The sequence below is a fragment of the Mesorhizobium sp. L-8-10 genome (assembly GCF_016756635.1).
GTDB lineage: Bacteria > Pseudomonadota > Alphaproteobacteria > Rhizobiales > Rhizobiaceae.
This window is the reverse complement of the sequence record NZ_AP023263.1, coordinates 6976116-7033786: the sequence shown is the minus strand read 5'-3', so window position 1 is coordinate 7033786 and position 57671 is coordinate 6976116. Positions and strand designations below refer to the sequence as shown.

At 64.7% G+C, this 57671-nt stretch carries 44 protein-coding genes and 1 tRNA gene (1 of these 45 only partly in view); 26 read left to right on the top strand and 19 right to left on the bottom strand.

Annotated elements, in window-relative coordinates:
• On the bottom strand, positions 1–739 hold the 5' portion of the coding sequence (locus tag JN280_RS32875; RefSeq protein ID WP_202308462.1) for a lipopolysaccharide biosynthesis protein. Its footprint begins 551 nt before the window's first position; 739 of the gene's 1290 nt are visible here — the first part of the coding sequence; it begins with the start codon at positions 737–739; its stop codon lies off the left edge, out of view.
• Between the two features lie 306 nt (positions 740–1045).
• Between JN280_RS32875 and JN280_RS32870 the strand changes: the two genes are divergently transcribed.
• From JN280_RS32870 to JN280_RS32860, 3 genes are all read left to right on the top strand, one after another.
• A complete protein-coding gene (locus JN280_RS32870; RefSeq protein ID WP_342216134.1) occupies positions 1046–3394 on the top strand; it encodes a GNVR domain-containing protein in 2349 nt (782 codons plus the stop codon).
• Between the two features lie 108 nt (positions 3395–3502).
• Entirely contained in the window at positions 3503–4402 is a 900-nt protein-coding gene (gene folD / locus JN280_RS32865; RefSeq protein ID WP_202308458.1) for a bifunctional methylenetetrahydrofolate dehydrogenase/methenyltetrahydrofolate cyclohydrolase FolD, read from the top strand.
• Positions 4403–4605: 203 nt separating this feature from the next.
• Complete coding sequence (locus tag JN280_RS32860; protein ID WP_202308456.1) at positions 4606–5568, top strand: GlxA family transcriptional regulator; 963 nt, start codon at positions 4606–4608, stop codon at positions 5566–5568.
• 7 nt (positions 5569–5575) lie between these two features.
• On the opposite strand, the gene JN280_RS32855 is transcribed toward JN280_RS32860, so the two are convergent.
• Entirely contained in the window at positions 5576–6298 is a 723-nt protein-coding gene (locus JN280_RS32855) for a GntR family transcriptional regulator (protein ID WP_202308454.1), read from the bottom strand.
• Between the two features lie 352 nt (positions 6299–6650).
• Between JN280_RS32855 and JN280_RS32850 the strand changes: the two genes are divergently transcribed.
• On the top strand, positions 6651–7880 hold the full coding sequence (locus tag JN280_RS32850; RefSeq protein ID WP_244743660.1) for an acyl-CoA dehydrogenase family protein: 1230 nt from the start codon (positions 6651–6653) through the stop codon (positions 7878–7880).
• 108 nt (positions 7881–7988) lie between these two features.
• Positions 7989–9632: a vWA domain-containing protein gene (locus JN280_RS32845; RefSeq protein ID WP_202308450.1), complete on the top strand. Its 1644-nt coding sequence runs from the start codon at positions 7989–7991 to the stop codon at positions 9630–9632.
• 25 nt (positions 9633–9657) lie between these two features.
• Here the strand turns inward: JN280_RS32845 and JN280_RS32840 are convergent, their stop codons facing one another.
• The 5 genes from JN280_RS32840 to zwf form a co-directional block, all read right to left on the bottom strand.
• A complete protein-coding gene (locus JN280_RS32840; protein ID WP_202308448.1) occupies positions 9658–10065 on the bottom strand; it encodes a type II toxin-antitoxin system VapC family toxin in 408 nt (135 codons plus the stop codon).
• Entirely contained in the window at positions 10062–10313 is a 252-nt protein-coding gene (locus JN280_RS32835; RefSeq protein WP_202308446.1) for an AbrB/MazE/SpoVT family DNA-binding domain-containing protein, read from the bottom strand. The genes JN280_RS32840 and JN280_RS32835 overlap by 4 nt, the downstream gene beginning before the upstream one ends.
• A 63-nt stretch (positions 10314–10376) precedes the next feature.
• Positions 10377–12200, bottom strand: a complete 1824-nt coding sequence (gene edd / locus JN280_RS32830; RefSeq protein WP_202308444.1) for a phosphogluconate dehydratase — start codon at positions 12198–12200, stop codon at positions 10377–10379.
• A 72-nt stretch (positions 12201–12272) separates the two neighbouring features.
• Positions 12273–12980, bottom strand: a complete 708-nt coding sequence (pgl, locus tag JN280_RS32825; protein ID WP_244742421.1) for a 6-phosphogluconolactonase — start codon at positions 12978–12980, stop codon at positions 12273–12275.
• Positions 12981–12982: 2 nt separating this feature from the next.
• A complete protein-coding gene (gene zwf, locus JN280_RS32820) occupies positions 12983–14455 on the bottom strand; it encodes a glucose-6-phosphate dehydrogenase (protein WP_202308442.1) in 1473 nt (490 codons plus the stop codon).
• 193 nt (positions 14456–14648) lie between these two features.
• Between zwf and JN280_RS32815 the strand changes: the two genes are divergently transcribed.
• The 4 genes from JN280_RS32815 to JN280_RS32800 all read left to right on the top strand — a co-directional run bounded on the left by JN280_RS32815 (position 14649) and on the right by JN280_RS32800 (position 18760).
• The gene (locus JN280_RS32815) at positions 14649–16124 is read left to right on the top strand and encodes an aldehyde dehydrogenase family protein (protein ID WP_202308440.1); all 1476 of its coding nucleotides are present in this window, start codon (positions 14649–14651) and stop codon (positions 16122–16124) included.
• A gap of 76 nt (positions 16125–16200) precedes the next feature.
• Complete coding sequence (locus JN280_RS32810) at positions 16201–16950, top strand: SDR family oxidoreductase (RefSeq protein WP_202308438.1); 750 nt, start codon at positions 16201–16203, stop codon at positions 16948–16950.
• A gap of 116 nt (positions 16951–17066) precedes the next feature.
• Positions 17067–18191 carry a beta-ketoacyl-ACP synthase III gene (locus JN280_RS32805; protein ID WP_202308436.1) on the top strand — a complete coding sequence of 375 codons (1125 nt, stop codon included), beginning with the start codon at positions 17067–17069 and terminating at the stop codon, positions 18189–18191.
• Positions 18192–18193: 2 nt separating this feature from the next.
• Positions 18194–18760, top strand: coding sequence for a sugar O-acetyltransferase (locus tag JN280_RS32800; RefSeq protein ID WP_202308434.1), 567 nt, complete (start codon positions 18194–18196; stop codon positions 18758–18760).
• A 194-nt stretch (positions 18761–18954) separates the two neighbouring features.
• On the opposite strand, the gene JN280_RS32795 is transcribed toward JN280_RS32800, so the two are convergent.
• The 5 genes from JN280_RS32795 to aceA all read right to left on the bottom strand — a co-directional run bounded on the left by JN280_RS32795 (position 18955) and on the right by aceA (position 24383).
• Positions 18955–20247, bottom strand: coding sequence for an NAD(P)/FAD-dependent oxidoreductase (locus tag JN280_RS32795; RefSeq protein ID WP_202308432.1), 1293 nt, complete (start codon positions 20245–20247; stop codon positions 18955–18957).
• Between the two features lie 96 nt (positions 20248–20343).
• Entirely contained in the window at positions 20344–21777 is a 1434-nt protein-coding gene (locus JN280_RS32790; RefSeq protein WP_202308430.1) for a glutamine synthetase family protein, read from the bottom strand.
• Between the two features lie 183 nt (positions 21778–21960).
• Positions 21961–22413, bottom strand: coding sequence for a response regulator (locus tag JN280_RS32785; protein WP_244742418.1), 453 nt, complete (start codon positions 22411–22413; stop codon positions 21961–21963).
• Positions 22414–22747: 334 nt separating this feature from the next.
• Positions 22748–22990: an SMc00767 family acetate metabolism repressor gene (locus JN280_RS32780; protein ID WP_202308428.1), complete on the bottom strand. Its 243-nt coding sequence runs from the start codon at positions 22988–22990 to the stop codon at positions 22748–22750.
• Between the two features lie 103 nt (positions 22991–23093).
• Entirely contained in the window at positions 23094–24383 is a 1290-nt protein-coding gene (aceA, locus tag JN280_RS32775; RefSeq protein WP_202308426.1) for an isocitrate lyase, read from the bottom strand.
• A gap of 242 nt (positions 24384–24625) precedes the next feature.
• Here aceA and JN280_RS32770 point away from each other — a divergent pair, with 242 nt between their 5' ends.
• The 8 genes from JN280_RS32770 (at position 24626) to JN280_RS32735 (ending at position 34043) form a co-directional block, all read left to right on the top strand.
• Entirely contained in the window at positions 24626–26065 is a 1440-nt protein-coding gene (locus JN280_RS32770; protein WP_202308424.1) for a helix-turn-helix domain-containing protein, read from the top strand.
• A gap of 207 nt (positions 26066–26272) precedes the next feature.
• On the top strand, positions 26273–27172 hold the full coding sequence (locus JN280_RS32765; RefSeq protein ID WP_202308422.1) for a DUF2167 domain-containing protein: 900 nt from the start codon (positions 26273–26275) through the stop codon (positions 27170–27172).
• A 167-nt stretch (positions 27173–27339) separates the two neighbouring features.
• A complete protein-coding gene (locus JN280_RS32760; protein WP_202308420.1) occupies positions 27340–28284 on the top strand; it encodes a DMT family transporter in 945 nt (314 codons plus the stop codon).
• Positions 28285–28461: 177 nt separating this feature from the next.
• The gene (locus JN280_RS32755) at positions 28462–29808 is read left to right on the top strand and encodes a glutamine synthetase family protein (protein ID WP_244743658.1); all 1347 of its coding nucleotides are present in this window, start codon (positions 28462–28464) and stop codon (positions 29806–29808) included.
• A gap of 119 nt (positions 29809–29927) precedes the next feature.
• The gene (locus tag JN280_RS32750; protein WP_202308418.1) at positions 29928–31025 is read left to right on the top strand and encodes a polyamine ABC transporter substrate-binding protein; all 1098 of its coding nucleotides are present in this window, start codon (positions 29928–29930) and stop codon (positions 31023–31025) included.
• Positions 31026–31106: 81 nt separating this feature from the next.
• Positions 31107–32249: an ABC transporter ATP-binding protein gene (locus JN280_RS32745; RefSeq protein ID WP_202308416.1), complete on the top strand. Its 1143-nt coding sequence runs from the start codon at positions 31107–31109 to the stop codon at positions 32247–32249.
• A gap of 10 nt (positions 32250–32259) precedes the next feature.
• Positions 32260–33228 (top strand): ABC transporter permease subunit, encoded by a 969-nt coding sequence (locus tag JN280_RS32740; protein ID WP_202308414.1) that lies wholly within the window; start codon positions 32260–32262, stop codon positions 33226–33228.
• Positions 33225–34043 carry an ABC transporter permease gene (locus JN280_RS32735; RefSeq protein WP_202308412.1) on the top strand — a complete coding sequence of 273 codons (819 nt, stop codon included), beginning with the start codon at positions 33225–33227 and terminating at the stop codon, positions 34041–34043. Before JN280_RS32740 ends, JN280_RS32735 begins: the two co-directional genes overlap by 4 nt.
• A gap of 167 nt (positions 34044–34210) precedes the next feature.
• Here JN280_RS32735 and JN280_RS32730 read toward each other — a convergent pair whose 3' ends face one another.
• Positions 34211–36046, bottom strand: coding sequence for an AsmA family protein (locus tag JN280_RS32730; protein ID WP_202308410.1), 1836 nt, complete (start codon positions 36044–36046; stop codon positions 34211–34213).
• A 244-nt stretch (positions 36047–36290) separates the two neighbouring features.
• Here JN280_RS32730 and JN280_RS32725 point away from each other — a divergent pair, with 244 nt between their 5' ends.
• Positions 36291–38246, top strand: a complete 1956-nt coding sequence (locus JN280_RS32725; RefSeq protein ID WP_202315191.1) for an acetoacetate--CoA ligase — start codon at positions 36291–36293, stop codon at positions 38244–38246.
• A 416-nt stretch (positions 38247–38662) separates the two neighbouring features.
• On the opposite strand, the gene JN280_RS32720 is transcribed toward JN280_RS32725, so the two are convergent.
• From JN280_RS32720 to JN280_RS32705, 4 genes are all read right to left on the bottom strand, one after another.
• Positions 38663–40372, bottom strand: a complete 1710-nt coding sequence (locus JN280_RS32720) for an ABC transporter permease (protein WP_342216132.1) — start codon at positions 40370–40372, stop codon at positions 38663–38665.
• An 82-nt stretch (positions 40373–40454) separates the two neighbouring features.
• Positions 40455–41492 carry a Fe(3+) ABC transporter substrate-binding protein gene (locus JN280_RS32715; protein WP_244742415.1) on the bottom strand — a complete coding sequence of 346 codons (1038 nt, stop codon included), beginning with the start codon at positions 41490–41492 and terminating at the stop codon, positions 40455–40457.
• A gap of 446 nt (positions 41493–41938) precedes the next feature.
• Entirely contained in the window at positions 41939–43831 is a 1893-nt protein-coding gene (gene htpG / locus JN280_RS32710) for a molecular chaperone HtpG (protein ID WP_202308406.1), read from the bottom strand.
• Between the two features lie 109 nt (positions 43832–43940).
• Positions 43941–47579: an ATP-binding protein gene (locus JN280_RS32705; RefSeq protein ID WP_202308404.1), complete on the bottom strand. Its 3639-nt coding sequence runs from the start codon at positions 47577–47579 to the stop codon at positions 43941–43943.
• Between the two features lie 244 nt (positions 47580–47823).
• Here JN280_RS32705 and JN280_RS32700 point away from each other — a divergent pair, with 244 nt between their 5' ends.
• The 3 genes from JN280_RS32700 (at position 47824) to JN280_RS32690 (ending at position 49629) form a co-directional block, all read left to right on the top strand.
• Positions 47824–48285, top strand: a complete 462-nt coding sequence (locus tag JN280_RS32700; protein ID WP_202308402.1) for a phasin — start codon at positions 47824–47826, stop codon at positions 48283–48285.
• A gap of 313 nt (positions 48286–48598) precedes the next feature.
• A tRNA-His gene (locus JN280_RS32695) sits at positions 48599–48675 on the top strand.
• A gap of 579 nt (positions 48676–49254) precedes the next feature.
• Positions 49255–49629 (top strand): GFA family protein, encoded by a 375-nt coding sequence (locus JN280_RS32690; protein ID WP_202308400.1) that lies wholly within the window; start codon positions 49255–49257, stop codon positions 49627–49629.
• A 644-nt stretch (positions 49630–50273) separates the two neighbouring features.
• Here JN280_RS32690 and JN280_RS32685 read toward each other — a convergent pair.
• Positions 50274–51017 carry an aspartate/glutamate racemase family protein gene (locus tag JN280_RS32685; RefSeq protein ID WP_202308398.1) on the bottom strand — a complete coding sequence of 248 codons (744 nt, stop codon included), beginning with the start codon at positions 51015–51017 and terminating at the stop codon, positions 50274–50276.
• A 25-nt stretch (positions 51018–51042) separates the two neighbouring features.
• Positions 51043–51765, bottom strand: coding sequence for a GntR family transcriptional regulator (locus tag JN280_RS32680; protein WP_202308396.1), 723 nt, complete (start codon positions 51763–51765; stop codon positions 51043–51045).
• 224 nt (positions 51766–51989) lie between these two features.
• Here JN280_RS32680 and JN280_RS32675 point away from each other — a divergent pair, with 224 nt between their 5' ends.
• The 5 genes from JN280_RS32675 to hydA are packed head-to-tail and all read left to right on the top strand — an operon-like array spanning position 51990 to position 57544.
• Positions 51990–52988: a TRAP transporter substrate-binding protein gene (locus JN280_RS32675; RefSeq protein WP_202308394.1), complete on the top strand. Its 999-nt coding sequence runs from the start codon at positions 51990–51992 to the stop codon at positions 52986–52988.
• Complete coding sequence (locus JN280_RS32670) at positions 52985–53512, top strand: TRAP transporter small permease (protein WP_202308392.1); 528 nt, start codon at positions 52985–52987, stop codon at positions 53510–53512. Before JN280_RS32675 ends, JN280_RS32670 begins: the two co-directional genes overlap by 4 nt.
• Positions 53509–54789, top strand: coding sequence for a TRAP transporter large permease (locus JN280_RS32665; RefSeq protein WP_202308390.1), 1281 nt, complete (start codon positions 53509–53511; stop codon positions 54787–54789). Before JN280_RS32670 ends, JN280_RS32665 begins: the two co-directional genes overlap by 4 nt.
• A gap of 3 nt (positions 54790–54792) precedes the next feature.
• Positions 54793–56124 (top strand): amidohydrolase family protein, encoded by a 1332-nt coding sequence (locus JN280_RS32660; RefSeq protein WP_202308388.1) that lies wholly within the window; start codon positions 54793–54795, stop codon positions 56122–56124.
• Positions 56125–56140: 16 nt separating this feature from the next.
• Entirely contained in the window at positions 56141–57544 is a 1404-nt protein-coding gene (gene hydA, locus JN280_RS32655) for a dihydropyrimidinase (RefSeq protein ID WP_202308386.1), read from the top strand.
• Positions 57545–57671: the final 127 nt, after the last annotated feature.

The window sequence follows — 57671 nt, the reverse complement described above, 5'->3', positions numbered from 1 at the left end:
ACTCCATCTGCAGATAGAACAGCACCTCGGCTCCGGCGACATAAAGCGAATCGGGCAGCCGCCTCCAATAGAGCGCCATGCGCAGGCGCAGCCGCTGGCGCGGATGGAAGACCAATATCGCGACGGCGAGCGCGACGAGATTGGCGGCGAGATAGAGCCAGCACCAGGCGGCGAGATCGGTCCGGGGCGACAGGGCGAACAGCAGGGCCGCGCCCGCGCGCGTCAGCGTGCCGGTGATGACGAGCGTCGCCGCCCTTCCGAACCGGCCCATGCCATTGTTGACGATGACGACGACCTCGGCCGGCCGCCAGAGCAGGGCCTCGGCGACGACGACGAGGGCGAAGAGCGGAGGTGAGATGTCGCCGGAGAAGAACAGCAGGAAGACCAGCCAGGAGGCGGCCGCGAGTGCCGGGAGCGAAAGGACGCCGAGCGCGGCGAAACCGGCCGAAAAAGTGCCGATCAGCCGCGGCTTGACGGTGGCGACGCGATAGAGCGCGGAGATGAAGCCGAAGGCCAGGATGCGCGACAGCATGACGCCGGCGGCCGAGGCCGTGGCGAACAGTCCGAAATCGGCAATGGTCAGCGTGTTGGCGAGCGCGATGAAATAGATGAGCGAAAAGACGAGACGGCCGGCGGAGCCGCTGATGGCGGTGGCGTAGGCTTGCAGCGCGTCGCGCCGGCCCGACAGCAAACGCAGGAACCTCTTCATCTGTCCGGCGCTTCCGCGGATATTGGTCATGGGTGTTGGAACTCCGATTCTGTCCCATACGCGCCAAAGCTTAATAGCCGGTTCGGCTTGGCACCGAGCAAATCCGGCCGCGAAATTAACCTTTTGTTTCCCATGGCTGTTTAGCGTGGCTTAACGATTGGGGGACCGCGCCGGCGGTCGGCAGCCATTTCCGGAAGTGCAGGGATCATGTCCAACGACGGTCGAGATCGAAGGAGACGAGCCGGCTCGCTGCTTTCGTTCGGGAATGCGACGCCGGAAGAGCGCGGCGGTGATCGCCCTGGTCCGCAGCCGCGACGCGATGCCGGGCAAAGCCCGTTGCTCGCCGCCTTGGCCGAGGCGGACCGGCGCGCGGCCGAGGAGGTTGCGGCCAAGGCCGAGCCGGCGCCACGTCAGTCCGACCGGAAGATCGAGCCCGTCTCCCGTGCACCCACCCTGCGCGAGCGACTGCTTGGCCGTCCGCCGTCGAGCGGCTGGGGGAGCGAAGCGGACGAACCCGCGCGAGAAAGCGCGGCGCCGGCGCCGGCGCCGCAGCCGATGCCCGCTGCCGCCCAGCCGCGCATGGCGGACGAACCCTCAAACGAGCGGTACGCTTCACGCCTGATCGAGGAGCGCGACGAGGAGATCTGGCGGCCGCTGATCGACCCGATGAAAGTCATCATGGGGATCGTCAACGCCAGGCGCCTGATAGCCGCAACGACTGTGCTCGGTGCCCTGCTGGGCATCGCGGTTGCGCTGTCGACGCCGAAGAAATACGAGGCGGTCGCCGAGATCCTCTTCGATCCGCGCGACCTGAAGCTGGTCGACCGCGAGCTTACCCAGTCGGGCCTGCCGTCGGACGCGACCCTCGCCCTGGTCGAGAACCAGGTTCGCGTCATCACATCAGGGTCCGTGCTCAACAAGGTCGTGGACAAGCTCAATCTCGCCGACGATCCCGAATTCAACGGCCAGGGCTCAGGCGGCCTCGGCAGCGTCTATTCGGAACTCCGTTCGCTCTTGTCGCGCAGCGATGCGACGGCCGCCGGCGATCGCAAGCGCAGGCTTGCCGTCGAGAATCTCGCCGAAAGCCTCAGTGTGGAGCGCGGAGGCAAGACTTTCGTCATTGTCGTAGCGGCGAAGACCCGCGACCCGGAGAAATCCGCGCTGATCGCCAACACCGTCACCGACGTGTTCCTGCAGACATCGGGGGAACTTCAGGCCGGCACGGCCGGCCGCGCCGCCGAAGAGCTCAACGCACGCCTCGACGAATTGCGCAGCGGCGTCGAGGCGGCCGAGCGCAAGGCGGAGGCCTATCGCGCCGAGAACGACCTCATCGATGCCCAGGGCAGGCTGATCACCGACGACGAAATCCTCAGGCTGAACGATCAGCTTGCCGTCGCCCGGGCCCGCACGCTCGAATTGAACGCAAGGGCGGCGTCGGGCAAGGATATCGACGTCAACGACGCGATCGGCGGCGGCCTGCCGGAGGAGATGAACTCCAACGTCATGACCGAACTGAGGTCGCAATATGCGGCGTTGAAGGCAGAGGCCGACCGGCTGGCCGTGCGGCTCGGGCCGCGCCACCCCGACAGGATCGCAGCCGAAGCCCAGCTCGACGGCGCCAGGGGCAGGATCGCCAACGAACTCAGGCGTATCGTTGCGTCGAACCAGACGGAATTGAGGCGCGCCGTCCAGCTCGAGCAGGAACTGTCGACACGGCTGGCGCAGCTCAAGGTGCGCCAGGGCACGGTCAGCGACGATCTCGTGACCTTGCGCGAGCTTGAGCGGGATGCGGCGGCAAAGCGCGCCGTCTACGAGGCTTTCCTCCTGCGCGCCAGGGAGACGGGCGAGCAGAAGGATATCAACACCGCCAATATGAGCGTGATCTCGCGGGCCCTCGCCCCGCTGACGCCGCTCGGTCCGTCCCGTTCGATGATCGTGCTCGCCGGAGCGCTGCTCGGCTTCATGGCCGGCGTCGGCCTTGGCGGCGCGCGCGGCGCCTGGCAGAGTCTTCGCGAAAACACCGCGATCCGGCCGCGACCGAACCGTCCGATCCCACCGGCCGATGGAGCGGCGCAAGGCGGGTTGCCGCCTGGGCCGCCTGACCCCCGCGACCCTGGTCCACCTGGTCCGGGGCCTGTCGAGCCGGTGAGGGAGCGGCCTGTTCCCAACAGCGGCGAGACGTCCCGCGTAGCCGCGCGCCGGTCCGGCGCGGCGGGCGACGGTCGCCCGTCCGGCTGGCTGCAAGCTTTCCGGCGCGCGAATCTCGATCGCGGCCAGCCTGTCGCCGCGCCCGCGCCCTGGTTCCCTCCGAAGCCACAGCCGGTCGCGCCGGCCCGGCAGTTCGTGTCCCAGGCGATGGCGCAAGCCCAGCCATTCCCGTCTCAGCCGGTCGCCTATGCGCAGCCTCTCGTGGCGACGTATCCGGCGACGTTGGCGTATCCGGCCACGCAGCCATGGACGCAGCCGTTACCGATGGAGCCGGTCGCTTATCCCCACGCCTATTCCGCGCAGGTCGCGCCGCAGCCTTCTGCGAAGTCGGCGGCGCGGTCGTCGCATCATACCGCCGGCGACCCTTGGCCGGTTGCGGCGCCGAACGGCATCGACGAAATCCGCGACAGCCTGCGCGATTTCCGCGAAGCGCTGCACGATCTCGCCGAAAGCCGGGCGCGTCGCCGCGCCGGCTGAGCGGCCGGGCTTGCGAGTTTACGTCACGGGACGGCGCTCAGGCGGGATTGCCGTGGCGATTTTTCGCCATTATGCGGCCTCGGTGGAAGAACGATCGGGGTCGCACACATGACGCACATCATCGATGGCAAGGCGGTCGGCGAGGAGGTCGCGGACAAGGTCAAGAGGCTGACGGCCGAGTTCGTCGCGGCGGGCGGCGTGACGCCCGGCCTGGCGGTGGTCATTGTCGGCGAGGATCCGGCGAGCCAGGTCTACGTCGCATCGAAGTCGAGGAAGGCCAGGGAATGCGGCTTCCATTCGGTCCAGCATACGCTGCCGGCCGACACGCCCGAAGCCGACCTGCTGAAGCTGATCGGCGAGCTCAATGCCGATCCCGCGATCCACGGCATCCTGGTCCAGCTCCCGCTGCCGGCGCAGATCGATTCGGGCAAGGTGATCCAGACGATCGCGCCGGAGAAGGACGTCGACGGTTTTCACTTCATCAATGTCGGCAAGCTCGGCGCCGGCGCTCTCGAAACCGCCTTCGTGCCCTGCACCCCGGCCGGATGCATGCTGCTCATAGAGCGTGTCCGCGGCAAGGATCTGTCGGGGCTGAACGCGGTGGTGGTCGGCCGTTCGAACATCGTCGGCAAGCCGATGGCCAACCTGCTGCTCGCCGCCAATTGCACCGTGACCATCGCCCACAGCAGGACCAGGGATCTGCCTGCGCTGGCGCGCACGGCCGACATACTGGTCGCGGCCGTCGGGCGGCCGGAGATGGTGCGCGGCGACTGGGTGAAGCCGGGCGCCACCGTCATCGATGTCGGCATCAACCGGATTCCCGCGCCCGAGAAGGGCGAAGGCAAGTCGCGGCTGGTCGGCGACGTCGCCTATGCCGAGGCGGCCGAGATCGCCGGTGCGATAACGCCGGTCCCCGGCGGGGTCGGCCCGATGACGATCGCCATGCTGATGGCCAACACGCTTGCCGCGGCCCATCTGGCGGCAGGCCGCAAACGTCCGGAATTCTGACCATCCCTACAGCGTGTCGGGGTGAATTCACGCGACACGCCGTAGGCCCTCGATCCAGCGCATGTCTTTTTCCCTAAACCGCCGGACACTTTCGGAAGACATGCTTCAGATGCCGCCACCGCACGGTCTTGCGCAACGCTCGCGTTTCTGGTGAGCATGCCGCCACCGCCGCACGGCTTTGGGAGAGGTTCGGAAAGCCGGTCATGACCGCCACCATTCAAGGCAGCCGGCATTTCGCCTTCCTGCTGGTCGACAAGTTCTCGATGTTCTCGCTCGCCGCGGCGATCGACACGGTGCGCTCGGCCAACCGGCTGGTCGGCCACGACTTCTATTCCTGGACGACCGTCTCGCCCGACGGCGAAGCCGTCATGGCCTCCAACGGCCTGCCGCTGAAGGTCGACTACAGCGTCGCCGACATCCCGCCGGTCGACATCCTCTTCGTTTCGCTCGGCCTGACCACCGAGTTTCCAGGCAAGAGCAAGGTGCTCGCGGCCTTGCGTAGCTGGGGCCGCCGCGGCGGCGCGCTCGGCGCGCTGTCGGTGGGCTCCTACCTGCTGGCTGAAGCCGGGCAACTCGAAGGGCATCGCTGCACCATCCATTGGGAGAACCGCGCCGGCTTCATGGAGCGCTTTCCCGATATCGAATGCACCGGCAACGTCTTCGAGATCGACCGCAAGCGCTATACCTGCGCCGGCGGGACGACCTCGATCGATCTCATGCTGGAGATCGTGCGCGGCGACTTCGGCGTCAATGTCGCCAATTCGGTGGCCAATCAGTTCCAGCACGAGCGCATCCGCTCGGCCCAAGACCGGCAGCGGGTCGGGCCCGAGCGCGACCTGACCGGCAAGTCGGAGAAGCTGAGGAAGATCGTCGAGCTGATGGCCGACAATCTCGACGAACCTTTCTCCGCGGTCGAGCTCGCCAAGTCGGCGGGGCTCTCCGTGCGCCAGGTCGAACGGCTGTTCCTGCGGCATCTCAACGTCACGCCCGGCCGCTACTATATGCGGCTGCGGCTCGAACGGGCGCGCGAGCTGCTGCGCCAGACCAACATGCCGATCCTCGACGTGGCGATCGCGACGGGCTTCACCTCGCATTCCTATTTCGCGCAGAGCTATCGCCTGCAGTTCGGCCGCCCGCCCTCCGAGGAACGGCGCACCACCTATTGAAGGGCGATCAGGTCCCCTCGGGGTCTTCACCCTCGCCCGGCGTCGGGCCGGTTGCCGGCTCGTCGGGGGCGAAGGCGGAATCGGGAAGCAGAGCGAGCGTTTCGGCGGTGCGGCGAATGTAGCCGCGCGCGGCTTCTTCAGCCCGCTGCGCATCGCCGGCGAGCACCGCCTCGGCAATCGCGCGGTAGTCGGCGAAGCGCTGTTCCGGCGGCAGCCTCAACTGGGCCCGCACCAGATGCACCTGGATGCTTGGAAGGAGCCGTTCCACCTCCCGGTTCCCGCCAAGGCGCGTCATGGTCCGGTAGAAGCGGTTGCGGGCGCGCACCAGCTCGTAGGAATCGCCCTGCCGCTCGAAAGCCAGAAGCGTGTCGAGGCTCTCCCTGAAGCCGTCGCCGGCGCCGGGTGTCGAGATGTTCTCGGCCGCCTGGCGCGCCGCGAGCCCGACCATCAGTTCCATCACCAGGAGCACGTTGCATGCGTCGATGCGCGAGAGCTGGCGGATCTGCGCGCCGCGAAAGGCATGTGTGACGGCAATTCCTTCCGCCGCCAGCCGCTTGATCGCCTCGCGCACCGTGCTGCGGCCGACGCCGTAGCGCCGCATCAGGTCGGGCTCGACGAGCCGCTGGCCGGCAGCGTAGCGGCCTTCGTAAAGACCGCGCACGATGTCGCGCACGATCTGGTCGGATGAACTCACGATGCCGGTCGATGCGCTGTCAGGGCCGGCTCTCATCGACGCAGCTTCCATGTCTTGTCCCATCGGCCAAGCCGGCCTTTGTCCCTCGCCACCGGAATAACCCGCTGCCACCCGGTTCAACAAGGGGCGGAGACGAGAGCCGTCGCCGATAACCTGCACTCGGAGCGCCGGCCGTTACTCCATCTACTCTCGGAGCTTTTCCAATCACTGTCTATCAAAATCGTCTGACGATATTGCCAGATGAAATGAACCGCTTTATTCATGTCCCCCGGACATGGGTCGACCTTCCGACCACGGTGTCGAGGCTTGTGCTTTCGAGGAGGATGGCGTGACGGCATTCGAAAAAACCGAACGGACAAAGGATCTGGAAGCTCGGCTGTGCGCTTTCATGGATGCCCATGTCTATCCCAACGAGCAGCGCTTCTTCCAGGAGACGGAGGACCTCGGCCCCTGGCGGGTACAGCCGGTCGTGGAGGAACTGAAGGCGCGGGCCAAAGCCGAGGGGCTGTGGAACCTCTTCCTTCCGCAATCGGATCTCGGCGCCGGCCTCACAAATCTCGACTATGCGCCGCTCTGCGCGATCATGGGCCGGTCGCACCTCGCCCCCGAGGTCTTCAACTGCTCGGCCCCCGACACCGGCAACATGGAGGTGCTGGAGCGCTACGGCACCGAGGAGCAGAAGCGCCGGTGGCTCGTGCCGCTTCTCGCCGGCGAGATCCGCTCGGCCTTCGCGATGACCGAGCCGGCGGTCGCGTCGAGCGACGCCACCAACATCGAAAGCAGCATCCGTCGCGAGGGCGACGAATATGTGATCAACGGCCACAAATGGTACACGACCGGCGCGACGGACCCGCGCTGCAAGATCGTGATCTTCATGGGTAAGACCGACCCCGACAATCCCGACCGCTACAGGCAGCAATCGATGGTCCTTGTTCCGACGGACACGCCAGGCGTGACGGTGCGGCGGTCGCTGCCCGTCTTCGGTTTCTACGGCATGCCGGATCGTGCTTCGGAAGTGCTCTTCGAGAATGTGCGCGTTCCCGCCTCCAACATCCTGCTGGGCGAGGGCAGGGGCTTCGAGATCGCCCAGGGAAGACTCGGACCGGGACGCATCCACCATTGCATGCGCCTGATCGGCCTGTCGGAACGCGCGCTCGAAAGGATGTGCGTGCGCGTCCAGCAGCGCACGACCTTCGGCAAGCCGGTGGCGGACCAGTCGGTGACGCGCGAGCGGATCGCCGAGGCTCGCATCATGATCGAGCAGGCACGCCTGCTGACGCTGAACGCAGCCCAAAGGATGGATACGGTCGGCAACAAGGCGGCCAGGGCCGAGATCGCCATGATCAAGATCGCAGTCCCGAACATGGCCTGCCAGGTGATCGACTGGGCGATACAGGCCTTCGGCGGCGGGGGTACGAGCAACGATTTCGGGCTCGCTTCGGCTTATGCGCTGGCGCGCATGCTCCGTCTCGCGGACGGCCCCGACGAGGTGCATCGCGACCAGCTGGCCCGATTCGAACTGAAGCGCGTCAATGCGATCGCGCCCGGAACACAGGGGATCGATAACTGGCGGCCGGCTCTGTCGGCGAAGGCCCTGAACGAAGGGCGTGGCTGGTAAGTCGCCGCCTTCCGAACGGACCAGCGCGTTTTTCGCTACGAAAACGATTCCGGTTTTCGGACCGATGCGATAGCTTGCCGGCAGAATCCATCTCGCGGGGGAAAAATGATGGCAGCGGTATTTCGCGTGATAGTCGGTCTCCTGGCGCTGGCGATGACGGCTGCCGTTTCACATGCGGCCGACAAGGCCATCATCGTGCTCGATGCCTCGGGTTCGATGTGGGGCCAGATCGACGGCAAGCCCAAGCTCGAAATTGCCAGGCGGACATTGCGCACGGTTCTGCAATCCGTCCCGGCCGATATGGAATTGGGCCTTCTGGCCTACGGCCATCGCGAGAAGGGGAACTGCGCCGACATAGAACTCGTCGTCCCGCCCGCGGCCGGCAGGGCGGATGCCATCGCGTCGGCGGCCGACAATCTCAAATTCCTCGGCAAGACGCCGCTGACGGCCTCGGTCAGGCAGGCGGCCGAGGCATTGCGCTATACGGAAGAGAAGGCCACCGTCATCCTCATCACCGACGGGCTGGAAACCTGCGAGGCCGACCCCTGCGCGGTCGGCGGGGAACTGGAGCAGTCGGGAATCGACTTCACAGCCCATGTCGTCGGCTTCGGCCTGACGGCGGAGGAAGGCAGGCAGGTTGCCTGTCTCGCCGAGAACACCGGCGGCAAATACATCCAGGCTTCCGACGCGAGCGCGCTCGAGGAGGCGCTGGTGGAGACGGTCGTTGCGGAACCCGCGCCCGAACCGGCGCCGGCCACGGTGCCGGCCAAGCCCGAGCACAACTTCGTGCCGCAGCTGGTGCTGGCCGAAGGCGGCGAGCCGCTCAGCGATGCCGGCAATGCCTACGAGATCCACCGGGCAGACGCGGCGGGCGGCAAGGGTGAGCGGGTCGCGACGGAGTACAATGATTACAAGGGCGATCTCGACCCGGGTGACTATGTCGTCGTGGCGCGCCTTGGCGAAGCCTCGGCCGAGCAACAGGTCAGGATCGAGGAGGGCAAGGTCGCGGAGCCGGTATTCGTGCTCAACGCCGGGACGCTGGTCGTCCGTCCGCTGGCCAGCGCGGGCGCGGAAGTGAGCGATGCGGCACAGGTGGTCGTCGATCATCCGGGCGAGGGAGAGGCGATCGGCTACGGCGAGACGAGGATCGTCGTGCCAGCCGGTAAGCAGCAGGTCACCGTGAGGCTCGGCGAGGGAGAAGCGACAGAAACAGCCATGGTCGAGGCCGGCGGGATCGTCGAGAGGGATGTCGTCGTCGGTGTCGGCCGTGCGCTCGTCAACGCCTTCTACGTGCCGGGCATGAAGGTCGAGGAGGGCGGACTCGCCCTCAATATCTACAAGGCCGCGAAGCGGATCGACGGTAGCCGCGAACAAGTCTCTTATGCCTACGGTCCAGACGGGAAATTCGACCTGCCGCCAGGTGACTATACAGCGGTCGCGAAGCTGGACGAAGCGCCTGCCGAGCAGGATTTCGCCGTGAAGGCCGGGCAACTCGTCGAGGTCGGGGTGACGCTGAACGCCGGCGTGCTTGCGGTTTCGGCGCCGGGCGCCAGGCATATCGAGGTGTTCGCGGCCAAAAAGGACCTCCAAGGCAAGCGCAAGGAGTTCGGCTACGCCTATGCCGAGACGCACCAGACCACGCTGCCGGCCGGCGACTACGTCGTCGTCGTGGATCGCGGCGACGATGGCGAAAAGAAGGAAGCAAGCGCGACGGTGAAGGCAGGCGAGCGGGTGGAAGTGGCGGTGCCTTGATTGGCGAACATGGCCGGCGGCTCGCTCAAGCCTCGGCAGGCAAAAGTTCTACACTCGCGCCGGTCATGGCAAGCAAACTCGCCGCTTGGCGGTCGAAGGTCACGAAGGACGCCCCTCCAAGCCTGCGCCCTTCGAACGCGGCCACACCGTCGGCAAAATCACCGCCGGCATTCATGATTGCGAGCCCGGCCTCGACGGTGGGCCTGTCCATGACGATGTTGGGTGTTTCGAGCATCGCGCGAAGAAGCGACAAAATATCGATCCGCGACCTCTTGTATCCTTGGCGAAGGACCCAGACGAACTCGCACAAGGTCGGCAGGCTGATCGCAACGATTTGCGCGCCCTGCAATGCTGCCTGAGCGTGCGGGCTCTGGGAAGGGTGGTCGTCGAGAAAGGCGCGAAGCAGAACGTTTGTGTCTGCCGTGATTTTCATCGACGCTTTGCCCAGCCGTCGACGATGATCTTGTCGATTTCGTCGAGGGACAGAGGTGCCTCTTTCTCCTTCTTCAAGAAACCGAAAAGCCTCTCGATCGAATTATCGGCCTTCTCCGCCCTGATCGAAGCCTTTCCATCCGGCAGGAGTTCGACCGAGATTTTTTCGCCGGGCCCCACGCCAAGATGCTTAAGGAGTTCTTTGCGGAGCGTCACCTGTCCTTTCGCGGTAATGGTCAAGGAGGGCATCGCCAGCGTTCCATGTTTATGTCTGCTCGGAAGGTAAGGCGGTTCTCCCTTGCTTTCAAGAGGCTAGGCTGTCCCAAAGGCGCTGGCGCCGTGGTCGGCTCGGGTGGCCAACTGACGGAACCCTTCGAACAGCTCGCGCCCGAAGCCGTGGCCATTGGCCGACAGGTCGGGCGTGGGCATCTTGCGTGCGGCGAATTCTTCCGGCGGCACCAGCGCTTCCAGCAGCCCGGTTTCGGCGTCGACCCTGACGATGTCGCCGTCGCGAACCTTGCCGATCGGGCCGCCGTCGAGCGCTTCGGGCGTGACGTGGATCGCGGCCGGCACCTTGCCGGATGCCCCCGACATGCGCCCGTCGGTGACCAGCGCCACCTTGCGGCCGCGGTCCTGCAGCACGCCGAGCACGGTGGTGAGCTTGTGCAATTCCGGCATGCCGTTGGCCTTGGGCCCCTGGAAGCGGATCACCGCGACGAAGTCGTGATCGAGCCGGCCGGCCTTGAAGGCGTCGTTCAAGGCCTGCTGGCTGTCGAAGACCAGCGCCGGCGCCTCGATGACGCGCCGCTCGGGCTTTACCGCTGATGTCTTGATGATCGCCTTGCCGAGATTGCCCGAGAGCACCTTCAGGCCGCCGGTCGGCTGGAACGCCTTGGCGGCCGGCGCCAGAACCTTCTCGTCGCCGCTGGTCGCGGGGGCCGGCGCTCGCACCACGCCGCCATCGTCGCCGAGCCGGGCTTCGACCGTATAGGGCCGCAGGCCCTCGCCCCAGACCGTGCGCACATCCTCATGCAGAAGGCCCGCATCGAGCAACTCGCGGATGAGGAAACCGAGCCCGCCGGCGGCGTGGAAATGGTTCACGTCGGCGAGGCCGTTGGGATAGACGCGCGCGAGCAGCGGTGCGGCCTCGGAGAGATCGGAGATGTCCTGCCAGGTGAGCGTTATGCCGGCGGCCGCGGCCATGGCGATGAGATGGATCGTGTGATTGGTCGAGCCGCCGGTCGCGTGTAGCCCGACCACGCCGTTGACGACCGCGCGCTCGTCGATCACGCGGCCGACCGGCGTATAGGCATTGCCGAGCGCGGTGATGGCGAGCGCCCGCTTCGCTGCTTCCCTGGTCAGCGCGTCGCGCAGCGGCGTGCCCGGATTGACGAAGGAGGAGCCCGGTATGTGAAGCCCCATGATCTCCATCAGCATCTGGTTCGAATTGGCGGTGCCGTAGAAGGTGCAGGTGCCGGGTCCGTGATAGGATTTCGATTCGGCTTCGAGCAGTTCGGCGCGTCCGACCTTGCCTTCGGCATAGAGTTGGCGGACCTTCGCCTTCTCGTCGTTGGGCAGGCCCGAGGTCATCGGTCCGGCCGGAATGAAGACGGCCGGCAGGTGGCCGAAGGTGAGCGCGGCGATGAGCAGGCCCGGCACGATCTTGTCGCAGACGCCGAGATAGACCGCCGCGTCGAACATGTTGTGCGACAGCCCGACCGCCGTCGCCATGGCGATCACGTCGCGCGAGAACAGCGAGAGCCCCATGCCGGGCTGCCCTTGGGTGACGCCGTCGCACATGGCCGGCACGCCGCCGGCCACCTGGGCGATGCCGCCGGCCTCGCGCGCTGCCTCCTTGATCAGCTGCGGGAACGTCTCGAAGGGCTGATGCGCCGACAGCATGTCGTTGTAGGAGGTGATGATGCCGAGATTCGGGATGCGGTCTTCGGCGAGCGCCGTCTTCTCCGACGGCGCGCAGACGGCGAAGCCGTGGGCGAGGTTGCCGCAGGAGAGCACCGCGCGGTTGGCGCTGCGCGACGCGGCGGCATCGAGCCGGTCGAGATAGGCCTCGCGGGCCGGCCGCGAGCGCTCCCTGATCCTTTCGGTGATGGCTTGGATATCGTTCCTGGCGGTCATGATAGTCGGTCCTTGCGGGGCGCGGTGCGGCCACGGCCGCGGGAGGAGCGGCGCGCGGACCAAAGCGGCGGTTCAGGGCGCCCAGAACAGCTGAACCGGGTTGGCGGCGCCGTCGAGCGCGCTGCGGATCGGAAGCGTGCTTCCGTCGGCAAGCGCGCTCTCCAGCACCTTGCGTTTCTCGGCGCCCTCTATGTGGAGGGCCACCATCGGCGCCTCGACGAGGCGGGCGAGCGGCAAGGTCAGTCGCGGTTCGCCGTCGGATGCGTGGGTGGGCAGCACGACGCTCGTCGATGCCGGGTCGAGCAGCGCGGCGAGATTGGCGGCGCCGGGGAAGAACGATGCCGTATGGCCGTCGCCGCCCATGCCGAGCACAGCAACGTCGAGCGGCCAGGGCAGGGCGCGCAACGCGGCATCGGCAGTCCCGGCCGCTGCATCGAGGTCGGGCGCGGCGCGGTAAAGATCCTCGAAACGGGCAGTGGCCGCCTTGTTCTGAAGGAGGTTCGCCTTGACCAGCCCCGCATTGGCGCGCGGCGAGGAGCGGTCGACGAAACGCTCGTCGACGAGCGTCACGATCACCTTTTGCCAGTCGAGCTCCTCATTCGACAGCGTGCGGAAGAACAGGGCCGGGGTGGTGCCGCCCGAAACCGCGATGAATCCGGTGCCGCGTCGAGCGACGGCATCGCGCAAGGCGTCGCCGACGCGCCCGGCCAGTGCCGCCGCCAGTTCCGCCGAGGAGCCGAAGGTGTTCCATGCAAGAGCCGGGGCGGAAGTGCCGTCCATGCTCAGTTGCTTTCGTGCCAGGTGCGGCCGTCACGCTCGATGAGCGCGATCGAGGCCGAGGGGCCCCATGTTCCCGCCGTATAGCCCTGCGCGTCCTGGCGGCCTTCGTCCCAGGCATGCTGGATCGGATCGATCCAGTTCCAGGCGGCTTCCACCTCGTCGCGGCGCATGAACAGCGTCTGGTTGCCGCGCACGACGTCCATGATCAGCCGTTCATAGGCGTCGGGATTGCGCACGTCGAAGGCCTGGGCGAAGCTCATATCGAGCGGCACGTGACGCAGACGCATGCCGCCCGGGCCCGGATCCTTGATCATCAGCCACTGCCTCACGCCTTCGTCCGGCTGCAGGCGGATGACGAGCTGGTTGGCCGCGATCGGCCCGGCGCTTTCGCCGAAAATCGAATGCGGGATCTGCTTGAACTCGATGACGATCTCCGAGACGCGCTGGGCGAGCCGCTTGCCGGTGCGCAGATAGAAAGGCACTCCGGCCCAGCGCCAGTTGGCGATCTCGGCCTTGATGGCGACGAAGGTCTCGGTGCGGCTTTCGCCGTTCTCGAGCTCCTCGACATAACCCTTGACCGGACCGTTGGCGGAAGCCCCGGCGCGGTACTGTCCGCGCACCGTGTTCTTCGGCGCCTCGTTGCCGTTGATGCGCTTCAGGGAACGCAGCACCTTCAGCTTCTCGTCGCGCACGGCGTCGGCGTCCATCGAGGCGGGCGGCTCCATGGCGACGAGGCACAGGAGCTGCAGCATGTGGTTCTGCACCATGTCGCGCAGCGCGCCCGCCTTGTCGTAGTAGCCGGCACGACCTTCGAGGCCAACGGTTTCGGCCACCGTGATCTGGACATGGTCGACATGGGCCGAGTTCCACAAGGGCTCGTAGAGCGCATTGGCAAAGCGCAGCGCCATCAGGTTCTGCACCGTCTCCTTGCCCAGATAGTGGTCGATGCGGAAGATCTGCTGCTCGCGGAAGTCGTTGCCGATCAGATCGTTGAGGGCGCGGGCGGAGGCGAGGTCGCGGCCGATCGGCTTTTCCACCACGATACGGCAGTCGGAGCAGATGAGCCCATGCTCCTTGAGCTTGTCGGCGATCGTGCCGAACAGTTCGGGGCCGACCGCCAGATAGAAGACGCGGATGCGGTCGGTCTTGCCGATCGCATCCTTCAGGGTGGGGAAGCCGTCTCCGGATTTTGCATCGACCGGGATGTAGGAAAGCCGCTGGATGAAGCGGTCGAGCTCTTCCTGCTCGATCTCCTCGGGCTTCACGTGCTCGCTGATCGCGGTGCGCGCATAGGCGCGATACTCCTCGTCCGTCATCCTGGAGCGGGATGCGCCGATGATTCGGGTCGGCTCGGAGAACTGGCCCGCGGCCTGGCGCCGATAGAGGGCCGGCAGCAGCTTGCGTTCGGCCAGATCGCCGGTCGCGCCGAACATGACGAAATCGAAGGGGTCCACGGGAATGATCTGACTTGTCATCACTTGATCCGTTCTGGCTCGGCCATCGCCGACGCCATATATTCTAATCGATTTAAAGAAGCTAGTGCCATGGTGTCACATCTTCGAGCTTGACACTGGACCTTCCCGGGCGATCTGTGGATGCCCTAGTTGGGTCAGTCCCTTCGCAGGTGCAGCATAGCCCGCAGCGCTGCAAAACCAAAGGAGAAGCGCCATGGGAGCACATCTTTCGACGACGGTCGCTCAGGACCGCGCCTTCATGCAGATCGTCGACGGCAAGCCTGTCGATTCGCTGTCGGGCGAGCGCATCGACGTCGTATCGCCCTCCGACGGCAAGGTGTTCGCCTCCATCCCGGCGTCCGGCGCGGCCGATGTCGACCGCGCGGTCAAGGCGGCACGCCGTGCTTTCGACGACGGCCCGTGGAGCCGCATGCCGGCCGTCGAGCGTGGCCGCTGCCTGACGCGATTGTTCCAGCTGATCGAGAAGCATGGGGCAGAACTGGGGGCGCTGGAATCGCGCGACACCGGCAAGCCGGTCCGCCAGGGCAAGGCCGACGTGGTCGCCACCATGCGCTACTACGAATTCTACGGCGGGGCCGGCGACAAGATCCATGGTGACACGATCCCCTTCCTTGAAGGCTACACGGCGCTGACCCTGCGCGAGCCGCATGGCGTCGTGGCCGGCATCATCCCTTGGAACTATCCCCTGCAGATCCTGGCGCGTGTCGCCGGAGCCGCCCTCGCCATGGGCAACACGCTTGTCGCCAAGCCGGCCGAGGATGCCTCCCTGAGCGCCATACGCATCGCCGAGCTTGCGCTGGAAGCGGGCATTCCCGAAGGCGTCTTCAACGTCGTCACCGGCTATGGCCGCGCGGCCGGCGCAGCGCTTTCGGGCCATCCGCTTGTCGACTATGTCACCTTCACCGGTTCGCCGCTGACCGGCACCGCGATCCAGCAGGCGGCGGCAGTCAACAATCGCGGCGTGACCATGGAGCTTGGCGGCAAGTCGCCGCAGATCGTCTTCGCCGATGCCGATATCGACGCGGCCCTGCCGGTGCTGGTCAACGCCATCATCCAGAACGGCGGCCAGACCTGCTCGGCCGGAAGCCGGGTGCTCGTCGAGCGGCCCGTCTATGACAAGGTTGCGGCAGGCTTGGCCGAACGCTTTTCGAAGCTGGTAGCGGGACCGCACGAGGCGGATCTCGACCTCGGCGCTCTGATCAACAGCAAACAGCGCGAACGTGTGGCCGGCATGGTTGCGGTGGCCGAGGAGGCGGGCATCCCGGTCCTGGCGAAGGGAAGCGTCGCGGCCGATGCGCCCGAAAGCGGCTACTATCAGGCGCCTGTCCTGTTCGGATCGGTCGATCCGGAAGCCGTGATCGCGCAGGACGAGGTGTTCGGCCCGGTGCTGACGCTGTTTCCCTTCGACGGAGAGCAGGAGGCGGTGGCCCTGGCCAACGGCACGGAATTCGGTCTCGTCGCCGGCGTCTGGACGAAGGACGGCGCACGCCAGCACCGTGTCGCCAAGCGCGTGCGCGCCGGCCAGGTCTTCGTCAACGGCTACGGCGCCGGCGGCGGCATCGAGCTTCCCTTCGGCGGCTTCAAGAAGTCGGGTCACGGCCGGGAGAAGGGCTTCGAGGCGCTCTACGACATGTCGGCGACCAAGACGATCGTCTTCAATCACGGATAAGACCAACGGTCGACAGGATCGGCTTTTTGCAGCCGCGGGTCCCCGCCGACGCCGCAGGAAAGGAAAAGGAATCGTAATGGCACGTTTGAAGGACAAGGTGGCTATCGTCACCGGGGCGGCTTCCGGATTCGGAGAGGGCATGGCGAAACGCTTTGCCGAGGAGGGCGCCAGGGTGGTCGTCGCCGACCTCAACGCCAAGGGGGCGGAGAGGGTCGCTGCCGAGATCGGCGCCGCGGCGATCGCGGTCACGACAGACGTGTCGCAGCGCTCCGAGGTCGATGCCATGGTCTATGCCGCCAGTAGCGCCTTCGGCCGCGTCGACGTGATGGTCAACAATGCCGGCTACACGCACCGCAACGGCGACATGCTCGGCGTCGACGAGGCGACCTTCGACCTTATCGCCGCCGTCAACATGAAGGCGATCTATTACTCCACCCAGGCCGTGGTGCCGATCATGGAGCGCCAGGGAGGCGGGGTGATCATCACCACCGCGTCGACCGCCGGCCTGCGGCCGCGGCCGGGGCTGACCTGGTACAACGCCTCCAAGGGCTGGGCGATCACCGCATCCAAGTCGATGGCGGTCGAACTCGCGCCGAAGAACATCCGCGTCAACTGCCTGTGTCCGGTGGCCGGCGAGACGGGAATGCTTGCCCAGTTCATGGGCGAGGACACGCCCGAGAAGCGCGCGCAGTTCCGTGCGTCGATCCCGCTCGGGCGCCTGTCCACGCCGCTCGACATCGCCAACGCCGCACTCTGGCTCGCCTCCGACGAGGCGGCCTTCATCACCGGCGTGGCGCTGGAGGTCGACGGCGGCCGCTGCATTTGAGGCCATCTCTGACCCTTCGGAAATCGGCGCTCGCCGGACCGCGCGCCGATTCAGCTTGACCGGCCGCCGGCCCGCCCTATTGCATGGCTCGAGAACAAGAAAATCACGGAAACGCCATGCACAGGGTCGCCATCACTGGAACCGGCGTCTTCACGCCGCAGGACGTCATCACCAATGCCGAGCTGGTGGCGTCCTACAATGAATATGCGCATCGCCAGAACACGCTCCATGCCGAAGCCATCGCGGCCGGCGAGCGAGAGCCGATGCCGATGTCGTCGGAAGAGTTCATCGTCAAGGCATCGGGCATCGAGCGCCGCCATGCGATGAGCAAATTCGGCATCCTCGATCCCGGCGTCATGCATCCGCTGCTGCCGGAACGGGCCGACGAGGAGCTGTCGATCATGGCCGAGATCTCGGTCAAGGCGGCGGATGAGGCGATGCGCAAGGCGGGATTGACGGCGGCGGATATAGGCGCCGTCATCTGCGCGGCCTCCAACCACGAGCGCGCCTATCCGGCGATCGCCATCGAGGTGCAGCAGGCGCTCGGCATCAAGGGCTTCGCCTTCGACATGAATGTCGCCTGCTCGTCGGCGACCTTCGGTATGCAACTCGCCGCCGACATGATCCGCTGCGGCTCGGCCCGCGCCATCCTGATGGTCAATCCCGAGATCACCTCCGGTCACCAGGAATGGCGCGATCGCGACTGCCACTTCATCTTCGGGGACGTCTGCACCGCCGTCGTCATGCAGCGCGCCGAGGAGACGGCGTCCGATGTCGCCTACGAAATCCTCTCGACCCGCTGCCTGACCGAGTTCTCCAACAATATCCGCAACAACAACGGCTTCCTCAGGCGCACCCGCGAAGGCCACATGGTCGACCGCCGCGACATGCAATTCCGCCAGGAAGGCCGCAAGGTCTTCAAGCAGGTGGTGCCGATGGTCGCCGAGCTGATGCTCGGCCACCTGGCCGATGCCGGCATCTCACCCGCCGATCTCAAGCGGCTGTGGCTGCATCAGGCCAACAAGGCCATGAACGACCTGATCGGCGAAAAGGTGCTCGGCCGCCAGCCCAGCCGGGAGGAGCAGCCCAATGTGCTCCAGGACTATGCGAACACCTCGTCGGCCGGCTCAATCATCGCCTTCTCGAAATTCTCGGACGATCTTCCCGCCGGCAGCCTCGGCGTCATCTGCTCATTCGGCGCGGGCTATTCGGCCGGCAGCGTGATCGTCAGGAGGACTTAGGATTGGGAGGCAGCGAACGGGCGAAGATGGCGGCAGGCGAGTGGTATTGCTGCATCGACCCCGAACTCGAGCGAATGCGCGAACGCGCCTATGAGGCCGTGCACGAACACAACAGCCTGCCGCCTGGCCGGCGCGGCAATGTCGGCCCGGCGCTTGCCGGCCTGTTCGCCGCGATGGGGAAGGATGTGCGCATCGAGGCGCCGTTCCATTGCGCCTATGGCGTCAATATCGAACTTGGCGACAAGGTCTATATGAATGCCGGCTGTACCATCCTCGATACGGGGCGGGTGCGGATCGGGGCTTCGACCATGTTCGGCCCGGCCGTGCAGATCTATTGCGCCGAGCACCACAAGGACGCGGGCCTGCGCGCGGCCGGCCTGGAAATCGCCCGACCAGTGACGATCGGTGAGAATGTCTGGATCGGCGGCGGCGCGATTGTGCTGCCCGGCATCACGATCGGCGACGGCGCCATCATCGGCGCCGGATCGGTAGTGACGAAAGACGTGCCCGCCGGTGTAACGGTCGTCGGCAATCCGGCGCTGCCGCTGCAAGATACGAGCGATCGGTGAGCCGACCGCTGGAGCGGCCGCCTGCGCGGCCCAGGTCCGTCAGAGCGCCGCGCGTCCCCTTGGACGCGCAAAGGACGCTCTGCCACTATCAAGTGCCGCATCGCGCTCTCCGAAAATCGGCTACGATTTTCGGGCCGATGCGGTGGCGCGAAAGCCAAGCGGCCCGGATGGGCCGCGCCGGCGATTGCGGCCGATCAGATCCTGTCGCGCAGCGCGAACCAGTTGAGGGCGAGGAAGAGCAGCGGCGAGCGGAAGCGGCGCCCACCGGGAAAAGCGGGTATCTTCAGTTCCTCGAACAGCTTCAGCCGGTCGCGATTGCCCGACACGGTCTCGGCATAGAGCTTGCCCATGAAGTTCGACAGCATGACGCCGTGGCCGGAATAGCCGCCGGCCGAGATCACGTTCGGCATGACCTCGCGCACGAACGGCTTGCGCGGCACGGTGATGCCGACGAAGCCGCCCCAGCCATGAGTGATCTCGACGTCCTTGAGCGCCGGATAGATCTCGGCGATCTGCTTGCGGATATGGATGTGGATGTCCTTGGGGTCGTTGACGGTGTAGATCTCGCGTCCGCCGAACAACAGCCGCCCCTCCCTGGACTTGCGGAAATAGCGCACCACGAAGCGGGAATCGTCGACGGCCTCGCCGCCGGGCAGCACCGGGCTGTCGGATCCGAGCGGCACGGTCGCGCCGATGAAGGAGCCGATCGGCATCACATGCGTCGCGCTCACCGGCTCGAGCAGCCCGCCATAGGCATTGACCGCGATCAGGCCCTTGGCGGCGGTGATCGTCCCGGTCGGCGTGGCGACGATCACCTTCCCGCCGTTGGCGGTTATCCCGGTCGCCTTCGTCTGCTCGAACAGCGCGGCACCGGCTTCGGCCGCGACCCGCGCCGTGCCGATGACGAGCTTCATCGGATGGATATGGCCGGTGCCCGTGTCGCGGGTACCGCCGAAATAGTGCGCCGAGCCCAGCCGCCGGGCGGTTTCGTCGGCATCCATGTAGCTGATATGCGGATAGGAGAAACGCGTCGCCATGATCTCGGCGTGCCGGCGATAGTCGTCGAGATAGCGCTTCTTATGCGCCAGAGACATCTGGCCGGGCATGTAGTCGATATCGATGCCGTTGGCCGCCGAGAATTCGAGCAGATGCGCCTTGGCCTCTTCCGCGATGTCGAACAGTGCCTTGGCGCGGGTGAAGCCGTATTCGGTCTCGAGCTCCTCGGCCCAGGCGCGCTGGCCGGTGCCGAGCTGCCCGCCGTTGCGGCCGGAGGCGCCGTCGCCGAAACGATGCGCCTCGATCAGCACCACGTTGGTGCCGGCCTTGGCGAGATGCGCTGCGGCCGAAAGACCGGTGAAGCCTCCGCCGACGATCACGACATCGGCGGTACGGTCACCGTCGAGCCGGGGATGTTGCGGGCGCGGGCCGGCGGTGTCCTCGTACCAGGAGTAGCCGGGTGAGATGGGGGATTGGTAGGGTAATGTCATTCGAGCGAATAGTTAGTAGCGAATAGCGAATAGGGGAGGAGCGGGGCGAGAGAAGCAGCGAACCCTATTCGCTACTGGCTACTCGCTATTCGCTCGTCACACGTTCAACAACAGATATTCACGCTCCCACGGGCTGATCACTTCCATGAAGGTCTCGAATTCCGCGCGCTTGATCGCCGCGTAGGTCGACGCGAAGGGCTCGCCGAGGATCGCGCGCAGGTCCTGGTCGCTCTCGAACAGATCGACGGCCTCGAGCAGTCCGCGCGGCAGGTCGATCTCGTCTTCGTTGACCGTGGTGCCGACGGGGGCGTCGGGCTTCAGCTTGTTGCGCATGCCGATGAGGCCGCAGGCGAGCGAAGCGGCGAGCGCCAGGTAGGGGTTGGCATCGGAGGAGGGGATGCGGTTCTCGACGCGCCGGGCCGATGGATCGGAGCGCGGCACCCGGAAGGCGGTCGTGCGGTTGTCGTAGCCCCATTTGGTGTTGACCGGCGCCGAGGCGGCCTGCGTCAGCCGACGGTAGGAGTTCACATAAGGCGCGAACATCACGAGCGCGTTCGGCACATGTTTCTGCATGCCGCCGATGAAGTGGAAGAAGGCCTCGCTCTCTTTGCCGTCCTCTTCCTTGAAGATGTTCCTGCCGGTCTTGCGGTCGAGCACCGACTGATGGATGTGCATGGCCGAGCCCGGCTGGCCCTGGATGGGCTTCGCCATGAAGGTCGCGTAGGTGTCGTGCTTCAGCGCCGCCTCGCGGATCGTGCGCTTGAACATGAAGACCTGGTCCGCGAGCTCGATCGGATCGCCGTGGCGCAGATTGATCTCGAGCTGGCCGGCGCCTTCCTCATGGATAAGCGTGTCGATCTCCAGCCCCTGGCTTTCCGAGAAATGGTAGATGTCGTCGATGAGTTCGTCGAACTCGTTGACGCCCGCGATCGAATAGCCGGCGCCGCCGCCGATGGCACGTCCGGAACGGCCGACCGGCGGCACCAGCGGATAATCCGGATCCGGGTTCTTGCGCACGAGATAAAACTCGATTTCGGGTGCAACCACCGGTCGCAGCCCGTCGTCGGCATAGGCCGCGACGATGCGCTTCAGCACGTTGCGGGGCGTGAACTCGACGGAGCGCCCGTCCTGGTGGACGAGGTCGCAGATCACCTGCGCCGTCGGGTCTTCCTCCCAGGGCACGACCGAGAGCGTGGAGAGATCGGGCACGAGCTTCAGGTCGCCGTCGTCCTCGGGATAGGAGAAGCCGTTGCCGTCTTCGGGATAGTCGCCCGAGATGGTCATCATGAACGGCGCCGAGGGCAATGCCAGGGAGGTGTTGGAAGTGAACTTCTTCGACGGCATCATCTTGCCGCGGGCGACACCGGCCTGGTCAGGCGTGATGCATTCGATGTCTTCGATGCCGCGCCATTCGAGCCAGACTGCGGCCTCCTTCCAATTCTTCACTCCGCGCAGGTTCTTCACAAATTGAGGCGTGCGCGCGCGCCCCACACGGTTTGACGGTCGGGCTTCCTTTTTTGCAGGCGGCATCAATCACCAGAAAGGTTTCGGATGCGCAAGTATAGCCGTGGCCTCGAACGAAATGGAAGGGGTACTCAAAAATGTCGCACGGCCGCGCCGGCGTTACTCTGCGCGACTGCAGGCCGGAGGCAAGAAATGTCGGCACTGTAAGCGCTGAGCGCTTCCGGCATGTACGGGCCTCCGGACCAGTGCCTATCCCCGAGCTCGCCGCAGCAGCCGGTCGACCACCGGCTGCAGAGACTCAGGCGTGAAGGGCTTGGCGACGATGGCGTCCACCGAGCGGCCGTGCGGCAACTGCTCGGAACTGACGCCGCGCGTCGACAACAGGATGACGCAGGGCACGCTTCCGGCGAATGCGCGCCGTCGCTCCGCAATGTGCGCGAGCGCCGCGTCACAGTCGCAGTTATCGGCGCCGCCATCGAGAATGACGACACCCGGTTTCAACTTGGCCAGGGCTTGCGGAGCCGAATCCGGAATCTCGGAAACGGCCTTGAGGCCTGAGCGCTCGACGATCTTGGACACGACGACGCAATTGATCTGCGATCTGCCGACGACAAGCACCAGCGAGAAATTCACGCTGTCGTCGGGAGCCGGACCGGCGTTCGTGTCCTCGCCGGCATCCGGCCCGGGACGTGAATGCAGCATGACAATGCAACCGATCGTTGGGTGTTCAATGTACGGTTGAGGATTGACCACACCTAGACGCCATCTGCGCCGCCAAGTCAAGAAGAAAGTATTAAGTCGTAGAACAATGCCACTGTACCTGCGCCTCTCAGACATATGCAGGCGTTCTTCGTGCAACTTTCGTAGCATTCCGAGGCGCCCTTCCCCCGGAGACGAGCCTTGCGGGCGGACGGCAGGCGACATTGCCGTCCGGTGCGGCCAAAAGAAGACGACCCGGTCACCGAGATGGAGCCGGGTCGTCGATTTTCCGGCACCCGCTCTTTCCGGTGCCCGCAGACGGCTATGGAGGTGGCGCTCAGCCGTGGCTCTGCTGCGTCACGATGACGGGGATCAGCAGGTCGCCCCAGTTTCCGTTGCCTCCGTGATGGCGGGCGGAGCGGACGAGTTCGACCGAAACGCCGGCATCCACCGCCTTCATCACCGCCTGGTTCAGCCGGTGCAGGTCGTTGGCGACGATGCGGATGGCCGCCTGCTGGTCGGCGCTCATCGTGGTGGCCTGTTCTTCGGCCCGTTCCTTGACGCGGGTTCTGGTTGCCATTGCTGTTCTCCTCGGATGCTTGTCGTGCCCTTCCGGGCGTCTCTCGTTCAGTGCCGGCGGAGGCGGGGCGCCGGCGAGCGCCGCCCCGCTGTCGATTGCGATCTTATTCCGCCGCCGGCTTGAACTGGTCGTGCTCGGTCGATTCATGCATGGCGGTCGTCGACGACTGGCCGCCGGTGATGGCCATCGACACGGCGTCGAAGTAGCCGGTGCCGACCTCGCGCTGATGCTTGGTCGCGGTATAGCCGTTCGCCTCGGCGGCGAATTCGGCCTCCTGCAGCTCCGAATAGGCCGCCATCTGACGCGACTTGTAGCCGCGGGCGAGCTCGAACATGCCGTAGTTCAGCTGGTGGAAGCCGGCGAGCGTGATGAACTGGAACTTGTAGCCCATCGCGCCCAGCTCGCGCTGGAACTTGGCGATCGTCGCGTCGTCCAGGTTTTTCTTCCAGTTGAACGAAGGCGAGCAGTTGTAGGCCAGGAGCTGGTCGGGGTGATGCTTGCGCACGCCCTCGGCGAAACGCTTCGCCTGCTCGAGATCCGGCTTGGAGGTCTCGCACCAGATCAGGTCCGCATGCGGCGCATAGGCGACGGCGCGGGCGATGCAGGGCTCGAGCCCGTTCTTGACCTGGTAGAAGCCCTCGACGGTGCGGCCCGCCTTGTAGTCGACGAAGGGCTGGTCGCGTTCGTCGATGTCTGATGTAAGCAGCTTCGCCGCTTCCGCGTCGGTGCGGGCAATGACCAGTGTCGGCACGCCCATCACGTCGGCAGCCAGACGCGCCGCATTCAGGTTGCGGATATGCGCCGCGGTCGGGATCAGCACCTTGCCGCCGAGATGGCCGCACTTCTTCTCCGAAGCGAGCTGGTCCTCGTAGTGGACGCCGGCCGCGCCAGCCTCGATGAAGGCCTTCATAATCTCGAAAGCGTTGAGCGGACCGCCGAAGCCGGCCTCGGCGTCTGCGACGATCGGAGCGAACCAGGTGTCGACCGACAGGCCCTTGCCTTCCTGCGTCTCGATCTGGTCGGCGCGCTGCAGCGTCCGGTTGATGCGCTTGGCCAGTTCCGGCGCGGCATTGGCCGGATAAAGCGACTGGTCGGGATACATGGCCGAAGCCGTGTTGGCGTCGGCGGCCACCTGCCAGCCCGACAGATAGATCGCCTTCAGCCCGGCGCGGACCATCTGCATCGCCTGGTTGCCGGACAGCGCGCCCAGCGCGTTGACGAAATCCTCTTCATGGATGAGCTTCCACAGCCGGTTCGCACCCATCTCGGCGAGGCTGTACTTGATCTGGACCGACCCGCGCAGCCGCTTCACGTCCTCAGGCGAATAGGGGCGCTCGATGCCGTCGAACCGGCCTTCGGGCGCGGAGGGGACGAGATTGTAAAAATCGGTCATGGGTTCTCTCCAGTCCATATTCTGTCAAAGGAGTGCGGCCGTGACTGCCGTCCTGCGGCCGCTTGTCCTGTGACTTCATTTACATTGCGGTGCAAAAGAAGCGAGGAATTTCGCGAATTCTGGCCGACAATTCGGGTCATCCTGTATTGCCTTTGACGAGCTCGATCTGTAAATTTGTAAATCATGTAAAAATCAACGAGCCGGCAGCGCGAGGCCGGGCCTGTAAAGTTCTTGTAAAGCCGATGGCCGACCAGAAAATCTTCGCGGGTCCCCGCATCCGTCGCATTCGCAACGCCAAGGGCCTCACCCAGACGGCCATGGCGGAGGGTTTGGGCATCTCGCCCTCCTATCTCAACCTCATCGAGCGCAACCAGCGGCCGCTGACGGTGCAGCTCATCCTGAAGCTCGCCTCGGTCTACAAGGTCGAGCCGGAGGAACTGCAGGGCGAGGCGCGCGGCTCGATCGCCGCTTTGAAGGAGGTTTTCTCCGATCCGTTGCTTTCCGGAGAGCTGCCGGGCGACCAGGAGCTGGTCGAGATCGCCGAGGCCGCGCCCAATGCGGCCGCTGGCGTGATCAAGCTGTTCCGCGCCTATCGCGAGCAGGCCGAACGCCTGACGGACCTATCCGAGTTGCTGGCGCGGGAGGGCAGGGCGACCGCGCTGTCGGCGGCGCGGCTGCCGATCGACGAGGTGCATGAGGTCTTCGAGCGGCGCCCGAACCATTTCGCCAATATCGAGGAGGAGGCCGAGGCTTTCACCGCGCTGCTCGACCCCGGCGACGACCTCTATGGTGCGCTGAAAACCTGGCTGAAACGCGAATATGGTATCGTCGTGCGGGTGCTGCCCGTCGCCACCATGCCCAACTGGCGCCGCCGCTACGACAGGCACTCGCAGCGCCTCTTCCTGTCGGAGCGCCTGTCGCCTTTCGACCAGTTGCGCGAGGTGGCGATGGAGGCGAGCCTCATCCGCATGACGGTCGTCGTGGCCGGCGAGCTCGAGGCGCTGAAACTGTCGTCGGACGAGGCGCGCCGGCTCGCCCGCTTCGAGCTTGGGCGCTATGCCGCGCATGCGCTGATGATGCCTTATGCCGCCTTCCAGGCAGCGGCCGTTCGCGCGCGCTACGACATCGACGTCTTGCGCTCGCGCTTCGGCGTCTCCTTCGAGCAGGCGGCGAACCGGCTCACCATGCTGCAGCGCCCGGGGGCGGCAGGCGTGCCGTTCTTCATGCTCGAGGTCGACAATGCCGGCCATCGATTCCGCAAGGCCGGCGCGCAGGGATTCCCCCAGAGCCGCTTCGGGGGCGGGTGCCCGAAACTGTCGGTCCATGCCGCGTTCGCTCAGCCGGGGCAGATCTTCGTTGAGGCGGTCGAGATGCCTGACGGGGCGGAGTTCCTGACGGTCGCCCGCACGCTCGAAGGGCCGCAGGGCGCCTTCAACGAACGGCCGCGCCGCACAGCCCTGCTCCTCGGCTGCGACATCGGGTTCCGGGACGAGATCGTCTATGGCACAGCCCTTCCCGGTCTCGCCGGCGGCCGGGCGGGCCAGGTGCCCTCGACGCCCGTGGGGCCGGCCTGCCGGCTCTGCGAACGGTCGGGCTGCCTCGCCCGCGCCGAGCCGCCGGTGACGCGCCCGCTGGGGCTGGATGAGATGGTGACGGGACTGAGCGCCTTCGATTTTCAGTAGCCTGGTCGAACCGACGGCACGTTCGATCCGTCCGGAGGCCGACGCCGTGTCGGCTGCAAGACCGTTGGCTGCGACTGTCGGCGGCCATGGAAGTGACGGGTGCCAGCGATCCCGACGATAGTGGTTGCGTAAATACTATGTCACAATCATGGATTGCGGGTTGTCCGGCCGTGACGTATATTTCTTGATCGAATTCGGGAGGCTGTCTTGAAAATAGCAGGAATTCTGTTCTGCGTCGCAATATTTCTGTGGAACGGATCGGCCAAGGCAGAAAAGTCTGCAGAGTTTTTTGCGACATACGGCGAATATAACGCACAGGGGCGACGGCTGCTCGACAATATCGAGCCGAAGACGGGGCTTGTCGAGCTGCCTGACGGTGTCCGCCTCGATCTGAGAGGCAAGTTCTATTATCTCGACCGTGAGGACGCGGTCTACGTATTGACCGAAATGTGGGGAAATCCGCCGACCGCAGCCGTCGGAACGCTCGGTATGGTCTTCCCGATCCAGCACGACCCGCTCGGCGAAAGGAGCTGGGGTATCAAGCTCGAAATGGACAAGATCGGTTATGTGGACGACACCGATGCCGCCTCGATCGACTATGACGAACTGCTGAGAGATATGAAGGCGGAAATGGCCGCCGCCAACGAAGCGCGGGTCAAGGATGGTTTCCCGGCGATCACCTTGCTTGGTTGGGCATCGCCGCCGGTTTACGACTCGGCCAACAAGCGGCTGCATTGGGCACGCGAATTGCAGTTCGGTGACGATGTCGAGAAGACGCTCAATTACGATGTGCGTTTTCTCGGGCGCGAAGGCGTATTCATCATGGGCTACATCGCCGGGATGGGACAATTGCCCGAGATCAAGCAGAGCCTCGACGAGGTTTTGGCGCTGCCCAGTTTCGCGGAAGGGAAACGCTATTCAGACTATGTGCCCGGCGCCGACACTGTAGCGGCAGTCGGGGTGGGTGGGCTGATTGCCGGCAAAGCCGCGATCAAGACCGGCCTCGTCGCTGTCGCTCTTGTATTCCTCAAGAAGTTCGGGGTGTTTCTGCTCGTACCCCTGCTTTGGATCTGGCGCGTCATCCGGGGCAAGTCCGCGTCCTCGTAGATGCCGGCAAGGAAGACGTCGGCGACCGGCTTGGGACAACGGGCCGTAACGTCCTGCCAGGCCGGTGCCACAACACGCGGCAAACGCTGGACCTCGCCAGATCGCGCCGATTTGAGTAGGGCATGGCGTCGCTTGCGCGAAGCGATGTCCAACCGGCCCCATCTACGATGAGCGAACAGTCAACCGTGATCGGCACGACCCTCGCCCCGGTCTCGCGGACCGAGGAGCGTCTCGGCCTGCTGCTGGTGTTCCTGTCGGCCCTGACCTGGAGTTTCGGCGGGGCGATCGCGCGGTTCGTCGATGGCAACGACAGCTGGACCGTCGTGTTCTGGCGTTCCCTCTGGGCGGCCGCCTTCCTGGTGGGCTTCATGCTGTGGCGCGACGGTATCAGGGGGACGATGCAGCTCTTCCGCGGCATGAGTTGGCCCGGCCTGGCGGTTGCCGTCTGCTTCGGTACGGCGTCGAGCTGCTTTGTCGTGGCGCTCACCTATACGACGGTCGCCAATGTCTTGCTGATGCAGGCCGGCGTGCCGTTGATCGCGGCGCTCTTCGCATGGGTGCTGTTCCGCGAGAGGGTGTCTGTCGCGACCTGGGTGGCGATTGCGGCCGTCATTGCGGGCGTCGCCATCATGGTCTCGGAATCGCTCTCCGGCGACGTTTCGCCGATCGGCGGAGCGCTCGCTTTGCTGATCGCCGTCGTCTTCGCGCTCGCCACCGTGATCACACGGCGTTTCGCCCATGTCCGCATGACGCCGGCCACCTGCCTCGGCGCCGTCTTCGCCGGGCTCTTCGCCGCGAGCCAGGCGGAGGGCTTCGCGGTCTCGGCGCGCGATATGGGGTTCCTCTTCGCCTTCGGCGCGATCAATCTCGGCCTCGGGCTCGCCATGTTCGCTACCGGCGCCCGGCTGATACCGGCGGCGTTCGCCGCCCTGCTCAGCACCTTCGAAACGATCTTCGGCCCGGTCTGGGTCTGGCTGATCCATGGCGAGGTGCCGTCCGCGCGGACCATCGTCGGCGGTGCCGTGGTGTTCGCCGCGCTGCTCGTCCATATCGGTATGGAGTTCCGGCGGCAGGCGCGATCGCAAGCGACGGCGATGCCTGCTCCCCATTGACAAAATCGGGGCGGAACGGGCAGCTTATGGCATTGCCAACAACCATACAGGTATATCTTGCCAATTGAAAACGCCGGCGCACTGGAAGCCGGAGCAAAGCGCGTAAATCGTCCTCTCGCCGCGGCGAAAGCCCCAGACGACCCCAATCCTTCCGCAAAATCCAGGGCCTCGAAGTTCATCTCGGCCGATCACGAAGCGGAATATACCGAATTCATCGAAAAACACCCTGACGTCGAGGCCGTCGAGTTCCTGCTCGTCGACCCCAACGGCGTGATGCGCGGCAAGTGGGCGCCGGGCGACGCGCTGAAGAAAGCCTTCCAGGAAGGCGTCAATTTTCCCATGTCGCTGCACGGCCTCGACGTCTGGGGCCGCGAGGTCACCGAGACCGGGCTGCATATCGAGACCGGCGACAAGGACGGCTACTGCCGGGCCACGCGCGGATCGCTCTCGGTTGTGCCCTGGGCCAAGCGCAAGACCGCGCAGGTGCTGTTGCAGACGTTTTCTCCCGAAGGCGAGCCCTTCATGGCCGATTCGCGCCAGGTGCTGAAGCGCAAGGTGGCCGAGGTTCAGGCGAAAGGGTTCTTCCCCGTGGTCGCCTTCGAGCTGGAATTCTACCTGCTCGATCCCGAGATCGAATGGACCGACGGCATGCCCGGACCGGTCGGCGCCACCGCCGGACCGGACAGGCTGCGCATGTACGGGCTCGACGACCTGGCCGAGCATGCCGAGCTCTTCGACATGATCCGCGATGCGGCGGACGCGCAGAAGCTGCCAATCGACACGATCATCAAGGAGGCCGCACCGGGCCAGTTCGAGGTCAATCTGAAGCACCGGGCCGACCCGCTGCGCGCCGCCGACGACGTCATCATGCTACGCCGCATCGTGCTCGGCTGCGCCCGCGCCCATGGGCTGACGGCGACCTTCATGGCCAAGCCCTTCCTCGAATATGCCGGCAACGGCATGCATGTGCATGCCTCGATCCTCGACCGGGACGGCAAGAACATCTTCGGCGCCAAGACCGGCCGCAAGACCCTGGAATCTGCGGTGGCGGGCCTGCTCAAAACCATGCCGGAATCGCTGCTTCTGTTCATCAACACCTGGAACGGCTTTCGTCGCATCACGCCCGGCTCCTATGCGCCGACGCGTGCCGTGTGGGCGGAAAACAACCGCTCGGTGGCGCTGCGCATTCCCGTGTCCAACGACGAGAACCGGCGTGTCGAGCACCGTATCGCCGGCGCCGATGCCAACCCCTATCTGGTGATGGCCGCGCTCATCCAGGGCATGGTCGAGGGCATCGAGAACGGCGACGTTCCGCCGCCGCCGGTCGAGGGCAACGCCTATGACGACGACGGGCCGTTCCTGCCCGACGACATGGACGATGCGCTCCAGCTCATGGAGAAGAGCAGCTTCGTCGACCGGGCGCTCGGCCCGCTGCTCGCCAAGGTCTATCGCGACCTCAAGCGGGCGGAGATCCTCGCCTTCTGGGGCGAGATCACGCCGCTCGAGCGCACGACCTATCTTTGATTTTTGGGCCGCCAGGGCGCTTGTCGCATCCGACAAAGGCCAATAGGCTTCGAAACGATACACCCGGCTGCGAAGGACCCAATGCGCGGCCGGGGAGGGGCAAAACAGAGGAGATTTCCATGATCCGCAAGGCGATCAGCCTTTCAGCTGTGGCCGTGGCCGCAGCACTTCTGCCGTTGCAGGCCGGCGCGCAGGAAAAGGTCGTCAACGTCTACAACTGGTCCGACTATATCGATGCCTCGGTGCTTGAAGACTTCACCAAGGAAACCGGCATCAAGGTCGTCTATGACGTCTTCGATTCCAACGAGGTGCTCGAGACGAAGCTGCTGGCGGGCGGCTCTGGATATGACGTCGTCGTGCCGACCGGCAACTTCCTGGCGCGGCAGATCCAGGCCGGCGTCTTCCAGAAGCTCGACAAGTCGAAGCTTCCGAACCTCTCCAACATGTGGGACGTGGTGTCGGAGCGGACGGCCAAATACGACCCGGGCAATGAATATTCGATCAACTACATGTGGGGCACGGTCGGCATCGGCTACAACACCAGGAAGGTGAAGGACGCGCTGGGGATCGACAAGATCGACAGCTGGGACGTCGTCTTCGATCCCGACAAGCTCTCCAAGCTCGCCGATTGCGGCGTCTATGTGCTGGATTCCCCCAGCGACATCTTGCCGACCCTCTTCAAGTTCATGGGAATCGATCCCGAAACCACATCAGCCGACGATTTCGCCAAGGCCGAAGAGGCGATGCTGAAGATCCGGCCCTATATCCGCAAGTTCCATTCGTCCGAGTACATCAACGCGCTCGCAAACGGCGATATCTGCCTGGCCGTCGGCTGGTCGGGCGACGTCTTCCAGGCGCGTGACCGCGCCGCCGAAGCCGACCAGGGCGTGGTCGTCGACTATGTCGTGCCGAACGAAGGCGCGGAGATGTGGTTCGACCAGATGGCGATACCGGCCGATGCGCCGCATGTCGAGGAAGCCCACGCCTTCCTCAACTTCATCATGAAACCGGAAGTGGTGGCCAAGGCTTCCAACTTCACCTACTTCGCGAACGGCAACAAGGCCTCGCAGGAGTTCATCGAGAAGGACATCCTCGACGATCCGGCCATCTATCCCGACGCGGCCATGCTCCAGAAGCTGTTCACCGTATCCCCCTACGACCCCAAGACCCAGCGCCTTGTCACGCGCACCTGGACCAGGATCGTGACCGGGCAGTAAGGCAACGAACCCCGGCAGCGCCGCTGCCGGGGTTTTCTTCGCGGACCACGTTCTTCGGCGGACACAAGGGGGACAGGGAACATGCAGTCACTCGGCAGCATTCGCAGGAGCTTCGCCCCCTGGGCAGACCCGGCCGCCAAGCCCTACATCTCCTTCGAAAACGTCACCAAGAAGTTCGGCGACTTCACAGCCGTCAACAACCTGTCGCTCGCCGTCTACGAGCGGGAGTTCTTCGCCCTTTTGGGCGCTTCCGGTTGCGGGAAATCGACGCTGTTGCGCATGCTGGCCGGCTTCGAGGAGCCCACCGGCGGCCGCATCCTTCTGGACGGACAGGACCTGCGCGGCATTCCGCCTTACCGGCGGCCGGTGAACATGATGTTCCAGTCCTATGCGCTCTTCCCGCATATGACCGTCGAAGCCAACATCGCCTTCGGCCTGAAGCAGGAGGGCATGCCGTCTGCCGATATCGCCAAGCGGGTCGCGGAGATGCTCAGGCTGGTCAAGCTCGAGCAGTTCGCCAAGCGCAAGCCGCACCAGCTCTCCGGCGGCCAGCGGCAGCGGGTGGCGCTGGCGCGATCGGTGGCCAAGCGGCCGAAGGTGCTGCTGCTCGACGAGCCGCTCGGCGCGCTGGACAAGAAGCTGCGCGAGGAGACGCAGTTCGAGCTGATGGACCTGCAGCAGAATCTCGGCCTCACCTTCATCGTCGTCACCCATGACCAGGAGGAGGCCATGACCATGGCCGACCGCATCGCCATCCTCGACAAGGGCGAGGTGATGCAGGTGGCGACGCCGGCCGAGATCTACGAGGCGCCGAAGTCGCGTTTCGTCGCCAATTTCGTCGGCAACATCAACATGTTCGACGGAACCATCACCGATCGCGACGCCGACGGCGCCAGCATAGAAGGGGCGAACGGGCTGGCGATCCGCACCCGCAATCCGGGCGACGCGCAGCCCGGTACGAAGGTCTCCTATGCGGTGCGCCCGGAGAAGATCATGGTTTCCTCGCGCCGGCCCGATGACGTCGTCGCCAATGCCGCCGAAGGCGAGATCTACGACATCGCCTATCTCGGCGACATGACGATCTATCACGTCAGGCTCGCCGACGGACAGATGGTCACCGCCTCCGCGCTGAACAGCCAGCGTGTGACGGAAGATCCGCTGACCTGGAGCGATCGGGCCTGGATCTCGTTCCGGCCCGATTCCGGCGTCGTGCTGACGCGATAGGAGGACGGCCATGTCGAACGCAGCCGTTACCGAAAACGACATCGGAACCGCCGCGCCCTCGGGAGGCGTGTCGGCGGCGGTCTCCGCCGTGACGAGCCGGCTCGTCATCCTCGTCCCTTATCTGTGGCTGATTGTCTTCTTCCTCGTCCCCTTCGTGATCGTCTTCAAGATTTCGCTGTCGACGACCGCGATCGCGATGCCGCCCTACACGCCGGTGCTCGATTTGTCGGAAGGTATCTCAGGGCTGTTCGGCCAGTTTCGCGAGTTCAGCCTCGACAACTATGTCTTCCTGTTTGAAGACCCGCTCTATCGCAACGCCTACATCTCCAGCGTCATCATCGCGGCGATCTCGACCTTCGTGACGCTGGTCGTGGCATTTCCGATCGCCTATGCGATGGCGCGCGCGCCGGCGTCGCTGCGTCCGACGCTGATGATGCTCGTCATCCTGCCGTTCTGGACGAGCTTCCTCATCCGCGTCTATGCCTGGATCGGCATCCTCAAGCCGGAAGGCCTGCTCAACCAGTTCCTACAGGCGCTCGGCATCATCGATCAGCCGCTGCAGATCATGAACACCAATACGGCGATCATCATCGGCATCGTTTATTCCTACCTGCCCTTCATGATCCTGCCGCTCTACGCGACGCTGGAGAAGATGGACCATTCGCTGATCGAGGCCGCGCAGGATCTCGGCTGCCGGCCGGTCTCCGCCTTCTGGAAGATCACCTTTCCGCTCGCCGTTCCCGGCATCGTGGCAGGCTGCCTGCTGGTCTTCATCCCGGCCGTCGGCGAGTTCGTCATTCCCGACCTGCTCGGAGGCTCGCAGACGCTGATGATCGGCCGCACCTTGTGGAACGAGTTCTCGGCCAACCGCGACTGGCCGCTGTCCTCGGCGGTGGCGGTGGTCCTGCTGCTGCTTCTGGTCGTGCCCATCGTCTACTTCCAGAACGCCCAGGCCAAGGCGCAGGAGGCGGGACGATGAACGCCACATTGTCGCGCTTCAACATCGCCTCGCTCGTCCTGGGCTTCGCCTTCCTCTATCTGCCGATCGTTCTGCTCGTCGTGTTTTCCTTTAACGAATCGAAGCTGGTCACGGTCTGGGGCGGGTTCTCGACCAAATGGTACGTATCGCTCATGTCGAACCAGGCGATCATCGATGCCGCCTGGGTGACGATCCGCGTCGCGCTGATCGCGGCCACCGTCGCCACCGTGCTCGGCACGCTGGCGGCGATCGCGCTCACCCGCTACACGCGCTTTCGCGGACGACTGCTTTTCTCTGGCATGGTCTATGCGCCGCTGGTCATGCCCGAGGTCATCACCGGCCTGTCACTGCTGCTGTTCTTCGTGGCCGCCGGACTCGACCGCGGATTCCTCACGGTAACGCTCGCCCACATCACCTTCACCATGTGCTTCGTGACCGTGGTCGTCCAGTCGCGGCTGATCAGCTTCGACCGGGCGTTGGAAGAGGCGGCCATGGACCTCGGCGCGACGCCGGTCAGGACGTTCTTCCAGGTCACGCTTCCGGTGATCCTGCCGGCCATCGTCTCGGGCTGGATGCTCGCCTTCACCTTGTCGCTGGATGATCTGGTGATCGCCAATTTTACTTCCGGACCCGGAGCGACCACGCTTCCCATGAAGATCTACAGCCAGGTTCGGCTCGGCGTGACGCCGGAGATCAACGCGGTCTGCACGATCCTGATCGCCATCGTCGCCACGGGCGTGATCATCGCCTCCATCGTCAACAAGCGCCGCGAAGTCCAGCGCCAGCGCGACGAGCAGGCCGCGCAGCGGGGATAGGCAGGCGGTTTGACGGGACGCGGTTTCATCGTCGCCGACAGTACGATGAAAAGCGCCGCCGGAAACTGCTGTGGACCTTCTCGCGGGACAGTGGCTTAAACGGTACGCCGTGAGGCTGCGGGCAGCAGAAGCCGACCACCATTGTCCGCAGGTACGGTCGAGAGAGCCTATTCGGCGATCGAGATGCCCTGATGGGCAGGGGCAATAAAGGGGAAGAGCCACGAGCCGCCGACGAAGAAGCCGGCCAGCGATGGCGGCATATTGGCGTCCTGGGCCGCCGTCGCGACCGTCCCGGACAGCGCAAGCCCGCCACCGATCGTGGGGACGACGCCGGCAAGCGTGACGGTCTGAGGGCCGGCCTTGGCTTCGGCACGTTCGATACGCGCCATGCCCTTTGCGATCGTCGCCTTGAGTTCGACCGACGTCACCGGCAAAGTGCCTTTCGTCACCTCGCTTAGGGCGAAGAAGTCCCCTTTCTTGAGACGTTCGAGAAAGGCGGAGATGCTGAAGTTGGAGATCGTTCCCTGACCGAAGCTGGCGGTGATCGATCCATCCCCGGTCTTGAGCAGGTCACCCCAGCTCTTGCCCGGCCCTTTCAGGATAATGGAGACGGTGCCGCGCCCGCTGGGTACCACGCTGGCCGTCTGGCTCGCAGCCGCCAGCATGGCGCCGTCGATATCGGTGGCGAGCAGCCGTGCTTCGACCAGATTGTTGCCGGGCTGGCGATCGAGCCGGATGCTGGTCTGGATCGTGCCGCCGAAGGCGCGCGCATCCGAGATGTCGAAGGCGGCCAGTCCCGGTTTGATCTGGGCGGAAGCGGCGACCTCCGCGAGCTTGATAACGCCGGCATTGGCGCTGGTGGCCGACAGCCGTAGATCGAGGTTGAAGCGGTCGGCGAAAGCGGTGTCGATTTCGTCGACCGTTGCGTTTACCGGATCCAGCGGTGTGAAGGCCGTGAGGAGGGAACGCAGATCCAGCGCGTCGAAGGCGAGCGATCCTGAAATCGTCGGGACGGCGTCGGTGAAGGAGACGTCGAGTACGCCCATGCCCGGATTCTCGTCGAGCACAACATCGGCGTCCGCCAGCTTGATCCTCTGCGCGTTGCCGGAGACGTCTCCCGACACAGCGAGCGCGCCGATGGCCGGCCCGGGCGCCGTGTTCGCCGTCGACCATTCCAGCATGCGCCGCAGCGAAGGCGACGAGAAAGTGACGGGTCCGTCGAAGAAGGTGTCGCCGGAAAGGTTGGCCGTGCCGTCGAAGCTCAGATTGGCCGGCGCTGCCTTGAGCTTGAGCGTGAGCGGGGCGGGTCCGCCGGCGAACAGGATCAGCGGTTTCGGCGTGCTGACGTCGATGGCCACGCTCTCGCCGCGCCAGATGCCCGTGGCCGAAAGCGAGCCTCGGCGATCGAGCGCCGGCCAGTTCACATTGCCCGAAATACCCGTGACCACCTCCTCGTCGACATCGCCGCGCGCCACGATGACGCGGCCGTCCACGAAATCGACATTGCCGAAGGGGTCTCTGGGCAGTGCCGTAACGTCAGGCGCGGCCGGGTTCGCGCCGACGACGGCGCGCGCGATCTCCACCGAGCGGGCAATCCGTCCGCCGCCGGGCGAGGCCGGCAGCAGGAGTTTGCCGCGCACGGGCGCCAGCCTCAATGTCGGGCGGATCAGCCGGGCGCCGGAGAAGACGATGTCGCCGCGCAGCGCGGCCAGGGCCGAAAGCTCGACCTCGACACGCTCGGCCACGATCACTGGCTTGCGCGACGGATCGCTCCAGCCCGACAGAGTGACATTGTCGAGAATGGCCCGGAACGGCCAGAACTCGATATCGGGGCCGGCACCCAGTTCGACCCGGTAGCCGCTCCATGCGCTCATCTCGATCGCGATTCGGTCGCGCACGATCTGGGTAGAGGCGATGAATGGCAGGGCAGCCAGGATGAGAAAAGCGGCGACGGCAATTGCTGCGGCCGCCCAGATGCCCTTCCTGACCAGACTTGATGGCATCCGTCCTGACGCTCCGAACCGGATCGCCGGCCAATGCCGGCTGCGATTCACTTGCATGCAGGGTTTAAAGCAGCATCGTGGCTTTTCAAGTCTCTGCCCGCGTTTCGCACATCCTATGCCGATTAATTGTCGCTGCGGTCGCCGCGCGCGACTTTCAAACGGTTTGAAGGCCTGACCCGTGTCGGATCGTCTTGCCCTGCCGCCGGGCGGCATGCATAACGACCGCGCCAATCTGGAGGACCTTATGTCAAACGCCGCCCCGCTCTGGATTCCGAGTGCTTCGCGCATCGCCAAGGCGCCCCTGACGGCCTTTGCCGCAGCGGCTTCGGCGAAAGCGGGCCGAAGCCTCACCGCCTATGCCGAGCTGCACCGATGGTCCATCGAAGACCGCGAGGACTTCTGGGACCTGATCTGGGACCATTGCGGCGTGATCGGCGAGAAAGGCGCACGCGTGCTGGCCGATGGCGACAGGATGCCGGGCGCCTCGTTCTTTCCCGAAGCGCGGCTGAACTTCGCCGAGAATCTCCTTCGCAAGTCGGGCAGCGACGACGCGATCGTGTTCCGCGGCGAGGACAAGGTGAGCCGTCGGCTCTCCTGGGACGAGCTTGCGGCGCTCGTCTCGCGCATCCAGCAGCTTTTCCTCTCGCTCGGCGTCAAGCCGGGGGATCGCGTGGCGGCGATGATGCCGAACATGCCGGAGACGGTGGCTGCCATGCTTGCAGCGACTTCGCTCGGCGCGATCTGGTCGTCCTGCTCGCCCGACTTCGGCGAACAGGGCGTGCTCGACCGTTTCGGCCAGATCGAGCCGGTCGTTTTCCTGGCGCCGGACGGCTACTGGTACAACGGCAAGGAGATCGAGGTGGCGCCGAAGCTGGCGGCGATCGTCGCGAAGCTGCCAGGCCTGCGCAAGGTTCTCGTCGTCGACTATCTGGGCAGGGCCGAGGCCGTCGCGGCAGACATCGGGGCACAGTCGCTCGAAGGGGCGATCGCTCCGTTCACGGCCGGAACGCCCCGCTATGAGCGGCTGCCCTTCTCCCATCCGCTCTATATCCTGTTCTCCTCCGGCACGACCGGCGTCCCGAAATGCATCGTCCATTCGGCCGGCGGCACGCTTGTCCAGCATCTGAAGGAGCAGCGCCTGCATGCCGGCATCAAGGACGGCGACCGCTTCTTCTACTTCACCACCTGCGGCTGGATGATGTGGAACTGGCTGGTCTCGGGCCTCGCCTCGGGCGCGACGCTGCTGCTTTATGACGGGTCGCCCTTTCATCCCGACGGCAACGTGCTGTTCGATTTCGCCCAGGCCGAGAAGATGACCTATTTCGGCACTTCGGCAAAATTCATCGACGCCGTCCGCAAGGCCGGGCTGGAACCGAAGAAGACGCACGATCTCTCGGCCGTCCGCACCTTGTCGTCGACCGGCTCGCCGCTGTCGCCGGAAGGGTTCGGCTATGTCTACGAGCACATCAAGGACGACGTGCATCTGGCCTCGATATCCGGCGGCACCGATATCGTCTCCTGTTTCGTGCTGGGCGTCCCGACCGAGCCGGTCTGGATCGGCGAGATCCAGGGAGCGGGCCTCGGCATGGCGGTCGACGTCTGGAACGACGACGGCAAGCCTGTCGTGGGCGAGAAGGGCGAGTTGGTCTGCACCAAGGCCTTCCCGTCGATGCCGGTCTCGTTCTGGAACGATCCGAAGGGCGAGAAATACCACGCGGCCTATTTCGAGCGTTTCGACAATATCTGGTGCCATGGCGACTTCGCCGAATGGACGGCGCATGGCGGCATAATCATCCATGGCCGTTCCGACGCGACGCTCAACCCGGGCGGGGTGCGCATCGGCACGGCCGAAATCTACAATCAGGTCGAGCAGCTCCCGGAAATCGTCGAGGCGCTCTGCATCGGCCAGGACTGGGACGGCGACGTGCGCGTGGTGCTGTTCGTCAGGCTGGCGCCTGATGTCGCGCTCGACGAGGATTTGGAGAAGCGCATCCGCACGAAGATCCGGAACGGCGCGAGCCCGCGCCACGTGCCGGCCAGGATCGTGGCGGTCAGCGACATCCCGCGCACCAAGTCGGGCAAGATCACCGAACTCGCGGTGCGCGACGTCGTCCATGGGCGCGTCGTCAAGAACAAGGAGGCCCTGGCCAATCCCGAGGCCCTTGATCTGTTCAAGGACCTGCCGCAGCTCGCGGAATAGCGAGAAGCACCCATTTGCCCGGGCGGAGCGGCCTGCAGGCGGACAATTCATGCTTAACGAAAGGTGAAGCCGAAATTTACCGCGATTTCAGGACTGGCACAGTTTGGTAAATTGCGCTGCACTTCGGTAAGGACTTGTTAACGGACGGGGCCGATATTCCTGCGTAACTTGAGGCGGAAGCCTTCTTCCGGATACCGGAAACCAGAGTTCGCTCAAGCCGCGTTGTCACAGCAGACACATTGCTAGGCGTCCTTTCGGGACGCCTTTCTTTTTGGTGAGCGAATAGCGAGTAGCCAATAGCGAATAGCGAAAAGGAGGCTTGCCATCCAAGGCAGGCCGCGCATCCTACTCGCTACTCGCTACTCGCTACTCGCTACTCGCTACTCGCTACTCGCTACTCGCTACTCGCTACTCGCTCACAATGCCGCTTCCTGATCCCGCACCAGCGCGCCGGAAAGCAGAACCACCGGGATCAGCGCGGTGAGGATGATCAGGATGGCGGCAGGCCCGGCTTCGGCCACGACCGCGCGCGAGGCGTTCTCGTAAACACTGGTGGCAAGCGTGTTGAAGCCGAAGGGCCTGAGCAGGATCGTCGCCGACAGTTCCTTCACCGTATCGACGAAGACCAGCACGGCAGCCGTGACTATGGCCGGCCTGAGCAGGGGCAGGAGCACTTTGCGGGCGCTGCGCGCCGGGTTCTGCCCGAGGCTGCGGGCAGCCTCGTCGAGATGCGGCGGCAGTTTCTCCAGGCCGGACCGGATCGCGCCTTCGGCGAGTGCCATGAAACGGATCGTGCAGCCGAAGATGACGGCGGCGGCCGAACCGGTGAGCAGCAGGCCGGTCGAGAGGCCGAGTTGGCTGCGCGCGAAGGCGTCGACCAGATTGTCGAACCGGGCGAGCGTGAACAGCAGCCCGAGGCCGAGGATGGTCCCCGGCAGCGCGTAGCCCATCGAGGCGAGCCGCACCAGCAGGGCGATCGGCCGTGATCGCACCAGCCTCAACGCGTTCATCAGCACCAGGGCGATGACGACGGTGACGAGGGCGGTCGTTCCGGCCGTGGTGATCGAATTGATCAGCGCCGCGCCGAGTTCGGGCGAGACGAACTGGTCGAGCCGCCGGGAGGCGTAGCGGCCGAAGACGTAAAGCGGAATGCCGAAGCCGGAGAGCACGGGCAACGCCACGGCGACGAAGGCCAGGAGGCCTTTCGCGCCGGTCAGGCGGACCCGGGGCGGATGGGCCCTGAGCTGCGTGGCGCGGCTGGTGTGAAAGCGCTGCTTGCGGCGCGCCCATTGTTCGGCCAGCAGCAGAAGCAGCACCAGGATCAGCATCGTCATGGCGATCTGCGCCGCCCCTTCGAGGCTGCCGCGGTTCAACCATGTGGTGAAGACCGAGACGGTCAGGGTCCGCACGCCGAGATATTCCGAGGCGCCGATGTCGTTGATGGTCTCCATCAGCACCAGGGTGATGCCGGCGACGATCGCCGGCCGCGCCACGGGCAAGAGAATGCGCCAGAACACCTTTGCCGGGCGGGCCCCGAGCGTGCGCGCCACGTCGGCGATGTTGCGGCCCTGCATCAGGAAGACGATGCGAGAGGTGAGATAGACGTAAGGGTAGAGCACGCAGCTCAGCACGAGCGCCGCGCCGCCCGTCGTGCGGATGTCGGGGAACCAGTAGTCACGCGCGCTGGCAAAGCCGAACAGCGAGCGGATGGCGCCCTGGACCGGCCCGGTGAAATGGAAGAATTCGGCGAAAGCGTAAGCCGCGAGATAGGGCGGAATGGCGAGCGGCAGAACCAGCGCCCAGGCGAAGATGCGGCGCAGGGGGAAATCGAAGCCGACCACGAGCCAGGCGGTCACGACCCCCATTGTCGCCGTGCCTGTGGCAACCAGCAGGAGCAGAAGCAGCGTCGTGCGGATCGCTCCCGGCAGCACATTGGCCACGAGATGCGGCCAGTCGCTGCCGCTTCCGGTGAGCGCGATCGAGGCCAGTGCCACAACGGGCAAGAGCACGGCGGCGCAGACGGCCAGCGTCGCGAGATAGACGTAAGGATGGGAGGGGCGCCGAACGCGCGGGCCCATGGTGCCGGAAGCGCCGCCCGTCGCGGCGGTCTGGTCGATCCCCGTCAATTCGAAACCATGTCCTTCCTTTCGCGACGGAGCCGGACCGCTCGCGCGGCCCGGCTCCGAAACGTCATTCCGCCGGCATTCGTCAGCTGCTCGGGCCGTCGTCGAGGCCCACGCGGTCGACCATCTCGGACGCCGCCTTGCGGTTCTTGGCGATATCGGCCAGCGGCAGCGTGTCGGCCTCGAGCGTGCCGAAGCCCTTGACCACGGCCGAGGGTTCGAGGCCCGGCTCGACCGGATATTCGAACACCTGCTCGGCATAGATCTGCTGGGCCTTGTGGCTCGACAGGAACTGGATGAGCTTCACCGCGTTGTCGCGGTTCGGCGCGTTCTTGGCGAGCGCGGCGCCCGAGATGTTCACATGCGTGCCGCCGTTCTCGAAGGTCGGGAAGACCACCTTGATGGCGCCAGCCCATTCCTTCTCCTCGGGCTCCTTCTCGTTGGTCTGCATGAGGCCGACATAGTAGGTGTTGCCGAGCGCGATGTCGCATTCGCCCGCGAAGATCGCCTTGGCCTGAGGCCGATCGCCGCCCTCGGGCTTGCGGGCGAGGTTTGCCTTGAGGCCCTTCATCCATTCCTCGGTCTTGGCCTCGCCCCAATGCGCGATCGCGGCCGCGAACAGCGCGAGATTGTAGTCATGCTGGCCCGAGCGCATGCAAATCTTGCCTTTCCACTTGGGGTCGGCAAGGTCGGCATAGGCGATCGGCTCGTCGCCCACCCGCTCCTTCGAGGCATAGAGCACCCGCGCGCGCTTGGTGAGGCCGAACCAGTGGCCTTCGGGGTCGCGATATTCCGCGGGCAGGTTTGCATTGACGGTCGCATCGTCCAGCGCCTGCGTCACGCCTTTCTCCTTGGCGTTGGTCAGCCGGGAGATGTCGACGGTCAGGATCACGTCGGCAGGCGAGTTCTGGCCCTCGGCCAGGATGCGGTCCTCGAGACCCTTGTCGAGGAAGAGCACCTCGGTCTTGATGCCTGTATCGGCCGTGAAGGCGTCGAGAACCGGCTTGATGAGATCGGGCTGCCGGTAGGAATAGACATTGACGACGCCGTCTGCGAGCGCAGGGGCGGCGAACAGCGTGGCCAGTGTGAATGCGGCGGCGAACCGTGCGCTTCTCAGGTCCATTTCCATCTCCTTCGTTGTGGGATGCCGTACGTCTGTATGAATTCGGTGACGGTCTGCCGTCTCTTGCTGCATTTGCCTGTCGCCGTCAAGGGAAAGGGCAATGAATTCAATAGTTTAGAAACGTTCTAAACTGGACGGATTTGCGCAGCTTTTCAATGGTTTGTTGATCGGTGCGATCAAGTTGATCCGGATTGGCCCGACCGGGAAATCGCGCCGGTCCCGCCCTGGCCGCCCGTTCTTGCTACAACTCGTTTCCGCTGCCGGGGATTCCGGCAGTGGCCGTGGACATGCTGGCCGCTGGGAACGTTGCAACAGGAAATCCCATGTCTCGCGCGACCATCCATCTCGTGGCAGGAGTCGTCGTGATCAACGTCTTTTCGCAGACTGTCCGACATTGAAGATCCGGGGCGGGACCGAGATGTCCCGCCCCGGATCCGGAAACCGCCTCAGTTCGCTCCCGCGCCCCGTGCCATCAGGCGGGCGAGGCGCTCCGAGAAGGCCTTGGCGTCGAGCGGCTTGTCGCCGTCGAGCACACGCGCCTCGTCATAGAGCAGATGCGCCACGTCTTCGCGGAAGGCCTGCTCGCCTTCGCCCAGCGCGGCAAGTGCGTGAATGCGCTGGTGACGCGGATTGATCTCCAGGATCGGCTTCGCCGCGCTGGTCAGTCGGCCGGCGGCGCTGAGAAGCCGCTCGAACTGCCGGTCGGGGCCGTGCTCGGGCGCGACCAGGCAGACGGCGCTCTCCGTCAGGCGGTCGGACGCCTTCACGTCCGAGACCGCGTCGCCGAGCGAGGATCTGACGAAGGCCAGGAAGGCGCCGACCTCGGGCGTGGCTTCGGCATCGGGCCTGGCGGCGTCGTCGAGCAGCGGGATGTCGGCGAGTTCGCTGGCTCCCTGCGTCACCGATTTGAAGGGCTTGCCCTCGAATTCCGGCGCGCTCGTCACCCAGAAGCTGTCGACCGGATCCGTGAGCAGCAGGACCTCCAGGCCGCGGGCCTTGAAGCCTTCGAGTTGCGGCGAGGCCTCGAGGCGCGCCCGGTCGTCGCCGGCCATGAAGAAGATCGCCTTCTGCCCTTCCTTCATCGCGGCGACATAGTCGGCGAGGCTGCGCAGGGCGTCACCCGACGCCGTCGACCTGAAACGCGCCAGCTTCAGCAGTTGCTCGCGGCGCTCGAAGTCCTCGTAGAGGCCCTCCTTCAGCACGACGCCGAAATTGTCCCATATCTTCGCAAAGGCCTCGGCGTCGCTCTCGGCCAGCTTCGAGAGCTCGGTGAGCACGCGGCCGGTGACACCCTTCCTGATCGCGCCGAGCAGGGGGCTTTCCTGGATCATCTCGCGCGAGACGTTGAGCGGCAAGTCGGCCGAATCCACGATGCCGCGCACGAAGCGGAGGTAGCGCGGCAGCAGCTCCGCATCATCGGTGATGAAGACGCGCTTGACGTAGAGCTTCATGCGCCCCTTGCGATCCTGGTCGAACAGGTCGAATGGCCGCATGCCTGGCACGAAGGCGAGCGCCGTATATTCGTGCCGCCCCTCGGCGCGGAAATGGATCGTCGCGGCCGGCTCGTCATACTGGCCGGCCACGCTGCGGTAGAAGTCGGTATATTCCTCCGGCTTGATCTCGCTCTTGGGCTTCACCCAGAGCGCCGTGCCGTCGGCGATCTCGCTCGCCTCGGCGCCGGGCTTCTCGACGATGGAGATCGGCACGGGCACATGCCCAGAACGGGACTTCACCAGCTGTTCCAGCCTGTATTTCTCGGCGAAGGTGGCCGCATCCTCCATAAGATGCAGCACGACGCGGGTGCCGCGCTTCGGCGCCTCCTCCGCCGTCACCGGTCCGATCGCATATTGGCCCTTGCCGTCGGACGACCAGCGCCAGGCGTCCTCGCTGCCGGCCAGGCGAGTGACCACGTCGACCCGGTCGGCGACCATGAAGGCGGAGTAGAAGCCGACGCCGAACTGACCGACGAGCTGCGCGCCGTCATTTCCCTTGGCCGCCTCCACGCGCTCCAGGAAGGCCCGCGTTCCGGAGCGTGCGATCGTGCCCAGCGCCTCGACCATCTCGTCGCGGCTCATTCCGATGCCATTGTCCTCGACCGCAAGCTGCCGGTTCTCCGGATCGGCGCTGACGGTGATGCGCGCCTTGAAGTCGCCGCCGGCGAGTTCCGGGCGCAGGATCGCCTCGTAGCGAAGCTTCTCGCAGGCATCTGCGGCATTCGAGATCAGTTCGCGCAGGAACACCTCGCGGTCCGAATAGACGGAATGGACCATCATATGCAGCAGGCGCGAAACGTCGGCCTCGAAGCTCTTGGTTTCCTGGTTCGGCGTGTCTGTCGTCATGTCACCATCCATGCTGAGCTGAAAAATTCGCTGACCCAGATGGCGGGTCGAGGCGCGATTTTCAAGATGGCGGCGCGCGGCAGGGACGCTTTTGCGCGGGCGCGAAATATCAGTCCGCCAGCACCCGGGTCGAAGGGAAGACGATCTCGACCAGCGTGCCTTCCCCGGGGGTCGAGCTGATGGTGAATTTGGCGCGGTTGGCTTCGACCATCGCCTTGGTCAGCGGCAGGCCGAGGCCGGTGCCGTCGCCGCGCGGACGCTTCAGCGCATTGACCTGCTTGAAGGGCTTCAGCGCCTGCTCGATCTCGGCCGGGGTCATGCCGATGCCGGTGTCGCGCACCCGCATGGCGACGTCTCCCGAGGCCTCGTAGGAGGTGGACACGATAACCTGGCCGCCGGCATGAGTGTAGCGCACGGCGTTCGACAGAAGGTTCAGCGCGATCTGGCGCACGCTCCGCAGATCGGCGACAACCTCGGGCAGGCGCGAGGCGAAGCTCGAGCGGATGATGACGCGCTCGCGATTGGCCTGCGGCTGCATCATGGCGACGGTCTCGGCCAGCGTATCGTTCAGCGACACGGCCTCATAAGCCATCTCCTGCTGGCCGGCCTCGATCTTGGAGATGTCGAGCAGGTCGTTGACGAGATCGAGCACATGGTTGCCGGAACGGTTGATGTCGCGCATGTAGTCGCGATAGCGGTCATTGCCGATCGGTCCGAACTTCTCGTCCATCATCAGTTCCGAAAAGCCGATGATGGCGTTGAGCGGGGTACGGATCTCGTGGCTGACGCGGGCCAGGAAGTCGGTCTTCTGCGACGACGCCCGCTCGGCCTGGGCGCGCGACTGCGTGAGTTCCTCTTCCGCGCGCTTCCACTGCGTTATGTCGCGCACGACGGCGCAGTATCCGCCCAGATTGGGCAGCTTGCCGATCGTCATGAACAATGGGATGAAGCGTCCCTGCGCCTCGCGGCCGATGACCTCTCGCCCGTCATTGAGCACGCTCGCGACGCCGTTCTCCGACAGGCCGTTGAGATAGTCGCGCGCAGCGCGCTGGCTTTCCATGGCGAACAGTGCGGTGAACGGCTTGCCGGCCACCTCCGCGCTGTCGACGCCGAACAGGGCTTCGGCCGGCCGGCTGATCGAACGGATCGCGCCGTCATTGGCGATCAGCACCACGCCGTCGGTCGCGGTGTCGATGATCGTCGAAAGCTCGGCGATGCGTGTCTCGAGCTCGTTCCGGTGCTCGGCCGACAGGCCCGGAACAGGTGTCCGCACCGGCATCCGGCCGATCTTGCGCAGCGCCAGAAGCAGCGCCTTGCCGCCCTTCCACGGCACCGACTGCAAGAGCGCCTCGACGGGTAACTCCAGCCCGTCGCCCCGGCGCAGGCGAAGCTTGCGGTCCGTCCGGTCGCCGTCGCCTTCGTCGCGATAGGGATCGCCGAAGAGCTCGCCCAGGCCGCCGCGTTCGGCCAGTTCCTCGACGGAGGCATAGGCCGTGAATTCGAGGAAGTCGCGATTGGCGTAGTGCAGCACATCGCCCGAATGGATCAGCACCGGTACCGGCAGCTTGTCGAGGATCGACGTGTCGAGCCCTGGACGGGCATGCTCGGCCGTGGCCGCCGTTGCCGCGGCCGGATCGAGCTCCGGTTCCGGCAAGGCGGCATCCGATTCCCGCGAGGCGGCAGCGGCGAGGGGGCTTTCATCCGGCCGGGGCGGCATCGCTTCGGCGTCCGTCGCCGGGGTCTCGCTGTCGGCTTCCGCCTTCGTTTCCCCGACGGCGGCATCGAGCGGCGGCCGGTCGGCTGTGCCCTCTGTGGCATCGTCGATCGTCGTCTCGGCCGCGGGCTCTTCGACCGGCGGCGGGTCTTGCCGCTCGCTCTCGAGAGCAGGCTCCGTCGCCGTGGCTGCCGTCTGCTTTTCCGCGTCGTCTCGCGCGGTCGGGTGAGAGCTCACGCCTCGATCCGCAGCCGCGATCTCGCCTGAGGCCGTCCCGGCCGTTGTATCTCGGGCGTTCTCGGCGCCGGGTACTTCGGTTTTGTCGGTGAGTTCGGCACCGCCGTGGGTTCGCGGCGCTTCGGGCGCTCTCGGTGCACCGTTGCCGCTTTCCCGCTTCAGCCGGTCTCCAATCTCGCGGAAAGCGTTGCGCTCGACCGGCGTCAGGCCCTTGTCGTTCGCAGAAGGCACTCGATGTTCTGCCAGGCGAATGACCTTGTCGCTCTGCCGACGCTCGGGTTTGGCCACGATGGCGAGGGCGGGAACCTCGCCCGCGAACGGATCCCGGCGCTTGCCTCCATCGGCTTCGGATCGGCGGGTCGGCGTGGAAGGCGTCTGCCGGCCCGCCCCTCCTGCTGCCGCCTCTCGCGCCGGGGGCGTCGCGGGCGGACGGTAGTCGGGCGTCAGCGTCAGCCCGATGCCTTCGGGATCGGTGACGGCGTCGCCGGGGCGCGCCACGCCGAAGCCGCGAAAACCTTCGAAGTCGCGGCTGCGGCCATAGGCCGGCAGTGCGGCGAGGTCGACCGGAATCCTGAGATCGGTGCCCGCAACCGGCCACAGCACCGAGCGCCCCGACCAGGTGTCGCGCCTTTCGAGCAGGCCCGTGATCTCGCGGTCGGGGTCGAAGCCGAGCATTGTCGCGACGTCGCCAAACTTGCGGCCGATCACATCGGCAGCTGCCGCTCCGACCGCATTCGCGAACTCGTCGGAAATGGCGCTGAAGCGTCCTTGCGCGTCGGTCCGCCAGGCGAAGCGCACCGGGGTGGTGCCGCGCTCGACGGGAGGCGTCGGGCGGCCGGCATCGGCCGTGGTCGATGCCTGCTCGCCGCTCGCCTGCGCCGGAGCCGGCGTTTCGCTTCGAGGCGGGGAGGGCGGTGCTGCCTTCTCCTCGCCGGCGCTGAAATACCAATGGTCGTCTTCGCCCTTGCCGGCGGAGCCGGGTTGGATGGGCGCCGGCCGGCCATTCTCCGGCGGGGTCTCTTTCCGGATCGCAGGAGCTTCGGCGGCAGGCTTCATGGGCGGTTCGTCGTAAACGCCATCCCGGAGGGCGGCTTCCGGCGCATTGGCGGGCACCTCCTCGTGGACGGCGGCAACGTCTTCATTGACGACCACCAGCAGGCTGAGCGGGGGCTGGTCGACGAGCCGCGCCATGCCCGCGGGCAGGCGCGCCGTGCCCGTCGCAACCAGACGTTTCACCAGCCGGTCCGGCGCGTTGATCACGTCGCCCGCGAGACCGGCGAGCGTCGAGGCGGGGATGCCCAGGTCCAGGAAACCTTCCGACGCGGCGGTGATACCGCCCGTCCCGTCGACCAGCGCGACGAAATGGCCGGCCTCGCTGAAGCCGGCGATGGCGCGCTCGGCGATCTCCCTCGAGCTGCGCGAAGCGCCATTTACGGCGGGGACGGCAAGCAGGATCGCGGCCTCGCCGTCCGGCAGTTCGATGCGGCTCGCCAGGAAACCCACCATGCGGCTCGTCATGCCGCTGGCCAGCCGGACTGCTATCGCCCGATCGCGCCCGAGCGCGGGATAGCCGGGAGCGGCCATGATCTGACGGCGTGCCGCCAGGGGCAGCCGCGCCTCGGCGCCCATGATCTCTTCGATGTCGCGATAGCCGAACAGCGCCGCGCCCTCGCCGTTGGCCCAGACGACTTCCTCGAGATCGGTCGACAGCACGGCGAGCGCGTCGCCGGCGGCAAAACGCGCACGCACATCGTCGAGGACCGCGATGTCGAGAAAGGAGTAGTCCCGTGAAGCCATGAGCGCTTCCTGTCGGGGCGCCACGCGCCGTGGTTTAACTCTTTGTTAATAAAAGGTGGAAGGTCGAAGGTCCAGAAACCAAGGGTGCCGATCAAGCCGTTTTTGGGCATTTGGTTAACCGCCTGGGGAAAGGTGTGGTGCGTCGCACCAAAGAATGTTGCATTGCACAATAGTATATGTTAGGTGAGCATATTGAATGAACCGCCGGGCAATATGACGACGGCAAAACAAAAGGATCAGGGAAATGGCCAAGACTGAAAAGACTGCAGATGTCATTGAGAATATCGAGTTTTCCGCTTTCGACGCCTCGAAGGCGACCGATCAGCTCCGTTCCTTCGCCGAGAAGGGCGTCGAGCAGTCGAAGGAAGCCTATGCCAAGGTGAAGGCTGGCGCGGAAGAGGCGCAGAAGGCGATCGAGACGACCTTCGAGACGGCCAAGACCGTTTCCAACGACCTGTCGCTGAAGACCATCGCCGCCCTGCGCGCCAATGCCGAGGCCGGCTTCGCCCATCTCGAGGCTCTCGTCGCGGCCAAGTCGCTCTCTGAAGTCGTCGAACTGCAGAGCACCTTTCTGCGCAAGCGCGTGGAGATGGCCGTTGACCAGGCCAAGGAATTCCAGGCCGCTTCCTCCAAAGCCGCCGAAGACGTGGTGCAGCCCCTGAAGGGCGCCTTCGAGAAGGCGCTCAAGGAACTCAAGGTCGCCTGATCGGCTACGCGGCCCGCATCGGCCCAAAGCCGGAAACGATTTTCGTCCGGCTCGATGCGGAGCTTCGGAGGAACGGAGTGTCCTTGCGCGTCCAGCCGGGCGCGTGGCGCTCTGAAGCGGGGCCGTTGCCCGCGGGGCAGGCCTGTATCGCAGGCCTACGGGAAAGGCCGGGATTTCCGCTTCCGGCCTTTTCCTTTTGCGGCGGTGCCGGGCATTTCCTGTGCGAATTGTCGCCCCTTTGCCTTTGCACGCAGGACGCTCTTGAATTAAATTCCATTTGTCCGTATGGACGCTTCGCCGAACGGCAGCGTGTGCGGTTGTAGCTCAGATGGTTAGAGCGCCGGATTGTGGATCCGGAGGTCCTCGGTTCGATCCCGAGCAACCGTACCATCCCTTTCTTCAACAACAACGGAAACAAAGCGCCAAGATGGAGCGAGAGGCACGCCCGCCCCTCGCGCGGTCATGTTGCAACCGACCCCCCTGAATATCGACGGGCTTCCACTGGTGCACGGCTACAGCAGCGGTCCGACAATCGTACTCGGTTTCGGAAAGCACGATGCCATCGCCCGAACGGTCCTCCATCTGGGTTGGTCCTATCCAACTGAATGCCGTTTCCGCCGATCCTTTGGCTGCCAGGGTGTCGATACTCTGGCCCCGGATAGGATTGATGAATGGCGCGATGCACCTCGCGAGCGGCATTGAAGACGACATATCGCCGCGCTAAAGCATGTTTCCCGAAAGTGGGTACCGGTTTCGGGATAAAGACATGCGTCAAATCAAAAACCTGCAGCGTCTTGCGTGAATCCATTTTCACGCAACGCGCTGTAGACCGATGGATGGCTGGCGCCAGACCAGTTTGTCGAGCGAGTTGGCCGCCGCTGCAGCGCTGAGGGATTGGCCGATCGCGGCCGGCTATCTGCCGGCCGACGAGTTCGAGGACGATACGCCGACTGGGAGCGAAGCAAGACGATGACAAGACTGGCGACCTGCGCTTGTGGAAGCATCCGCGTGACGTGCGCTTCCGAGCCGACGAAGGTATCGGTTTGTCACTGCCTGGATTGCCAAAAGCGGACCGGTAGCTCCTTCGGCGTAGCAGCTTTCTTCGACAGAGACACTGTCCGGATCGAAGGGCCAACGAAGTCCTTTTCGCGCCAGTCCGACAGCGGCTTTCCCGTGACGTTTCATTTTTGCCCGGATTGTGGCTCGACTGTTTTCTGGAAGCCTCAGCGCAAACCGGGGGCCGTCGCTGTCGCGGTTGGTTCGTTTGCGGATCCGGATTTTCCCGCTCCGACGCAAACCGTCTACAGCGAGCGTCGGCACAGTTGGCTCGACATGTGCGACTGAAAGTCGGAAAGTTATGGTTGTATATGCCCTAAAGCCCAATAAGCACTTTCCAATATTCATGATAAGTAAGGGTGCGGCCCGCTCAGAAGACCGCAGCGGTCGGCAGGCTACTCAGGCAACACTGGTTGGGGCCGCCGGCCGCTTTATTTTGTCGCCTCGCTGAATCACGAGAATTGCGAAGACAAGCCCGCGCCTCACGGGGTGGAACCGCGGACGCGGGCCTATGAGACGGAAAAGTGCCTGCCCCACCTGGGTTGGGGATACAGGTAAGACAGCCCCCGCCGTCGAGGGCATCTAAGCCGATGCCACGAATGGGCGCATCTCCCATATGGGACAAGGAAACAACGAACCCGTGCATGGGGGCGGCGAGTCCGCGGCGACGGGCGTGACGATCCAGTCTGGAATTACGGTGAGAATGTCGGTGACAGGTGCGCGGGGAGACCGGCAAGGAGTAGGTGGTGGAAGTCCACTGCGATGAAGGAGTGGCGCCCCGAGCCGTGCGTCGTTGTCCGTGAGGGCAAGGGGCGGAAGCGTCGGCAGGGGAGAGCATAGGCCAGCCATCGAGCCGCGAAAGCCGCAAATCCGGGCGCCGACGCCGTTGACGGAGCGGAAGGCAATATGACGGACGCGTCATGCACGGCGAGCTACAATTGAGATATCCAAGCGCCGAGTGCCGAGGGCAGCCCCATCGTCGGTTTCGCCTGAGGGCGCCGGAACGTGCCGACCGTCGCCTTGCGGGGACTGAGGGCGGCAAGCGCTTCGGCTTGTTTGACGGCGGCGGCGACACAATCGATCACGGGCACCGGCACGCGATCTGCGATCTTGTCGGCAAGGCCCGCGAGCGGCGCGCCGGCCAGCACGATGACGTCCGTATCGTGCTTCGCGATTGCCTCATGTGCGAGCTGGGCGAGTAGATCCTGTTTCTCTTCCTGAACGGAATCGATCGCGGCGAACTTGCCGTCGAGCGTGCTGATCCCGCCGCAGCGGCCCCGCAATCCATGCCATTCGACGCATTCCTCGTACCACGGAGCAAGCGCCTGGGCGAATGTGACGATCGAGAAGCGGCGGCCGAGCATGCAGGCCGTCAGCATTCCGGCTTCAGCAAGGCCGATGACGGGAAGAGGAAAGAGTTCGCGCGCGCCGCCGAGTCCCGGATCGCCGAAGGCGGCGATGACGGCCGCATCGTAGTCCTGATGGCGCTCGGCAAGCATTTCGAGAGCAACGGCGCCGCCGATCACGGCCTCGGCCCGTGTTGCGATATAAGGCACGCCGCGCGGAGCGGTGATGGATGTAACCTCGGTCTGCGAGGCGGCGGCTGCACGGCCGGCACGATCGATCAATTCCGTTACGCCTTCGGACGTGTTCGGATTCAGCAGAAGAAGACGCACGGTTTGATCTCCACGGTGTAGGCCGTCAACTGGCGGTCCCATTCTTCAGATTTGCGGAGACGGCTGCTCCTGTACGCGCAACATGTTCGCCGAGAAGCTTCCCCGCATCTTCGGCGCGCCCCTGTTCAAGAGCCTTGAGAATTTGACGATGCTCGTCGACGGACTGGTCCCAGCGATCCTGCGTGTCAAGGGCCAGATAGCGTGCCCGCTCGGCGCGGGCCAGCAGGATGGCATGCGTCGATGTCAGTACCTCGTTCTTCGCACCGGCGACTATGAGTTGATGAATCTCCTGGTTGAGCCGGAAATATGCGGATCTCTGTCCGCGCTCGAAATGCTCTTCCATGCGCGCCTGGAGGGCGTGCAGGCGGCTAATCTCGGGTGGCGTCATCCGTTTTGCAGCCAGCTCGGCCGCAATCCGTTCGATGCCGCTGACGGCTTCGAAAAGTGCCGCGATCTCGGCTTCGTGCAGCGGCGCAATCGTCGCACCACGATTGGGACGCAGCTCGACAAGGCCTTCGGCTGCCAGGAGTTTGAGTGCCTCGCGCAGTGGCGTACGCGAGATTCCAAGAAGGTCGCATACCGCCGCTTCCGCAAGACGTTCGCCGGCCTTCAGTTCGCCGGTCACGATCATCTCGCGGAGGGTACCCAAAGCCTGTGCATGAAGGGCGCTGAATGTCACTTTCTTCGGGGTGATTTCCGGCCGCCGTAGCGGGGGACGCCCTCGGGGTCTTTTTGTCGGTGCGCTCATTTCATCTCTCCACCGCACCGGGAACAAGCCCCCCGCGTGGCCAAATCGATGCTCAATTAGGAAGCATATTGTGCCTGAAATCAATGCGCTAATTAAAAATTGCATACGATATGCAAAAAAAGATTGCTTGCCGCCGTTTTTCTGCAAATCATTGGTCCCGACAAAAGAGCCAGGGCAGCAGGGGATCCTAAATCCTCGCCGGCTGGGACAACGGAGGATCTGTGATGCGCAATTGTTGGAAATGGTCGAGCCTGCTCGCTGTGGGAGCGTTCGGTCTCGCGGTCGTGCTTGGCCCTGCCGAAGCGCAGACCCGGCTTCGTTTCGCCGGCAACTTTCCGGAAGACCACACCGCCACCGGCGCGATGAAGATTTTCAAGGAGGAGGTCGAGAAGCGCAGCAATGGCGAGCTTCAGATCGACAACTTCCCGGCCATGCAGCTTGGCGGCGCCCAGGAGAACGTGGACCAGGTGCGTTCCGGAACGATCTTCGCCGTAGTGACGTCAATTGCGTATTTCACACGGACTGTCCCGGAATTCGAGACGTTGTCGCTCCCGTTTCTTTTCGATACGCGCGCCAAGGCCTTTGCAGTGATCGACGGGGATGTCGGCAAGAAAATCGATGCCAAGCTGCTGGACAACGGCTTCGTCAGTCTCGGCTATGGCGAACTCGGCTACCGCCACGCGACAAACAGCCAGCACCCGATCAAATCGCTTGAGGATTTCAAGGGGCTGAAAATCCGCCTTCAGCCGAACGAGGTGCACCTCGCCACGTTCCGCGCGCTCGGCGCAAATCCGATCGCGATGGACGTCAAGGAGCTCTACTCGGCGTTGCAGCAGGGCGTGCTCGACGGGCAGGAAAACCCCTACAACATCATCGCCACGCGTCGCTTCAACGAGGTCCAGAAATATCTGAGCGCAACGGGCCATTTCTACGACATGATCAATGTCGTCGCGAACAAGCGCGCTTTCGAGAAGCTTTCGCCCGAGCATCAGACGATCGTGCGCGAGAGCATGCTGGCGGCGATGGAATGGCAGCGGGCAGAGGCCGAGCGTCTCGATCTTGTCTGGCGCGACAAGCTCATCGAAGCGGGTATGGAGTTCAACGAGGTATCGCCGGAAGCGCGCGCCGCAATGCGCAAGGCGACGGCTTCGATCGCCGAAGACCTCAAGAAGCGCGTTGATCCGGCTCTGGTGGATCAGGTACTGACCGAGGCCACAAAATGACCAGTGCGGCGGGATCGCACAAATCCGGCCTCCTGAAGGCATATAAGAGCCTCCTCAGGGCTCTGGACCGGATATCCTATGTCGTCATCGTTGCCGTCATGGCGGTAATGACCTGTCTCGTCTCGCTGCAGGTATTCTATCGCTACGCGCTGTCGTCATCGATAGATTCCGCCGACGAACTGTCGCGGCTGTTTTTTGTATGGGCGATATTTCTCGCCATTCCGCACGGCGTCAAATACGGAGTGCATGTCGGCATCGACCTGATCGTGCACTTGCTGCCGGAGCGCTGGCAGGAGGGCATGTTCCGTCTCAGCGCAGGACTCGGCGCGCTGCTCATGATGGTCACGCTCGCCGTCTCGTGGACGGCGACGATGGACAAGTGGCCGGAGCTCATGCCGACCATGCCGGTAACCGCGGCTCTGTTCTACATCCCCGTGCTTATCTCCGTGGGTCATTCCTTTCTGCATCTTGTTGCTCTCGTGTGGGGTGGCTCCGGCACATGGGCGGGGGAGAGCGAACTATGACGCTTCTTGTCGTCTGCATTTTCCTTCTGGCGGCAGCGATCGGGATGCCGCTGGCGTTTGCCCTGGGGTTTGCATCGCTGGCGGCGCTGCAATACGCCGACTTCGAACTTGTCGTCATGCCGCAGCGAATGATGTACGCCATAGACAATTTCCCGTTGATGGCGATTCCGCTGTTCATGCTGGCCGGCGAACTGATGGTGAAAGCGGGCATCATGGAGCGCTTGATCGCGTTCTCGAACTCGCTGGTTGGCCGCGTTCATGGCGGATTGGCCCATGTGACCATCGTCGCGGGCATGATCCTCGCTGCCGTGTCGGGAGCGGCTGTCGCCAGCGCAAGCGCGTTGGGTTCCTCCCTCGTACCGGCGCTGAAGAAGCACTACTCGCCAGGCTACGCGAGCGCGGTGATCGCATCCGCGGCAAATCTCGGCCCCGTCATACCGCCGTCCAACGCCATGATCGTGTACGCACTGATGGCGGGATCGACGGTGTCCGTCGGCGGCCTTTTTATGGCCGGGATCGTGCCCGGCATCATCCTTACGCTTTCGTTCATGTCGTTGGCCTCGTGGATCTCGTGGCGACGCGGCTATGAACTTACCGGCGACAAGTTCAGCTTCGGCAACGCGTTCTACCATTTTCGGCGTGCCGCTATCATCATCGCCATGCCGGTGATTGTCGTTGGCGGAATCGTTGGAGGCGTATTTACGGCGACGGAAGGTGCGGCAATCGCCGTTGTCTACTCTGCCGTCATCGGTTTCTTCATAACGCGCAAGTTGAGTATCCGCGATCTTCCGTCGTGCATGTTCCGTGCCGCCGTCACCTCCGCCATGGTGGGTGCGCTGATTGCATTCGCCGCCGCGGTTACGTTTGTCTTCACCATCGATATGGTGCCGCAGCGTGTCTCCGACGCCATTCAGGCATTCACTTCGGATCCTGTGGTGTTCCTGATGTTGGTCATGGCGGGACTTGTGGTCATCGGTATGCTGCTCGAATCGAACGCGGCCTACATTATGCTGGTGCCGCTGTTTGCTCCGGTGGCCGTCGCCTACGGAATCGATCCGCTTTATTTCGGTTTTCTGTTCACCTACAACCTTGTTGTCGGCATGATGACACCCCCGGTCGGAGTATTGCTCTTCGTCATGAGCGGCATCACCCGGGTGCCGATGACGACGGTCATCCGCGAGTCTCTTCCCTATGTCTATGTACAATTCGGCGTGCTTCTGCTGTGCGCATTGTTCCCGTCGATCGTTCTGTGGCTGCCGCGCACGCTCGGGTACTAGGTCATGACCGATCTTCTTGTGCGCAATGCCATCATTCTGACAGGAGCGGCCGGCCGGCCGCTCCTGACGGATGGATACCTCCTCGTGCGGAACGGACGCATCGCCGCTCTCGGGCAGGGCGTTCCCGCCGTTGCCGAGAATTTTCGCGCGATCGATGCGCGTGGCAAGGTGGTGACGCCCGGTTTCGTCAATATCCATACGCATGCCATCCTGACCATGGTGCGCGGTGTTGCGGAGGATATGGGTTTTGCGCCGGCCTATACGCCGGGGGTACCTCACGGCCATGAAGTGACCGAGGACGAAGCGATTGCCCTGGCGCGGCTCGGTGCGCTGGAGGCGCTCCTGTTCGGGTCGACGCTGATCAACGATACCTATGTCCACCAGCAGCTGACCATGCCGGCCATGGCCGAAACCGGAATCCGGGTATGGGGCTCGGGGCGAATCCACGATGTTGATTTCTCTCGCGTGCATCTTGCGGAGTGGGAGCACAAACCGGAGATCGGCGACTGGTCACTCGGCGAGGCGGTGGAACTGTACGAACGCTTCCATGGCAAGGAAAACGGCAGACTTGGCGTTCACCTTGCGGCGCATGCGCCCGATACATGCTCCCGCTGGCTTCTGGAGCGAATTCGCGACGAAAGGGATCGACTCGGCCTGCGTGTACAGTCGCACCTGTCGCAGAGCCGCCTGGAAGTCGAACGCATTCGCGAGCGCGACGGCATGAGCCCGCCCGAGCTCTATGACGATATCGGGCTTCTCGACGACCGATTGGTCGCCGCCCATTGCATCCACGTCGATGCGCAGGACATTGCCCGCATCGGCGGCCGGCGTGTCCATGTCGCACATATCGCCAAGGGCAACCAGACGGGAGGAACGATCGCGCCGACGACAGCTCTCCGGAAGGCGGGCGCGCAGTTTGCGCTGGGAACCGACAACATGCATGCCGATATGGTCGAAGTGATGCGCTGGGCGCTCAACTCGGGCCGCGTTCAGGAAGGACACGTGACCGATTTCTGGCAGCCGCACACGGTTTTTGAGATGGCGACGATGGGCGGTGCCCGGGCGATGGGGCTTGAGAACGAGATCGGCTCGCTAGAGGTTGGAAAGAAAGCGGACATGGTCATCTTCGACTATCGCCGTCCCCATCTTGTCCCGAACATCGAGCCGCTCGGAAATCTGGTGCATACCGCTCAGGGTCGTGACGTCGACATGGTCATTGTCGATGGCGTCGTCGTGGTTGAAGACGGACGTCCGCTTCATGTCGATCAGGACGAGATCCTGCGCGATGCGCAGAGAGCTGCCGAAAGTCTGTGGTCGCGCGCACGCGCCGCGTGAACTCCGGGAGAGTGCAATGTCGGTTTTCGACACCATTATCCGCGGCGGGCGGATCGCGACGGCGTCTGACGTTTTCGCGTGCGATGTCGGTATCCGGGACGGCCGTATTGCCGCTCTCGGCCAGGATCTCGGCGAAGCGGCGGACATCGTTGACGCAAGCGAAAAATGGGTGCTGCCCGGCGGTATCGACAGCCATGTTCATGTGTCCCAGCCATCCGGCGAAGGCATCGTTATGGCGGACGATTTCGAAAGCGGAACGCGCTCCGCGGCATTCGGCGGCAATACCACGATCATGCCGTTTTGCCTGCAGGAGAAGGGACAGTCCCTGCGCGAGGCGTTGAAGCATTACCACGCCAAGGCCGAAGGCCAGTGCTATGTCGACGTCTCCTTCCACCTGATCATCGCCGATCCGACGGAACAGGTTCTCGGGCAGGAGCTGCCGGCGCTGGTCGAGGACGGCTATTCGTCGTTCAAGGTATTCATGACCTATGAGGGGCTCGCGCTCAGCGATTTCGATCTCTTGAGGGTTATGTCGGTCGCCCGGTCGAGCCGCGCGCTGGTGATGGTTCACGCGGAGAACTATGACGCCATTCGCTTCCTGACGGACCGGATGGAACAGCTCGGCAATTTGGCCCCTCGGTTCCACGCCACTTCGCGTCCGATCGCGGTCGAGCGCGAGGCGACCCATCGCGCGATCTCACTCGCCGAGATCGCCGACGTGCCGGTGATGATCGTTCACGTCTCCAACCGTGAGTCGATGGAGGAAATCCGCCGCGCGCAGCAAAGGGGCCTGAAGGTTTTCGGCGAGACGTGTCCCCAGTATCTCGTCCTTACCGAGAAGGATCTCGATGGCCTCAACATGGAGGGCGCAAAATATGTCTGCTCTCCGCCGCCGCGCGACGCGGCCAGTCAGGCGGCCTGCTGGGAAGGCATCCAGCAGGGCGTGTTCTCGGTGTTCTCGTCGGATCATTGCCCGTTCCGATACGACGATCCCGAGGGCAAGCTGACGCCGCGCGGGCGCACCAGCTTCCGCTGGATACCGAACGGCATTCCAGGCGTCGCGGTGCGGCTGCCCATCCTTTTCTCGGAAGGAGTGGTCAAGGGCCGTATCGACATCAACCGCTTCGTTGCGCTGACGTCGACGAACCACGCAAAAATGTACGGCATGTATCCCCGCAAGGGCACGATCGCCGTCGGCGGCGATGCCGATATCGCGATCTGGGATCCCGGCATCAGGCAGACGCTGACGCACGGCCTTCTGCACGACGGGTCGGATTATTCGCCCTATGAAGGGCTTGAGATCACCGGCTGGCCCGTGATGACCATGTTACGGGGAAAGGTGATCGTCCGGGACGGCGTTCTGGTCGGCGCGAAGGGCCATGGAGATCACATTGCGAGGGATCGCAGCGTCTATGCCTGATTTTGGCTTCGCCAAGCAACGGAGGGTGACGAACGGAAAGAGATCGGCTTGGGCGACTGATCCCGTTTCGTCGCATCTCCCGATAGACAGCTGAGCGGCAGAGGCCGAGTTGTCTCGCAGCTTCCGA

Coding starts and splice junctions, on each gene's coding strand:
- folD (WP_202308458.1), top strand. CDS start 3,503: ATGACGCACATCATCGATGGCAAGGCGGTCGGCGAGGAGGTCGCGGAC.
- JN280_RS32860 (WP_202308456.1), top strand. CDS start 4,606: ATGACCGCCACCATTCAAGGCAGCCGGCATTTCGCCTTCCTGCTGGTC.
- JN280_RS32855 (WP_202308454.1), bottom strand. CDS start 6,298: ATGAGAGCCGGCCCTGACAGCGCATCGACCGGCATCGTGAGTTCATCC.
- JN280_RS32850 (WP_244743660.1), top strand. CDS start 6,651: ATGGATGCCCATGTCTATCCCAACGAGCAGCGCTTCTTCCAGGAGACG.
- JN280_RS32845 (WP_202308450.1), top strand. CDS start 7,989: ATGGCAGCGGTATTTCGCGTGATAGTCGGTCTCCTGGCGCTGGCGATG.
- JN280_RS32840 (WP_202308448.1), bottom strand. CDS start 10,065: ATGAAAATCACGGCAGACACAAACGTTCTGCTTCGCGCCTTTCTCGAC.
- JN280_RS32835 (WP_202308446.1), bottom strand. CDS start 10,313: ATGCCCTCCTTGACCATTACCGCGAAAGGACAGGTGACGCTCCGCAAA.
- edd (WP_202308444.1), bottom strand. CDS start 12,200: ATGACCGCCAGGAACGATATCCAAGCCATCACCGAAAGGATCAGGGAG.
- pgl (WP_244742421.1), bottom strand. CDS start 12,980: ATGGACGGCACTTCCGCCCCGGCTCTTGCATGGAACACCTTCGGCTCC.
- zwf (WP_202308442.1), bottom strand. CDS start 14,455: ATGACAAGTCAGATCATTCCCGTGGACCCCTTCGATTTCGTCATGTTC.
- JN280_RS32815 (WP_202308440.1), top strand. CDS start 14,649: ATGGGAGCACATCTTTCGACGACGGTCGCTCAGGACCGCGCCTTCATG.
- JN280_RS32810 (WP_202308438.1), top strand. CDS start 16,201: ATGGCACGTTTGAAGGACAAGGTGGCTATCGTCACCGGGGCGGCTTCC.
- JN280_RS32805 (WP_202308436.1), top strand. CDS start 17,067: ATGCACAGGGTCGCCATCACTGGAACCGGCGTCTTCACGCCGCAGGAC.
- JN280_RS32795 (WP_202308432.1), bottom strand. CDS start 20,247: ATGACATTACCCTACCAATCCCCCATCTCACCCGGCTACTCCTGGTAC.
- JN280_RS32790 (WP_202308430.1), bottom strand. CDS start 21,777: ATGCCGCCTGCAAAAAAGGAAGCCCGACCGTCAAACCGTGTGGGGCGC.
- JN280_RS32785 (WP_244742418.1), bottom strand. CDS start 22,413: ATGCTGCATTCACGTCCCGGGCCGGATGCCGGCGAGGACACGAACGCC.
- JN280_RS32780 (WP_202308428.1), bottom strand. CDS start 22,990: ATGGCAACCAGAACCCGCGTCAAGGAACGGGCCGAAGAACAGGCCACC.
- aceA (WP_202308426.1), bottom strand. CDS start 24,383: ATGACCGATTTTTACAATCTCGTCCCCTCCGCGCCCGAAGGCCGGTTC.
- JN280_RS32770 (WP_202308424.1), top strand. CDS start 24,626: ATGGCCGACCAGAAAATCTTCGCGGGTCCCCGCATCCGTCGCATTCGC.
- JN280_RS32760 (WP_202308420.1), top strand. CDS start 27,340: ATGAGCGAACAGTCAACCGTGATCGGCACGACCCTCGCCCCGGTCTCG.
- JN280_RS32750 (WP_202308418.1), top strand. CDS start 29,928: ATGATCCGCAAGGCGATCAGCCTTTCAGCTGTGGCCGTGGCCGCAGCA.
- JN280_RS32745 (WP_202308416.1), top strand. CDS start 31,107: ATGCAGTCACTCGGCAGCATTCGCAGGAGCTTCGCCCCCTGGGCAGAC.
- JN280_RS32740 (WP_202308414.1), top strand. CDS start 32,260: ATGTCGAACGCAGCCGTTACCGAAAACGACATCGGAACCGCCGCGCCC.
- JN280_RS32735 (WP_202308412.1), top strand. CDS start 33,225: ATGAACGCCACATTGTCGCGCTTCAACATCGCCTCGCTCGTCCTGGGC.
- JN280_RS32730 (WP_202308410.1), bottom strand. CDS start 36,046: ATGCCATCAAGTCTGGTCAGGAAGGGCATCTGGGCGGCCGCAGCAATT.
- JN280_RS32725 (WP_202315191.1), top strand. CDS start 36,291: ATGTCAAACGCCGCCCCGCTCTGGATTCCGAGTGCTTCGCGCATCGCC.
- JN280_RS32715 (WP_244742415.1), bottom strand. CDS start 41,492: ATGGACCTGAGAAGCGCACGGTTCGCCGCCGCATTCACACTGGCCACG.
- htpG (WP_202308406.1), bottom strand. CDS start 43,831: ATGACGACAGACACGCCGAACCAGGAAACCAAGAGCTTCGAGGCCGAC.
- JN280_RS32705 (WP_202308404.1), bottom strand. CDS start 47,579: ATGGCTTCACGGGACTACTCCTTTCTCGACATCGCGGTCCTCGACGAT.
- JN280_RS32700 (WP_202308402.1), top strand. CDS start 47,824: ATGGCCAAGACTGAAAAGACTGCAGATGTCATTGAGAATATCGAGTTT.
- JN280_RS32690 (WP_202308400.1), top strand. CDS start 49,255: ATGACAAGACTGGCGACCTGCGCTTGTGGAAGCATCCGCGTGACGTGC.
- JN280_RS32680 (WP_202308396.1), bottom strand. CDS start 51,765: ATGAGCGCACCGACAAAAAGACCCCGAGGGCGTCCCCCGCTACGGCGG.
- JN280_RS32675 (WP_202308394.1), top strand. CDS start 51,990: ATGCGCAATTGTTGGAAATGGTCGAGCCTGCTCGCTGTGGGAGCGTTC.
- JN280_RS32670 (WP_202308392.1), top strand. CDS start 52,985: ATGACCAGTGCGGCGGGATCGCACAAATCCGGCCTCCTGAAGGCATAT.
- JN280_RS32665 (WP_202308390.1), top strand. CDS start 53,509: ATGACGCTTCTTGTCGTCTGCATTTTCCTTCTGGCGGCAGCGATCGGG.
- JN280_RS32660 (WP_202308388.1), top strand. CDS start 54,793: ATGACCGATCTTCTTGTGCGCAATGCCATCATTCTGACAGGAGCGGCC.
- hydA (WP_202308386.1), top strand. CDS start 56,141: ATGTCGGTTTTCGACACCATTATCCGCGGCGGGCGGATCGCGACGGCG.